This window comes from Arthrobacter terricola, assembly GCF_004354015.1.
Classification (GTDB): Bacteria; Actinomycetota; Actinomycetes; order Actinomycetales; family Micrococcaceae; genus Arthrobacter; species Arthrobacter terricola.
Genome location: NZ_SMRU01000007.1, coordinates 55,901 through 111,703, shown reverse-complemented (window position 1 = coordinate 111,703; position 55,803 = coordinate 55,901). Strand labels below are relative to the sequence as shown.

General features: G+C 63.7%; 58 protein-coding genes (1 of these 58 running past the window's edge). 35 read left to right on the top strand and 23 right to left on the bottom strand.

Features of this window, described 5'->3' with window-relative positions; translation table 11 throughout:
- The 7 genes in view from E1809_RS07635 to E1809_RS07605 are tightly spaced (at most 12 nt apart) and all read left to right on the top strand, a layout consistent with a single transcriptional unit that may run on beyond the window.
- Window positions 1-323: the 3' portion of a GntR family transcriptional regulator gene (locus tag E1809_RS07635; RefSeq protein ID WP_235835499.1), read on the top strand. The gene continues 355 nt to the left of window position 1, outside the view; only the last 323 of its 678 coding nucleotides appear in the window; the start codon falls outside the window, past its left edge; the stop codon is at window positions 321-323.
- Complete coding sequence (locus E1809_RS07630) at window positions 320-928, top strand: amino acid synthesis family protein (protein WP_133203627.1); 609 nt, start codon at window positions 320-322, stop codon at window positions 926-928. The genes E1809_RS07635 and E1809_RS07630 overlap by 4 nt, the downstream gene beginning before the upstream one ends.
- On the top strand, window positions 925-1,479 hold the full coding sequence (locus E1809_RS07625) for an amino acid synthesis family protein (protein WP_133203626.1): 555 nt from the start codon (window positions 925-927) through the stop codon (window positions 1,477-1,479). The genes E1809_RS07630 and E1809_RS07625 overlap by 4 nt, the downstream gene beginning before the upstream one ends.
- Before the next feature lie 12 nt (window positions 1,480-1,491).
- Entirely contained in the window at window positions 1,492-2,229 is a 738-nt protein-coding gene (locus E1809_RS07620; RefSeq protein ID WP_133203625.1) for an alpha/beta fold hydrolase, read from the top strand.
- Window positions 2,219-3,706, top strand: coding sequence for an aldehyde dehydrogenase (locus E1809_RS07615; protein ID WP_133203624.1), 1,488 nt, complete (start codon window positions 2,219-2,221; stop codon window positions 3,704-3,706). Before E1809_RS07620 ends, E1809_RS07615 begins: the two co-directional genes overlap by 11 nt.
- A 4-nt stretch (window positions 3,707-3,710) precedes the next feature.
- Window positions 3,711-3,926: a tautomerase family protein gene (locus E1809_RS07610; RefSeq protein ID WP_133203623.1), complete on the top strand. Its 216-nt coding sequence runs from the start codon at window positions 3,711-3,713 to the stop codon at window positions 3,924-3,926.
- Window positions 3,926-4,993: an LLM class flavin-dependent oxidoreductase gene (locus tag E1809_RS07605; RefSeq protein ID WP_133203622.1), complete on the top strand. Its 1,068-nt coding sequence runs from the start codon at window positions 3,926-3,928 to the stop codon at window positions 4,991-4,993. The genes E1809_RS07610 and E1809_RS07605 overlap by 1 nt, the downstream gene beginning before the upstream one ends.
- A 69-nt stretch (window positions 4,994-5,062) precedes the next feature.
- Here E1809_RS07605 and E1809_RS07600 read toward each other — a convergent pair whose 3' ends face one another.
- From E1809_RS07600 to glnT, 5 genes are all read right to left on the bottom strand, one after another.
- Window positions 5,063-5,632, bottom strand: coding sequence for a helix-turn-helix domain-containing protein (locus E1809_RS07600; RefSeq protein WP_235835498.1), 570 nt, complete (start codon window positions 5,630-5,632; stop codon window positions 5,063-5,065).
- Between the two features lie 83 nt (window positions 5,633-5,715).
- Window positions 5,716-7,035 carry an FMN-binding glutamate synthase family protein gene (locus E1809_RS07595; RefSeq protein WP_133203621.1) on the bottom strand — a complete coding sequence of 440 codons (1,320 nt, stop codon included), beginning with the start codon at window positions 7,033-7,035 and terminating at the stop codon, window positions 5,716-5,718.
- A gap of 10 nt (window positions 7,036-7,045) precedes the next feature.
- Window positions 7,046-7,744, bottom strand: a complete 699-nt coding sequence (locus tag E1809_RS07590; protein ID WP_133203620.1) for a GltB/FmdC/FwdC-like GXGXG domain-containing protein — start codon at window positions 7,742-7,744, stop codon at window positions 7,046-7,048.
- Entirely contained in the window at window positions 7,732-8,640 is a 909-nt protein-coding gene (locus E1809_RS07585) for a class II glutamine amidotransferase domain-containing protein (RefSeq protein WP_133203619.1), read from the bottom strand. The genes E1809_RS07590 and E1809_RS07585 overlap by 13 nt, the downstream gene beginning before the upstream one ends.
- A gap of 38 nt (window positions 8,641-8,678) precedes the next feature.
- A complete protein-coding gene (gene glnT / locus E1809_RS07580; protein WP_133203618.1) occupies window positions 8,679-10,052 on the bottom strand; it encodes a type III glutamate--ammonia ligase in 1,374 nt (457 codons plus the stop codon).
- Window positions 10,053-10,338: 286 nt separating this feature from the next.
- Here glnT and E1809_RS07575 point away from each other — a divergent pair, with 286 nt between their 5' ends.
- The 4 genes from E1809_RS07575 to mctP all read left to right on the top strand — a co-directional run bounded on the left by E1809_RS07575 (window position 10,339) and on the right by mctP (window position 14,063).
- Window positions 10,339-11,628 carry an ammonium transporter gene (locus tag E1809_RS07575; RefSeq protein ID WP_133203617.1) on the top strand — a complete coding sequence of 430 codons (1,290 nt, stop codon included), beginning with the start codon at window positions 10,339-10,341 and terminating at the stop codon, window positions 11,626-11,628.
- A 44-nt stretch (window positions 11,629-11,672) separates the two neighbouring features.
- The gene (locus E1809_RS07570) at window positions 11,673-11,900 is read left to right on the top strand and encodes a hypothetical protein (protein ID WP_133203616.1); all 228 of its coding nucleotides are present in this window, start codon (window positions 11,673-11,675) and stop codon (window positions 11,898-11,900) included.
- A 187-nt stretch (window positions 11,901-12,087) separates the two neighbouring features.
- Window positions 12,088-12,369, top strand: a complete 282-nt coding sequence (locus E1809_RS07565) for a DUF3311 domain-containing protein (RefSeq protein ID WP_133203615.1) — start codon at window positions 12,088-12,090, stop codon at window positions 12,367-12,369.
- Complete coding sequence (mctP, locus tag E1809_RS07560; protein ID WP_165962247.1) at window positions 12,366-14,063, top strand: monocarboxylate uptake permease MctP; 1,698 nt, start codon at window positions 12,366-12,368, stop codon at window positions 14,061-14,063. The genes E1809_RS07565 and mctP overlap by 4 nt, the downstream gene beginning before the upstream one ends.
- Window positions 14,064-14,117: 54 nt before the next feature.
- On the opposite strand, the gene E1809_RS07555 is transcribed toward mctP, so the two are convergent.
- Together E1809_RS07555 and E1809_RS07550 are read right to left on the bottom strand one after the other, a co-directional pair.
- Window positions 14,118-14,666, bottom strand: coding sequence for a PRC-barrel domain-containing protein (locus tag E1809_RS07555; RefSeq protein ID WP_133203614.1), 549 nt, complete (start codon window positions 14,664-14,666; stop codon window positions 14,118-14,120).
- 25 nt (window positions 14,667-14,691) lie between these two features.
- Window positions 14,692-15,891: an SLC13 family permease gene (locus E1809_RS07550; RefSeq protein WP_133203613.1), complete on the bottom strand. Its 1,200-nt coding sequence runs from the start codon at window positions 15,889-15,891 to the stop codon at window positions 14,692-14,694.
- A 72-nt stretch (window positions 15,892-15,963) separates the two neighbouring features.
- On the opposite strand from E1809_RS07550, the gene E1809_RS07545 reads away from it, so the two are divergent.
- From E1809_RS07545 to E1809_RS07530, 4 genes are all read left to right on the top strand, one after another.
- The gene (locus E1809_RS07545) at window positions 15,964-16,860 is read left to right on the top strand and encodes a LysR family transcriptional regulator (protein ID WP_133203612.1); all 897 of its coding nucleotides are present in this window, start codon (window positions 15,964-15,966) and stop codon (window positions 16,858-16,860) included.
- Between the two features lie 117 nt (window positions 16,861-16,977).
- Window positions 16,978-18,075 carry a tartrate dehydrogenase gene (locus E1809_RS07540; protein WP_133203611.1) on the top strand — a complete coding sequence of 366 codons (1,098 nt, stop codon included), beginning with the start codon at window positions 16,978-16,980 and terminating at the stop codon, window positions 18,073-18,075.
- Between the two features lie 86 nt (window positions 18,076-18,161).
- Complete coding sequence (gene dctA, locus E1809_RS07535; RefSeq protein ID WP_133203610.1) at window positions 18,162-19,592, top strand: C4-dicarboxylate transporter DctA; 1,431 nt, start codon at window positions 18,162-18,164, stop codon at window positions 19,590-19,592.
- Window position 19,593: 1 nt separating this feature from the next.
- Entirely contained in the window at window positions 19,594-20,751 is a 1,158-nt protein-coding gene (locus E1809_RS07530) for a glycerate kinase (protein WP_133203609.1), read from the top strand.
- Window positions 20,752-20,766: 15 nt separating this feature from the next.
- Here the strand turns inward: E1809_RS07530 and E1809_RS07525 are convergent, their stop codons facing one another.
- Window positions 20,767-21,030, bottom strand: coding sequence for a type II toxin-antitoxin system RelE family toxin (locus E1809_RS07525; RefSeq protein ID WP_133203608.1), 264 nt, complete (start codon window positions 21,028-21,030; stop codon window positions 20,767-20,769).
- Window positions 21,027-21,290, bottom strand: a complete 264-nt coding sequence (locus E1809_RS07520) for a type II toxin-antitoxin system Phd/YefM family antitoxin (RefSeq protein WP_133203607.1) — start codon at window positions 21,288-21,290, stop codon at window positions 21,027-21,029. The genes E1809_RS07525 and E1809_RS07520 overlap by 4 nt, the downstream gene beginning before the upstream one ends.
- Window positions 21,291-21,478: 188 nt before the next feature.
- Between E1809_RS07520 and E1809_RS07515 the strand changes: the two genes are divergently transcribed.
- From E1809_RS07515 to E1809_RS07490, 6 genes are all read left to right on the top strand, one after another.
- Window positions 21,479-22,417, top strand: coding sequence for an ABC transporter ATP-binding protein (locus tag E1809_RS07515; RefSeq protein WP_133203606.1), 939 nt, complete (start codon window positions 21,479-21,481; stop codon window positions 22,415-22,417).
- Window positions 22,414-23,523: an ABC transporter permease gene (locus E1809_RS07510; RefSeq protein WP_133203605.1), complete on the top strand. Its 1,110-nt coding sequence runs from the start codon at window positions 22,414-22,416 to the stop codon at window positions 23,521-23,523. The genes E1809_RS07515 and E1809_RS07510 overlap by 4 nt, the downstream gene beginning before the upstream one ends.
- A 13-nt stretch (window positions 23,524-23,536) precedes the next feature.
- On the top strand, window positions 23,537-24,637 hold the full coding sequence (locus E1809_RS07505; RefSeq protein ID WP_133203604.1) for an ABC transporter permease: 1,101 nt from the start codon (window positions 23,537-23,539) through the stop codon (window positions 24,635-24,637).
- Window positions 24,638-24,657: 20 nt separating this feature from the next.
- Window positions 24,658-25,266: a VOC family protein gene (locus tag E1809_RS07500; RefSeq protein WP_133203603.1), complete on the top strand. Its 609-nt coding sequence runs from the start codon at window positions 24,658-24,660 to the stop codon at window positions 25,264-25,266.
- Window positions 25,267-25,364: 98 nt separating this feature from the next.
- Entirely contained in the window at window positions 25,365-26,168 is an 804-nt protein-coding gene (locus tag E1809_RS07495) for a COG4705 family protein (protein WP_133203602.1), read from the top strand.
- 66 nt (window positions 26,169-26,234) lie between these two features.
- A complete protein-coding gene (locus E1809_RS07490) occupies window positions 26,235-27,131 on the top strand; it encodes an SDR family oxidoreductase (RefSeq protein WP_133203601.1) in 897 nt (298 codons plus the stop codon).
- On the opposite strand, the gene E1809_RS07485 is transcribed toward E1809_RS07490, so the two are convergent.
- On the bottom strand, window positions 27,132-27,350 hold the full coding sequence (locus E1809_RS07485) for a hypothetical protein (protein ID WP_133203600.1): 219 nt from the start codon (window positions 27,348-27,350) through the stop codon (window positions 27,132-27,134). It abuts the gene before it with no gap.
- Window positions 27,351-27,477: 127 nt separating this feature from the next.
- Between E1809_RS07485 and E1809_RS07480 the strand changes: the two genes are divergently transcribed.
- Entirely contained in the window at window positions 27,478-28,173 is a 696-nt protein-coding gene (locus E1809_RS07480) for a maleylpyruvate isomerase family mycothiol-dependent enzyme (protein WP_133203599.1), read from the top strand.
- 69 nt (window positions 28,174-28,242) lie between these two features.
- On the opposite strand, the gene E1809_RS07475 is transcribed toward E1809_RS07480, so the two are convergent.
- The 3 genes from E1809_RS07475 to E1809_RS07465 all read right to left on the bottom strand — a co-directional run bounded on the left by E1809_RS07475 (window position 28,243) and on the right by E1809_RS07465 (window position 30,030).
- Complete coding sequence (locus tag E1809_RS07475; RefSeq protein WP_205754126.1) at window positions 28,243-28,875, bottom strand: hypothetical protein; 633 nt, start codon at window positions 28,873-28,875, stop codon at window positions 28,243-28,245.
- A gap of 13 nt (window positions 28,876-28,888) precedes the next feature.
- Window positions 28,889-29,332: a hypothetical protein gene (locus E1809_RS07470; RefSeq protein WP_133203597.1), complete on the bottom strand. Its 444-nt coding sequence runs from the start codon at window positions 29,330-29,332 to the stop codon at window positions 28,889-28,891.
- Window positions 29,333-29,499: 167 nt separating this feature from the next.
- Window positions 29,500-30,030 (bottom strand): hypothetical protein, encoded by a 531-nt coding sequence (locus tag E1809_RS07465; RefSeq protein ID WP_133203596.1) that lies wholly within the window; start codon window positions 30,028-30,030, stop codon window positions 29,500-29,502.
- A 724-nt stretch (window positions 30,031-30,754) separates the two neighbouring features.
- On the opposite strand from E1809_RS07465, the gene E1809_RS07460 reads away from it, so the two are divergent.
- The 7 genes from E1809_RS07460 to bcp all read left to right on the top strand — a co-directional run bounded on the left by E1809_RS07460 (window position 30,755) and on the right by bcp (window position 38,203).
- Complete coding sequence (locus tag E1809_RS07460; protein WP_133203595.1) at window positions 30,755-31,555, top strand: hydroxypyruvate isomerase family protein; 801 nt, start codon at window positions 30,755-30,757, stop codon at window positions 31,553-31,555.
- Window positions 31,440-32,480 carry a 2-hydroxy-3-oxopropionate reductase gene (locus E1809_RS07455; protein ID WP_268908667.1) on the top strand — a complete coding sequence of 347 codons (1,041 nt, stop codon included), beginning with the start codon at window positions 31,440-31,442 and terminating at the stop codon, window positions 32,478-32,480. Before E1809_RS07460 ends, E1809_RS07455 begins: the two co-directional genes overlap by 116 nt.
- 153 nt (window positions 32,481-32,633) lie before the next feature.
- Entirely contained in the window at window positions 32,634-34,412 is a 1,779-nt protein-coding gene (gcl, locus tag E1809_RS07450; protein ID WP_133203594.1) for a glyoxylate carboligase, read from the top strand.
- Between the two features lie 26 nt (window positions 34,413-34,438).
- On the top strand, window positions 34,439-35,662 hold the full coding sequence (locus tag E1809_RS07445; RefSeq protein ID WP_133203593.1) for a glycerate kinase: 1,224 nt from the start codon (window positions 34,439-34,441) through the stop codon (window positions 35,660-35,662).
- Window positions 35,655-37,016: an allantoinase AllB gene (gene allB, locus E1809_RS07440; protein ID WP_133203592.1), complete on the top strand. Its 1,362-nt coding sequence runs from the start codon at window positions 35,655-35,657 to the stop codon at window positions 37,014-37,016. The genes E1809_RS07445 and allB overlap by 8 nt, the downstream gene beginning before the upstream one ends.
- A 7-nt stretch (window positions 37,017-37,023) precedes the next feature.
- Window positions 37,024-37,668 (top strand): winged helix-turn-helix domain-containing protein, encoded by a 645-nt coding sequence (locus E1809_RS07435; protein WP_133203591.1) that lies wholly within the window; start codon window positions 37,024-37,026, stop codon window positions 37,666-37,668.
- A 67-nt stretch (window positions 37,669-37,735) separates the two neighbouring features.
- A complete protein-coding gene (gene bcp, locus E1809_RS07430; protein WP_133203590.1) occupies window positions 37,736-38,203 on the top strand; it encodes a thioredoxin-dependent thiol peroxidase in 468 nt (155 codons plus the stop codon).
- A 651-nt stretch (window positions 38,204-38,854) separates the two neighbouring features.
- On the opposite strand, the gene E1809_RS07425 is transcribed toward bcp, so the two are convergent.
- Window positions 38,855-39,949 (bottom strand): pyridoxal-phosphate-dependent aminotransferase family protein, encoded by a 1,095-nt coding sequence (locus E1809_RS07425; protein WP_133203589.1) that lies wholly within the window; start codon window positions 39,947-39,949, stop codon window positions 38,855-38,857.
- 242 nt (window positions 39,950-40,191) lie between these two features.
- Between E1809_RS07425 and uraD the strand changes: the two genes are divergently transcribed.
- The 5 genes from uraD (at window position 40,192) to purM (ending at window position 44,328) form a co-directional block, all read left to right on the top strand.
- Entirely contained in the window at window positions 40,192-40,716 is a 525-nt protein-coding gene (gene uraD / locus E1809_RS07420) for a 2-oxo-4-hydroxy-4-carboxy-5-ureidoimidazoline decarboxylase (protein WP_133203588.1), read from the top strand.
- Complete coding sequence (gene uraH / locus E1809_RS07415) at window positions 40,713-41,054, top strand: hydroxyisourate hydrolase (protein ID WP_133203587.1); 342 nt, start codon at window positions 40,713-40,715, stop codon at window positions 41,052-41,054. Before uraD ends, uraH begins: the two co-directional genes overlap by 4 nt.
- 105 nt (window positions 41,055-41,159) lie before the next feature.
- Window positions 41,160-41,498: a hypothetical protein gene (locus E1809_RS07410; protein ID WP_133203586.1), complete on the top strand. Its 339-nt coding sequence runs from the start codon at window positions 41,160-41,162 to the stop codon at window positions 41,496-41,498.
- A 62-nt stretch (window positions 41,499-41,560) separates the two neighbouring features.
- Window positions 41,561-43,180, top strand: a complete 1,620-nt coding sequence (gene purF / locus E1809_RS07405) for an amidophosphoribosyltransferase (protein WP_133203585.1) — start codon at window positions 41,561-41,563, stop codon at window positions 43,178-43,180.
- Window positions 43,177-44,328 carry a phosphoribosylformylglycinamidine cyclo-ligase gene (gene purM, locus E1809_RS07400; RefSeq protein WP_133203584.1) on the top strand — a complete coding sequence of 384 codons (1,152 nt, stop codon included), beginning with the start codon at window positions 43,177-43,179 and terminating at the stop codon, window positions 44,326-44,328. The genes purF and purM overlap by 4 nt, the downstream gene beginning before the upstream one ends.
- 75 nt (window positions 44,329-44,403) lie before the next feature.
- On the opposite strand, the gene E1809_RS07395 is transcribed toward purM, so the two are convergent.
- The 8 genes from E1809_RS07395 to E1809_RS07360 form a co-directional block, all read right to left on the bottom strand.
- Entirely contained in the window at window positions 44,404-48,300 is a 3,897-nt protein-coding gene (locus E1809_RS07395; protein WP_133203583.1) for a beta-propeller fold lactonase family protein, read from the bottom strand.
- A 321-nt stretch (window positions 48,301-48,621) separates the two neighbouring features.
- A complete protein-coding gene (locus E1809_RS07390) occupies window positions 48,622-49,407 on the bottom strand; it encodes a VOC family protein (RefSeq protein ID WP_205754125.1) in 786 nt (261 codons plus the stop codon).
- Between the two features lie 59 nt (window positions 49,408-49,466).
- Complete coding sequence (locus E1809_RS07385; RefSeq protein ID WP_133203582.1) at window positions 49,467-50,447, bottom strand: TIGR03086 family metal-binding protein; 981 nt, start codon at window positions 50,445-50,447, stop codon at window positions 49,467-49,469.
- Window positions 50,444-50,773: an ArsR/SmtB family transcription factor gene (locus E1809_RS07380; RefSeq protein ID WP_133203581.1), complete on the bottom strand. Its 330-nt coding sequence runs from the start codon at window positions 50,771-50,773 to the stop codon at window positions 50,444-50,446. The genes E1809_RS07385 and E1809_RS07380 overlap by 4 nt, the downstream gene beginning before the upstream one ends.
- A 63-nt stretch (window positions 50,774-50,836) precedes the next feature.
- Window positions 50,837-51,640, bottom strand: coding sequence for an amino acid ABC transporter ATP-binding protein (locus tag E1809_RS07375; protein ID WP_285895661.1), 804 nt, complete (start codon window positions 51,638-51,640; stop codon window positions 50,837-50,839).
- Between the two features lie 2 nt (window positions 51,641-51,642).
- Complete coding sequence (locus E1809_RS07370) at window positions 51,643-52,566, bottom strand: amino acid ABC transporter permease (RefSeq protein ID WP_235835496.1); 924 nt, start codon at window positions 52,564-52,566, stop codon at window positions 51,643-51,645.
- 8 nt (window positions 52,567-52,574) lie between these two features.
- A complete protein-coding gene (locus tag E1809_RS07365) occupies window positions 52,575-53,519 on the bottom strand; it encodes an ABC transporter substrate-binding protein (protein ID WP_165962243.1) in 945 nt (314 codons plus the stop codon).
- On the bottom strand, window positions 53,506-54,567 hold the full coding sequence (locus E1809_RS07360; protein ID WP_133203578.1) for a succinylglutamate desuccinylase/aspartoacylase family protein: 1,062 nt from the start codon (window positions 54,565-54,567) through the stop codon (window positions 53,506-53,508). Before E1809_RS07360 ends, E1809_RS07365 begins: the two co-directional genes overlap by 14 nt.
- A gap of 114 nt (window positions 54,568-54,681) precedes the next feature.
- Here E1809_RS07360 and E1809_RS07355 point away from each other — a divergent pair, with 114 nt between their 5' ends.
- Window positions 54,682-55,308 (top strand): GntR family transcriptional regulator, encoded by a 627-nt coding sequence (locus E1809_RS07355; protein ID WP_165962242.1) that lies wholly within the window; start codon window positions 54,682-54,684, stop codon window positions 55,306-55,308.
- Window positions 55,309-55,471: 163 nt separating this feature from the next.
- Here the strand turns inward: E1809_RS07355 and E1809_RS07350 are convergent, their stop codons facing one another.
- Entirely contained in the window at window positions 55,472-55,705 is a 234-nt protein-coding gene (locus E1809_RS07350) for a DUF3073 domain-containing protein (protein WP_133203576.1), read from the bottom strand.
- Window positions 55,706-55,803 lie beyond the last annotated feature (98 nt).

Here is a 55,803-nt window from a genome sequence, read left to right as displayed (position 1 = left end):
ACTCCGACGAGGCAGTGCTTGCAGGAGACACCGAGGCTTACGCGCGGCTGGTGCACGAGTTCCACTGGACGATCGTCCGCGGATCAGACAACTACAAGCTCTTCGAACACTACGAGCGGCTCATGAACCAGCTGGCCTACCAGCGGCTGGTCTTGCGCACCGTTGAGCACCCGGGACGAATTGCCGCTTCCACCGGGGAGCACCACGCAGTCCTGGAAATGATCGAACACAAAGACCCGTTCGGTGCGGAGTCCGCCATGAGGAACCACGTTTACGCGTCCTCCCGCGAGGCCCTGGTCACCGAGCCCGAAAGGAAGCCATGAGCCCTGACAACTTGGGGATCCGCAAAATCGTTTTCTACAGCGAGGAAATCCTGAGCGAAAACGGCCAGGCACCGGCGGTGACGGCCGTACGCGCCACCGCTGCCGCCGTCGTCGCCAATCCTTGGCTGGGAGGAAAACCGAGCGACGACCTCTCCCCGGAAGTCATGAAACTCGCCCCCGTCCTCGCCCGCAAACTGACCAACGTCCTTGCCGCCGAGCTTGGCGGCGTCGACGCGATCGAAGCCTTCGGCAAGGCCGCGATCGTAGGAACCGCAGGGGAAATCGAGCACGGAGCAGCCCTCATCCACACCCCGTTCTTCGGGAACCTCGTCCGCGAATTCTTCGAAGGCGAATCGATCATCTGCTTCGCTGACGATCGGGGCGACGCCGGCAGCAACCTCGTGGTTCCGCTCTGGCACAAGAACGCCGCCGCAACCCGGACCCACTACCAAACCATTTCCACGCGGGTCGGTGACGCTCCCCTGCCGGGCGAGATCGTCGTCGTCCTCGGTGCATCCACCGGACCCCGCCCGCATTCACGTATCGGCGACCGCCTCACGGACCCCGCCGTCAAAGCAGACACCATAGGAGAACTGATTTCATGAGCATCCGCAAGATCGTCACCTTCACCGAAGACGTCCTCATCGAAGGAGGCCGGGAAGTCAGCCCGGCCGCGAGGGTCGCCGTCGTCGCCGCGATCGTCAAGAACCCGTGGGCCGGCCAAGGCTTCGTGGAAGACCTCACGGAGGGCATCGACGCCAACGCATCGGACCTCGGCGCACTGCTGGCGCCGCGCGTGCTGAAGGCTCTCGGTTCGCCTGCGGAAGCCTACGGCAAGGCGGCCATCGTGGGCTTGAACGGAGAAATCGAGCACGGCTCAGGGCTCATCCACACGCTCGCGTTCGGCAACCACTTCCGCGACGCGGCCAACGCGACCACCCTGCTGCCCGCCGTCGAAAAGCGCGGTCCGGCCGGTGTTGTGTTCGACATTCCGCTCAAGCACATCACCGACGCGACCATCCGCTCGCACCACCAGAGCATCGAGGTCCGGATCAACGACGCACCCCACCCGGATGAAATCGTGATCGCCCTCGCCGCGGCGGCCCAGGGACGCCCGCAGCAGCGGCTCGCCGATTTCTCCACCGAGTCCAAGTAGGCGGGTGTACCGGTGAGCCGTGTCCGCATCGCCCTGATTCACGGCGTCGGCCTCGACGGGTCGATGTGGGGTCCCTTGCGTGAATTGCTCGAGCCGGAGTTCGAGGTCCAGGTCCTCGAACTCCTGGGGCACGGGAACCGGCCGCCCGCCCCGGACGGAGTGACGCTGGCGGACCTCGCCGAGGACGTTGCGGACCGGCTCCAGCCGGGAACACACCTTGTGGGATTCTCGCTCGGCGCCCTCGTCTCGCAGCACCTGGCGCGGTTCCGGCCCGAGCTGGTGGAAACGCTCGTCTCTGTCGGCTCGGTCTGCGCGCGGACCCCGGACGAGCAAGCGTCGGTCCTGGCCCGGCTCGCTTCCGCCGAAGCGGACTTCGGCCAGACCGTGGAAGCCTCCATCCGCCGCTGGTACCCGGAAGGTTCCGCCGTTCCGGCCGAACTCGTCGAGCAGACCCGCGAAGTCCTGGAACGCAACGATCCCCGGTCCTTCCTGGCGTGTTACCGGGTGTTCGCCACTGCCGACGCGGAAATCGCCCCCGAACTGGGCAAGATCGGCGTCCCCTCGCTCGCCGTCACCGGCGAATTCGATCCGGGTTCGACGCCGGAAATGAGCGCCCGCCTGGCCGCCGCCATTCCGGACTGCGGATATTCCGTCGTCGCCGGCGCGCGGCACATGATGCCCGTGGAACGCCCGCACGAACTCGCCACCCTCCTCACCGCTTTCATCAAGGAGCACTCGAATGTCGACTAACCGCCGTTACGAACACTTCATCAACGGAGAGTTCGTTCCGCCATCCAGCGGAGAATATTTCGAAAGCACCAACCCGGCGACGCTCGACGTCCTGTACCAGGCCGCGCGCGGTAACGACGCCGACGTCGACCGGGCCGTTTCCGCCGCCGCCGCGGCTTTCGAGAATCCGGCTTGGCGGAACCTGAGCCAAACCAAGCGCGGGCACCTGCTCCGCCGCCTGGGCGACCTCATCGGCGAGCACGCGGAAGAGCTCGCCCGAATGGAAACCGAGGACAACGGCAAGCTCCTGCGGGAAATGCGCGGCCAGTTGGCCACGATGCCGGAGTACTACTATTACTACGCCGGCCTCGCGGACAAGATCCAAGGCGACACCATCCCGGCGTCGAACCCCGCGATCCTCAACTACACCCTCCGGGAACCCCTCGGAGTGGTAGGTGCCATCACGCCGTGGAACTCGCCCCTGACCCTGACCACCAGCAAGCTGGCACCGGCCCTCGCTACGGGCAACACCATCGTCATCAAACCATCGGAATACACCTCCGCCACGGTGCTTCGCCTGGCCGCCTTGGCGGACGAGGCAGGCTTCCCGGCCGGCGTCATCAACGTCGTTACCGGCTTTGGGGCTGAAGCCGGCGCCGCTTTGGTGGCCGACACCCGTTTGGCAAAGGTCTCCTTCACGGGAAGCACGGCCACCGGTGCGCGGATTGCTTCCTCTACGGCTTCGCGCTTCATCGGATCCACGTTGGAGCTTGGCGGCAAGTCGCCGAACATCGTTTTCGAGGACGCCAATGTCGCCAATGCCTCCATGGGCGTCGTGGCCGGCATCTTCGCTGCGGCCGGGCAGACGTGCATCGCCGGCAGCCGGGTGTTCGCGCACAAGTCGGTCTACGACGAACTGCTCGAACGCGTGGCGAACCGGGCCCGGAGCATCGTCATCGGCGACCCGCTGCTCAACGAGACCGAGCTTGGTCCGTTGGCCTTCCAGGACCAGCGCGACAAGGTGGCCAGCTACGTGGACCTCGGCGTCTCGGAAGGTGCCACGGTCCTCACCGGAGGCGGCCGGCCCAACATCCCGCTCGGCGGCTACTTCTTCGAACCCACCGTGCTGACCGACGTCGACAACTCCATGCGCGTTGTGCGCGAGGAAATCTTCGGTCCGGTCGCGGCGATCATGCCATTCGAAACGGAAGAAGAGGTCCTCCGACTGGCCAACGACACCACGTATGGCCTGGCCGCCGGCATCTGGACCAACAACCTCTCCCGGGCCCACCGCATGGCCTCGCGGCTGGAAGCCGGCACCGTTTGGGTAAACACCTACCGGGCGATGTCGCCGTCGTCCCCGCGCGAAGGTTTCAAGACAAGCGGCGTGGGCGTGGAGCACGGAATCGAAAGCATCCGCGAGTACACCCGCCTCAAGAGCGTCTGGATCAACACTGACGAATCCCCGCTCGCCGATCCCTTTGTCATGAGGAGCTGACACCATGCCACTGATCGAAGTCTCCATCGCCCGGGGCCGGAGTCCCGAGCAACTCCGCTCGCTCATCTCCGCCCTTCACCGCGCAGCCGAAGAAACCGTCGGCGCGGTACCGGAAAACACCACCGTCATCATCCGCGAAATCGAACACGAACACTGGTCCCGCGGCGACCAGACCATTGCCGAACGCAACGCGGCCGCCGCAGAACGAAGGAGTCAGTAATGCGCTTTTCCCTCTTCGTCCACATGGAGCGCTGGGACGAGTCCGTCTCGCACCGCGAATGCTTCGAGAACCTCACGGAACTTGCCCTCATCGCGGAGGCCGGAGGCTTCAGCACCGTGTGGATCGGTGAACACCACTCGATGGAATACACCATCTCCCCCAGCCCCATGCCCCAGCTCGCCTACTTGGCGGCACGTACTTCCCGCATCCGCCTGGGCGCCGGAACCATCATCGCGCCCTTCTGGAACCCGCTTCGAGTCGCCGGCGAAACCGCCCTTTTGGACGTCATCAGCAACGGCCGGATGGAGGTCGGGCTGGCCCGCGGTGCCTACCAGTTCGAATTCGACCGCCTCATGGGCGGTATGTCAGCCGTCGACGGCGGCAAGCACCTTCGCGAAATGGTGCCCGCCGTGCGTGCGCTGTGGGAAGGCGATTACGCGCACGACGGAGAAGTGTGGCAGTTCCCGACTTCCACGAGCGTCCCCAAGCCCATCCAGAAGCCGACGCCGCCCATGTGGATTGCCGCCCGCGATATCTCGTCCCACGAGTTCGCGGTAGCCAACGGCTGCAACGTGATGGTCACGCCGCTCATGAAGGGCGACGAGGAAGTAGAAGACCTCGCCCGCAAGTTCGATACCGCCGTGGAGAACAACCCGTCCGTCCCCCGCCCGGACCTTATGGTGCTCCGCCACACCCATGTGCACTCCGCCGACGATCCTGAGGGATGGCGCCGTCCCGCCGAGGGCATCCAGAAGTTCTACCGGACGTTCGATGCTTGGTTCGGCAACAAGACCACCCCCAAGAACGGCTTCCTCGAGCCCAGCCCGGCCGAGAAGTTCGCGGAGCGTCCGGAGTTCACCCCCGAGTCCCTCCACCAGACCGCGATGATCGGAACGCCCGAGGAAGTCATCGAACGCCTGCGCCACTACGAGGCACTCGGCGTCACCGAGTTCAGCCTGTGGTCCGACAACAGCCTCACCCATGAGGAAAAGAAGCGTTCGCTCGAGCTCTTCATCGAGCACGTCGTCCCGGCTTTCCAACAACAGCCCGCTAACGCCGCGCACTGAACCCGGCCCACTAAACCCGGCGCGCACCGCCGTCGGGCGCCTTGACCACGGACCCCCGGTCCGCTCGAGCTACTTCGCCGAGACCGCCAGGAAGCGGATCGGCAATTGGAGGAGTTCCAGCGGACCGTGGGGTCCTTCGCCGTCGAGGAGGAGCGAGTCGCCGGCCTCCATGGTGTATTCGTACGCGCCGTGGCCGTAGACCATCTTTCCCGAGAGCATGTAGATGAACTCCGTTCCCGGGTGCTGGAACAAAGGGAAGACGTCGGAAGCGTCGGTCAGCGTGACCAGCGTCGGTTCGATCGCGTCAGGGCGTCCCTTGAGGGTCCCGAGGACGCGGTATTCGTGGCCGTGCTGGGTTCCGCTCCGGACGGTCATGCTGCCTTCGCCGCTTTTGGTGAACGTCGCGTCGCGGTCGGTATCCGCGCCGCGGAACAGGGCCGTCACGGGGACTTTCAAGCCGTCGGCCAGCCGCTGGAGGCTCGTCAATGAACAGGACGTGCTGGCAGTCTCAATCTTCGAGATCATCGCTTTGGACATGCCCGTCAATGCCGCGAGTTCCGCCGACGACAAACTGTTCGCCGTCCGGTAATGCCGTACCTGGGCGGCTATGATCTGTTCCAGCTTCCCGGGGTTGGTCATGGATCCCATCTTATGGGTGCCGGAAGGGTCGCCGGGTGCCGGAAGGGCCGCCGGCCACGCCGGCGGCCCTTCCTGTTCGAATGTCACATCGCCCCGGGAATCCAGCTGGTCCCGGCAAGCGGCACCCTGGCCATGGCGGCGGATTCAATTGTCAGTGCCACAAGGTCCTCGGGCTCGAGGTTGTGCAGGTGCGATTTTCCGCATGCCCGGGCGATGGTCTGGGCTTCCATTGTCAAGACCCGCAGGTAGTTCGCCAGGCGCCGGCCACCTTCAACCGGGTCCAGCCTTGCGGCAAGTTCCGGGTCCTGGGTGGTGATTCCGGCGGGGTCCCGCCCGTCCTGGAAGTCGTCGTAGAAGCCTGCGGCCGAGCCGAGCGCGGCATATTCGGCGGAGTACCGCGGATCGTTGTCGCCCAGGGCGATCAGCGCGGCTGTTCCGATGGCGACGGCGTCCGCACCCAGCGCCATGGCCTTGGCCACGTCGGCGCCCGTGCGGATGCCGCCGGACACGATGAGTTGCACCTTTCGGTGCATGCCGAGTTCCTGGAGGGCCTGCACGGCTTGCGGAATGGCGGCCAACGTGGGGATGCCGACGTTCTCGATGAACACCTGCTGCGTCGCCGCGGTTCCGCCCTGCATGCCGTCCAACACCACGACGTCGGCCCCGGACTTCACGGCGAGCGCCGTGTCGTAGTACGGCCGAGATGCCCCGACTTTGACGTAGATGGGTTTCTTCCAGTCGGTGAGTTCCCGCAGTTCGCCGATCTTGATTTCCAGGTCGTCCGGTCCGGTCCAGTCCGGGTGGCGGCTCGCGGAGCGCTGGTCGATGCCCACGGGGAGGGTCCGCATTCCGGCGACGCGTTCGGTGATCTTCTGGCCGAGCAGCATTCCGCCTCCTCCCGGTTTGGCGCCTTGCCCGAGGACGATTTCGATCGCGTCGGCTTGGCGGAGGTCGTCCGGGTTCATGCCGTAGCGCGAAGGCAGGTATTGGTACACGAGGTGCTTGGACTGGCCGCGCTCCTCGGGCGTCATGCCGCCGTCGCCCGTTGTGGTGGAGGTGCCCACTTCGCTGGCGCCACGGCCCAGCGCTTCTTTCGCGTTGGCGGACAACGCGCCGAAGCTCATTCCGGCGATGGTCACCGGAATCCGGAGGTGCAGCGGTTCTGCCGCGTAACGGTCGCCGAGGACGACGTCGGTATCGCACTTTTCGCGGTAGCCCTCCAAGGGGTAGCGGGACATCGAGGCCCCGAGGAAGAGGAGGTCGTCGAAGTGCGGGACGTGGCGTTTGGCTCCCCAGCCGCGGATGTCGTAGACGCCGGTTGCGGCGGCGCGCTGGATATCGGCGATGGTGGCGCGGTCGAACGTGGCCGATTCGCGCAGGCCAAGCTCAGGGATGGTGGTCATGGTTCGTCCTTTAGTACGACGCCGAGTTGCCGACGTGGAAGTGGTAGAGATTCCGGGCCGAGCCGTAGCGGGTGAAGTCGGCGGGGTTGTCGTCGCGTCCGGCGGCGGCGAGCAGCCCGGCGAGTTCGTCGAGGTGTTCGGGTTTCATCGGCTTCTCGATGCAGTCGGCCCCCAGCGAAGCCACGGTCCCTTTGACGTAGATCCGTGCTTCGTAGATGGAGTCGCCGAGTGCTTCGCCCGCGTCTCCGCAAACGACCAGCCGGCCGGCTTGGGCCATGAAAGCGGACATGTGCCCGATGTTGCCGCCAACCACGATGTCTACGCCTTTCATGGAGATCCCGCAGCGCGCGCCCGCGTTGCCGTCGATCACCACGAGTCCGCCGTGGCCGGTGGCCGCCGCGGATTGTGAGGCGTCGCCTTTCACGTGCACTCTTCCGGACATGATGTTCTCGGCGAGCCCGACGCCGGCATTGCCGTTGATGGTGACGTCGCCTTTTTGGTGCATCCCGGCCGCGTAGTAGCCGGCGTGGCCGTTCAGCGTCACGGTGATGTCGGCGTCGATTCCGACCGCGAGGCTGTGCTTGCCGCCGGGGTTTTCAATGGTCCAGCTTTGCCCGTCCGCCGCGGAATGGAGGGACTGGTTGAGTTCACGCACCGTGCTGGTGGACAAATCGGTGACGGTGGACGTGTCGGCTGTCAGAGTGACCATGTGTAGACCTTCCCAGGTTCGGGTTCAAAGATGCGGGCTGTTTCAATGCCCGGCAGGGAGGCCAAGGCACGGTATTCGGAGGCCATGGCCACATAGTCGTCGGACTCGGCGATGATGGCGGGCTTGCAGGCGATCGGGTCGCGCACCACGGCCAGGCTGTCCGCCGTCGTGACCACAAGCGTGTAGAAGCCGTCGAAGACCTTGCCCAGGTTGGTGAGCGCGGTTTCGAGGTCGTCGCCTTGCTGCAGGCGGGAGGCGACGTAGCGGGCGCCCACCTCGGTGTCGTTGTCCGAGTCGAACACCACGCCTTGGCGCTTGAGTTCGCGCCGGATGGTGGCGTGGTTGGAGAACGATCCGTTATGGACCAGGCACAGATCGTCCGCGACGGAGAAGGGGTGCGAGCCACCTGCCGTGACCGCCGACTCGGTGGCCATGCGGGTATGGGACAAGCCCTGGGTTCCGGCCATCGATTCAAGCCCGTGGTCGGCGGCGATCTGCATCGGATGGCCGACGCCCTTCATGACGGCGACGTGCTCGCCACGGCCGATGATCGTGGCCGTGGGCAGCGTTTCGGTAATGGCTTTGGCCAGGAGGCCGGTCCCGACGGCGGCAGTCACCAAGGTGGTGTCGCCCAGGGCCCTGACCAAGGCATTCGCCGTCGAAGGGAGCAGTTCACCAAGCGACGCCTCGATGGCTTCCGGGACCATGCCTTGGTCCTTGCCGAGGAGACTGAACGTGGACGTGCCTGCCGAGACGAGGCCCGGGGTGTTGTAGACGGCCAAGCCGGCGGAATCGGGTCCGCGGTCCACGATCTGGCACATCATCGAGGACAGTAGCCTGCCCATCTCGGGATGCAGCGAAGGGTTGCGCAGCTGCAGCGCGGCAATTCCGCACATTGTTTTTCCTTATTGTTGGTGGGTTGGCGGGGTGTTTGTCAGATTGATGTGAGGTAATTGCGGATTTCCCAGTCGCTCACTTGGTTATGCCAGGTGAGGAACTCTTCTTCCTTTGCGGCTGCGTAGTAGCGGCCTATTTCTTCGTCGCAGCTGAGGCTCGCGAGGACCACGGGATCTTCGCGCAGTGCCTCCACCGCATGCAGCAACGTGGCGGGGAGTTGATGGGCGTCGGCGCGGGACTCCCCCGGCCCGGAAGGCAGCCCAGGGTCGATGTTCGTTCCCACGCCGTCCATCCCTGCCTCGATAGCGGTCGCGATTGCGAGGTAGGGGTTGGCCGATCCGTCGCCCGAGCGGAGCTCGATGCGCTTGTTGTCCGGCACCCGGATCATGTGGGTGCGATCGTTCCCGCCGAAGGATGCCTTCCGTGGTGACCAGGTTGCCCCGGACGAGCTCGTGGTTGCTCCGGTCCGCTTATAAGAGTTGACGGTCGGTGCGAGGAAGGCCTGGAGCGCGGGCGCGTGCTGAAGGACTCCTCCGATGAAGGAGTAGGCGAGTTCAGACAGTCCGAGTCCTTTGGGGTCGTTTTCGCCTGGAAACAACGGATCGGCGCCGGACCAGAGTGAAAGGTGCAGGTGAAGGCCGGTACCGGTCCTGTCCATGAACGGTTTTGGCATGAAGGTCACGGTCATGCCGCGTTGTTCCGCCAGGATGTTCAGGATGTAGCGGAGGGTGACCACACGATCCGCCGTAGTGAGGGCGTCGGCGTAATTGAAGTTTTGCTCGAATTGCCCGGCGGCGTCCTCGTGGTCGTTGGCGTAGTTGCCCCAACCCAGGCTGTTCATCGCCTCGGAAATGGAGGTCAGATGCTCATACATGCGGGTGACGCCGCGCGCGTCGTAGCAGGGGCGGGGTGAATCGTCGCTTGCATCGGCGGTGCTCAGTGTGCCGTCCGGGTTCTTGGTAACCAGGAAGTACTCCACCTCGGCGCCGATCTTTGCTTGGATTCCTTTGTCCGCGAGCCTGGCGAGGGTGTTCTTCAGGATGACCCGGGGAGCATACGGCCATGGCTTTCCGTCAACATGCGGGTCGCAATGGATGATGGCCAGGCCCTCGCGGATGAAGGGGACCGGGGTGAACGAGGCGAGATCGGGCATGGCAACAAGGTCCGAGTCCTGGGGCTTTTGGCCAATGAGGCCCGCTGCGTAGCCGGCGAATCCCATCGATCCGTTTTCGAGCTCTTCGGCGGCTTCAACAGGCACCAGTTTCGCGCAGGGTTTGCCGGTCATGTCCACGAACGTGGCAAGCAGGAACCGAACATCGTGGGCCTTGGCGATGTCAGCCAGGGAAATACCGTCGGCCTCGGTCGGGGCGGCGGCAGCGTTTGTAACTTCCGGGGTTGCGACAGTTGTCATCGGAACAGTCCTGTTCGATCAGAGTTAGCTGTTAGGAAACGTTGTTGAACCACAGTAACCAAGGCGATATTACAGCCGCTTACCCGCCTCGTTAAATCGGCGTTACGCGATCGCCAAGTGGACACTTCAGAGCGCAACCCGGAATTTACGTTCCCGAAACCACGAATCGTCCACTGCAAGGAATCCTGATTTCATCGCAGTGGCCACCCTGCTTCTGCGAACCCAAACTTTTTCCCTACGGGCAGGCTTCATGCCGTACACCCGTCCGAATCGAACGGATAGATCGATGAACTCTGGAGATGTTGCCTGGATCCTCGCGGCCAGCGCTTTGCTGTGCATCATGATTCCCGGACTCGCACTGTTTTACGGCGGGATGGTGGGTTCCCGCCGCATCCTGAACATGATGATGATGTGTTTCGGCGGCATGAGTATCGTCGCCGTCCTGTGGGCAGTATTCGGCTATTCGCTGGTCTTTGGAAACTCCGTGGCGGGCGCAGGCATTATCGGCGACGTCACTGAGTACCTGGGCCTGGACAAGCTGCTCGCGGCAGATCCCGCCGCGGCCCTTCCCGGAGCGCTGTTCGCCGCCTTCCAGCTCTTCTTCGCAGGAATTACGACGGCGATCATCGCCGGCGCGGCAGCGGGCAGGATGAAATTCGGGGCATGGATGGCCTTTTCCGCTCTGTGGGCGACCCTCGTGTATTTCCCGGTTGCCCACTGGGTCTTCGCCTTCAGCTCACCGGATGGCTCCGTAGTGGGCGGATGGATCGTCAACAACCTCAAGGCCATCGACTTCGCCGGCGGCACCGCAGTCCACATGAACGCCGGTATTGCGTCCCTCGCCCTTGCCATCGTCCTGGGTCGCAGCGCCGGGTGGCCCAAGAGCGAACACACCAAGCCGCACAGCCGGCCGCTGGTCCTGGTCGGCGCCGGACTTCTCTGGGCCGGCTGGTTCGGCTTCAACGCGGGATCTGCACTCACCGCGGGACAGTCCGCCTCCGTGGTTTTCCTCAACACCGCGGTCGCAGGCGCCGCGGGATTGCTCGCCTGGGCCGCCGTCGAACGCTTGAGGCTCGGTAGCGCAAGCAGCATGGGCGCCGCATCGGGCCTCATCGCAGCCCTTGTTGCCATCACTCCCGCGTGCGGGGCGGTCAGCCCGCTCGGCGCCCTCGCCATCGGCGCGATCGCAGGCGCGGTCTGCTCCTTGGCGATCGAATTGAAGTTCCGCCTCGGCTTCGACGATTCCCTCGACGTCGTGGGCGTCCACTTGGTGGGCGGCATCATCGGGACGCTCCTCATCGGGTTCTTCGCCACCGCCGCCGCACCCAACAAGGTCAACGGCTTGTTCTACGGCGGAGGCTTCGGCCTCCTCGGGGTCCAGTCAGTGGCTACCCTTGCCGTCCTTGGATATTCCTTCGTGGTGACATGGATCATCGCGAAAGTCCTGAACATCACCATGGGCCTGCGCATCCATGAGGCCGACGAGCTCCGCGGAATTGACATGGCCGCGCATGCCGAGGAAGCCTATCTCTCAGACGAAGAACCAGTGGAACTGGGTTCGCCGCACCGCGCCTAGCCGCGACTCTCGACACCTCTGGTCGGCCGGTCTACGTTGGGAAAATGAGCGAAGATTCAGCCCCGGACCACACCGTCAAGATAGTCCACGACGGAGTGCAGAACGAGCACCATCCGATTCCCCGGGACGCGGAACGCAGTGAGTTTCCGGAGGAGCGAGCCTCCGCAGCACAGGTTGCGGAGGCTCCGGCTCCTCCGGGACCGGCGGAAAAGACGGACGATGCCATCCCGGATGACCGGGGACTCACCACGGAACCGGCCGCTAGCGACTAGGGCGACTAACCGGCGGCAGGCACCTCGTCTAGTACTTCCGGGGACAAAAGTCGTGGCTGCTTCCTCTGTCCGAGACGAAACCAAGAATCTATTCTGATCATGGACCGGTACATAAACCGTCCACAGGTCGCCGGCACGTCCCGGGAACCCTTCCCGCTCCGGGGACCGTCTCGTTGAGGAGGCGTCTATGTCAACTCCCGATCTGCCCACCCGGGGACCAGCAAGGCCCGGACCATACATCATTTCCGGAATCCTGCTCGCCATCGCCATTGTGGTCCCGTTGTTCGTTCCGGCCTACTCGATCGACAAGCCACGGCTTGCGGGAATGCCGTTCTTCTACTGGTACCAAATGCTGTGGGTCCCCGTCACTGCGGTCATGATCGGCATCGCCTACCGGCTGGTCTCAAAGGAAGATCGACGACGCCGTGACGAAGTGAAGGGCGCACGCACCCCGGAGGAGGAATCATGAGCGCGCTCACGGTTCCGCTGGCGACCATCCCGGAACGGCCGGTGAACGGAGTCGCCCTCACTGTTGTCATCGTCCTCTTCGTCCTGGTGGCCGTCCTCGGATTCTTCGCCGCTCGGTGGCGCGCGGGCAAGGAAACAGGGCTGCACAGCCTGGATGAATGGGGCTTGGGAGGCCGTGGTTTCGGTACGTGGGTGACGTGGTTCCTGCTGGGTGGAGACCTCTACACCGCTTACACCTTCGTGGCTGTTCCGGCGGCCATGTGGGCAACAGGAGCCGTCAGCGGGTTCTTCGCCGTGCCCTACACAATCGTGCTGTATCCGATCGTGTTCCTCCTGATGAGCCGCTTGTGGTCGGTCTCCCACCGGCATGGTTTCGTCACGCCGGCCGATTTCGTGGGAGGCCGGTACGGCAGCAGGCCACTGACAATTGCAGTCGCGGTCACCGGCATCGTCGCCACGATGCCTTATATCGCCCTGCAGTTGGTGGGAATCAAGGCCGTACTCACCGTGCTGGGCCTCGGCAGCGCCCAAAACGCGCTGCTGACGGACCTTCCGCTGATCATCGCGTTCGTCGTCCTCGCCGCCTACACCTACACCTCGGGCTTGCGCGCCCCCGCCCTGATCGCCGTCGTGAAGGACCTCCTGATCTATCTGGCAGTGATCGTCGCGATCATCTACCTGCCCATCAAGTTCGGAGGTTGGGACAACATCTTCGGTGCCGCGCAAACGAAGCTGGATGCGGTCAACCCGGCAACGGGAAAGGCCGCCGGAGTCTTCATCCCGGGTGCCGCCAGCTACTCCGCCTATTGGACACTCGCCATCGGCTCAGCCTTGGCCCTGTTCATGTACCCGCACTCGGTCACGGGCGTCCTCGCAACGAAGAGCCGGAATACCATCCGCAAGAACGCGGCGGTCCTTCCGCTGTACTCGTTGATGCTCGGGTTCCTTGCCCTCCTCGGCTACGCGGCGATCTATGCAGGTACCAAGCCCATCGACCTTAACGGCGCCGTCAACCCTCAGCTCGTGGTTCCGCAATTGTTCCTCGACCACTTCCCGGCCTGGTTCGCGGGCATCGCGCTTGCAGCCATCGCGATAGGGGCGCTTGTCCCCGCGGCCATCATGTCCATCGCGGCGGCCAACCTGTTCACGCGGAACATCTACCGCGACTTGATCCGGCCCGACGCAGACCCCAAGCAGGAAGCAAAGGTTTCCAAGATCGCCTCCCTCGTGGTGAAGTTCGGCGCCTTGATCTTCGTCATCGCGATGGACCAGTCGGCGGCCATCAACATGCAGCTCCTCGGTGGTATTTGGATCCTGCAGACCTTCCCGTCCATCGTCGCGGGCCTTTACACGCGGTGGTTCCACCGTTGGGCCCTTTTCGTCGGGTGGGCCGTCGGAATCATCTACGGGACCGTTGCGGCGTACAACGTGGTGAATCCGGTAACGAAGGCCAACTTCGGCGGCTCCATTGCGGCTATTCCCGGTACCAATGTGCAGGTCTACATCGCAGTGGCGGCGTTCGCGCTGAATCTGATAGTCGCCGTCGTCCTGAGCCTGGTATTCCGCGCGATGAAACTCCCGGACGGGAAGGACATCACACGGGAATCCGACTACGGAGCCGATGAGAACGACCCCAAGGTAGCCGAGCTCGAGCGGGAATATCCGTTCACTGGAACCGGAGGGGCCAACCTTTGACCGGTATCGACTCCCAGGCGGTTCGGGACTGAACGGTTCGACGACGACGGCGAGCTACCGCCGTCGTCGTTCCGTCTCCGGTGGTGGTTCTGGCGGCCGGCGGCCTGGTGGTGGTTCTGGCGGCCGGTGCCCCGGGGCGGGCGGCGGAGGGCCGTGCCCCGGCGGGGGCGGTCCGGGAATATGCCGCAGGAGGTGCGGAGGCGGTGGTGGCGGCGGGCCTGTAGGCGGTTCCGCGCCAGCCGAACCTCCCTTGGCGTAGCTGTCAGCTTGAGTCGAGTCGTCGGCCGCGATGCCGAAATACCTGTAAAGCTCCTGCTCTTGGTCGGAGGTGATCACGCCGCGGTCGCTGTCGATCCGAGGACCGTTTTTCACTGTTTCCTTGCCGAACGCCACCCTGATGGTTGATTCGTCGAGGACGGCGTCGGCGAGCGGGACGAACGACTCGGACATGCCGAAAAATCCTGTCCGCACGGTGACGAACACGGGATCTCCGGAGTCGCCGCTGGTGAAGATTTGTTCAACGGACCCGATCTTCTCGCCATTGGCATCAACCACGATGCCACCGTTGAGGACAATGCCGTCAATGTCCTGCAGGCTCAGCATGCCAATACCCTCCTCCAGCCAGGATTCACCATCCGGTTGCCGCCAGCGCCAAAGCGGCGAGCAGTACCGTCAACGGCGCCACGATCAGCCCGAAGACCGCGTAGCCCTTCCATGTAATCATGACGTTCATCCGGGCGAGCCGGTCATGCCAAAGCAAGGTAGCCAGGGATGCCCACGGGGTAATCAACGGCCCCGCATTGACGCCGATCAACAGCGCCGCGAGCCGCTCCGGGGTTCCGGCGACAGGTTCGGCCAGCAAATATGCGGGCAGGTTGTTCAGCACGTTCGACGTCAAACCGCCCGATGCCGCCAACCGGACCAGGTCCCCCGTGCCGTCGCCCTCCCCTGCCAGCGCGGCAAACAGCAGCGGAGCGCCCAAGTGGCGCGCCGTTTCCATCACCACGAACAGCCCGGCGGCAAACAGCAGCAAGGACCAGGGAACAAGCGAGACTTTGAGTACCCGCGGTCGCCTGACGGCGAATGCCGCAAGGAGAACAACGGCGGCCCCCGCAGCGGGGATCCACACCACCACCCCGGAAACCAGCGCCGGCAGCAGGAGGGCCAACACGGCCGCGGCAATCACGAGCAGCATCCGGTCACCCAAACCACGGCTCCGCTCCCCCACGGCGTGCCGATCGGACCTGATCCGGTTCACAGGGATCCGTGGATACCGCTTGCGGAGATCACGGCGGAAGACGATGCAGATGAAAACCAGCGGCACGAGGGCTGCCGCTAAAGACGGGGCCCACATGAGGGCGGCGAAACCGGCCGGGCTAACGCTACCAAGGCTGTGCTGGGCCAAGAGGTTGCTCAGGTTGGAAATGGGCAGCAGCAGGCTTGCCGTGTTGGCCAGCCACACGGTGGTCAAAGCGAAGGGCAACACCGGCAGCCCTGCTTGGCGGGTCACGCTGACCACCACGGGCGTCAGCAGCACCGCCGTCGTATCCAAGGACAGGAAGATGGTGCAGAGAGCCGCGGACACGGCCACGAGCAACCACAAAACGAGGCTGTATCCGCGGCCCCAATGCCGGAGCCGCCGCGCGATCCACAGAAAGACCCCGGCCTCGCTGGCGAGTTCCGTCACCACTGTCATCGCGACGACGAAGGCCAGGATCGGAGCCGTCCGGTCAATGAGCGCCACCAAATCCCCGACGGGCAAGGCCCCCACGGCAACCGCTGCGATTCCGGCCACCAGCAAGACGGCCCCGACGATCGCCAGACGCATGATCGGATTGTATCCCGGGCAGAGTGAACTCCGGACAAACACACGCCTTGCGATCGGCATAGGCTATCGACCGTGGACACGCGCAAATTGAAGTACTTCCTGGCCGTCGTCGACCACGACGGATTCAACCGCGCCGCGGAACACCTGCTCATCGCCCAGCCATCGCTGTCGCAAACGATCGCCAGCCTGGAGAAGGAACTCGGGGTTCCGCTTTTCCACCGGATCGGACGAAAGGCGGTTCTCAGCGAGGCCGGCAAGGAGCTGGTAGGTCCGGCGAGGCTCGTGATGCGCGACCTCGACGCCGCGCAGTCGGCGGTTCAATCCCTTCGTGGTGTCCGCAGCGGCCGGCTCGACATCATCACGATGCCTTCGCCTGGCATCGAGCCCCTCACGTCCATGATCGCGGCGTTCACCACGCTCCACCCTTCAGTAAGGCTCAACGTCAGCGCCGCCTTCACACCGGAGGAAGTCATCGAGTCCGTCCGAAGCGGCAGCACCGAAATCGGACTGGCAGGCTCGCCCACTCCCATCCGGGTCCCCGGAGTCCAAGTCCTCGAATTAGAGCAACAACCGCTCATCCTCATCGTCAATCCCCGCACAGACACCTTCGACCCCGGGAAAAGCGCCATCCACAGGGAAGACCTGGGCGGCCATCGAATCATCGCGAGCCAGCGCGGTTCCCTCATGCGATGGCTCGTCGACGACGCGTTGGCGCGCGGCATCAAGGTGGAGATCGTGGTCGAAGTCGCCCACCGGACCTCCATCCTGCCCCTGGTCCTGGCGGGCGTCGGGCACGCGGTGATGCCGTCGTCGTGGGCTCCTACGGCGCACAAAGCCGGACTCCGCACGGTACTGATCGAACCGGTGAGCCACCTGGACGTCGCGGTTCTGAGCCGCAAGGATAACCTCACCCCGGCGGCCCGCGCCTTCCTCGAAGTCGCCGGAGAGCACCGGCAAACAACAGATTGATAGGCCACACCTATCAGGCGTATCGAAACTAAGTCTTAGACGCCGCCTAGCGGCTGCCCGTCTACTTGAAGAGGAAGGCAGTGTGACTCTGCTAACAAACTCAACGAGGAGGTAGGCATGAGCGCCACCCAAAAATTCAGCATCGCATCCATTCCCGCAGATGGAGTAGGCAAGGAAGTCGTCGCCGCCGGTCGCCGTGTCCTGGACGCCCTCGCGGAAAACTCCAACGGCAAGTTCGCTTTCGATTGGACCGAGTTCCCCTGGGGTTCGGAGTACTACGCCAAGACCGGCCTCATGATGGATCCAAACGGCCTCGAAGCCCTCAAGGACTTCGACGCGATCTACTTCGGGGCCGTCGGATGGGAAAACGTCCCCGACCACATCAGCCTGTGGGGGCTGCGCCTCAACATCACCCAGAATTTCGACCAATGGGCCAATATCCGCCCGGTCAAGTTCCTCCCCGGCGTCGAGTCGCCGTTGCGCAAGGCGGACAACACGGAACTCGACTGGATCGTGGTCCGCGAAAACAGCGAAGGCGAATACGCGGGCCTCGGCGGCCGCAACCTGAGCGGCCGCGGCCCGGGCAACGAGGTCGCCCTGCAGACCGCGCTTTTCACCGAGAAGGGCTGCGAGCGCATCATGCGTTTCGCATTCGACCTTGCCCGGACCCGCACAGTCAAGAAGGTTTCCTCCGTCACCAAGTCGAACGCGCAGCAGTACGGCATGGTCCTCTGGGACGAAACCTTCAAGCGCGTCGCCCTCGACTACCCGGATGTACAGACCGAGAGCGTCTTGGTGGATGCCATGAGCGCCAAGTTCATCCTCAAGCCCGAGGACCTGTCCGTCGTGGTGGCCTCGAACCTGAACGCAGACATCCTCTCCGACCTCGGTTCTGCCCTTGCCGGCAGCCTCGGCCTCGCGGCGAGCGCGAACCTGAACCCGGAGCGCCGCTTCCCCAGCATGTTCGAGCCCGTCCACGGCTCCGCTCCGGACATCGCAGGGAAGGGCGTCAGCAACCCGATCGGCGCCATCGCGAGCGCCGCCCTCATGCTCGACCACTTCGGCCTCCACGAGGAAGCCCGCTTGGTCGAAGCCGCCATCGAGCAGGCCACAGGTTCCGGCCACCTGACGCGCGACGTCGGCGGCGAAGCCACCACGAACGACGTCACCGAAGCGATCGTCACGGCACTCACCCGCAACCTGGCCGCCGTCTGACCGCGGAAGATTACGACGGCGGCCAGCCGGCCGCGGTCGTAATCCCCAACACATCTCCAGAGACATTCCACAATGAGGTAGGAATCATGGGACACACACCACTTGCCGGTCACGCGACGCCGGCCCCCAAGAAGCGCTGGTACCGGCAACTGTATTTTTGGGTACTGACAGCCATTCTGATCGGCGTCCTCGTGGGCTGGCTCGCCCCAGGCGCCGGGGTCGCGATGGAGCCGATCGGAACCACCTTCGTCAACGCGATGAAGATGCTCATCGGTCCGATCGTCTTCCTCACGATCGTCGGAGGCATCGCCAGCGTGGCGGACTTGAAGAGGGTGGGCATGACGGGCCTCAAGGCCCTGACCTACTTCCAGGTCGGGACCATATGCGCCCTGGTTTTCGGCTTGGTTGCGATCAATATCTTCCGTCTGGGCGAGGGCGTCAACGCCAACGCCAGCACCATCAAGACGACGGACGCAGCCGCCAAGCTCATCGCCTCCGGAACGCACGAGCAATGGTGGCAGTTCCTCACGGACATCATTCCGACCAGCGTCATCCAGCCCTTCGTCGAGGGCGACATCCTGCAGATTATCTTCATCGCCGTCGTTTTCGGCATCGCGTTGAACGCCCTGGGCACAGTGGGCGCGCCTGTCCTGGACGGGGTGCAGCGGCTCACCGGGGTGATGTTCAAGATCCTCGGCTTCATCATGAAAGCGGCCCCGCTGGGCGCCTTCGGGGCAATGGCCTTCGCCGTGGGCAAATACGGCGTTTCCTCGCTCACCAGCATGGGCGGCTTGATTGCGCTGTTCTACGCGACGTCCATCCTGTTCGTGGTGGTGGTCCTTGGGTCCGTCATGGCCTTCCTGAAGCTGAATATCTTCACGATGATCCGGCACCTCAAAGAGGAGTACATGGTCATCCTCGGGACATCGACCGCCGAACCCGCGTTGCCGGGCCTGATGCGCAAGCTTGAGCACGCCGGGGTCAAGAAGGAAACTGTGGGCCTCGTGGTGCCGACCGGCTACAGCTTCAACCTCGACGGTGCGGCGATCTATTTGTCCCTTGCCGCCTTGTACATCGCGCAGGCCACCAACACGCACCTGACCATCGGCCAGCAGCTGGGACTGCTTGCTGTCATGCTTCTGACGTCGAAGGGCGCGGCGGGCGTCGCGGGCGGCGGTTTCATCGCACTCACGGCCACCCTCACCACCCTCGGAACCGTTCCCGCTGCGGGGATCATGCTCATCTTCGGGATCGACAAGTTCATGTCCGAGTGCCGCGCGCTGGTGAACTTCACCGGTAACGCTGTGGCCACGCTGTTCATCGCGCGGTGGGACCGGACCCTCGACGTCGACCGCGTCCGCCGGGTCTTCGCCGGGGAGATCGTGGATACCCTGCCGGGCGAGGAGGCGGCGGACACCCGCCCAGACACCCCGGAGGACAACGCTCCCGGGCGACCCGCCGACGTCGAACCCGCCTTGACCGCGAGCCGCCGCCCCGCCTATTCGGAACCCGTCTGACATGACCAACGCAACGGCCCCGAAGACGGTCCTCATCGCACCCGACAAGTTCAAGGGGAGCCTGACCGCCGCGGAGGTTGCGGATGCGCTGGCCGCAGGGCTTCGCTCCGCCGCCGGGACGTCCGGCAACGCGGAGGATACGGTCCGGTGCGAGATCCTTCCACTCGCGGACGGAGGCGACGGCAGTGTGGATGCCGCCGTCGCCTCCGGCTTCACCCGCTACCAGTGCAACGTCGCAGGTCCCACGGGGTTGCCGGTCCGGGCGGGCATAGCGTTCGACGGCGTCACGGCAGTCGTGGAGGTCGCGAACACTTGCGGACTCGCACTGCTGCCTTCCGGTCGTTTGGAGGCGTTTGGCGCCTCCAGCCGTGGTTTTGGCGAAGCCATCCTGTTCACGTTGTTGCTGAAACCCTTGCGGATTGTGCTGGCGCTTGGCGGCAGCTCGAGCACCGACGGCGGCATGGGCATGCTCAGCGCGCTCGGCTTCCGTTTCCTAGACGCTTCCGGGCGGGAACTGGCGGGCGACGGCCGGAACCTGGGCTTGGTCCACTCGGTGTCAGGCCGGGCGGTTCCCGGGCTCGCCGACGTCGAACTCGTCCTGGCGAGCGACGTCCACAACCCGCTCCACGGTCTGCAGGGAGCCGCCGCGGTATTCGGTCCGCAAAAGGGGGCTTCTCCCGAGGACGTGAAAGTGCTCGACGCCGGGCTGCGGCATTTCGTTTCTGCGCTGGCTTCCGCGGGGTTTAGTGACGCGACGGCCCTGGCCCAGCATTCCGGCGCCGGAAGCGCTGGCGGGATCGGCTTTTCCTGCATGCTGTTGGGCGCCATGCAGGTATCGGGAGCGGACTATTTCCTGGATTTGCTGGACTTCGATTCCCGCCAGGAAGGCTGTTGCCTTGTTGTCACCGGCGAGGGAAGCCTTGACGAGCAGACCCTCGACGGAAAGCTGCCGGCCGCCGTCGCCCGCCGTTCCGGCGCCCGCCCGGTGGTCGCCGTCGCGGGCCGCTCGCTGCTCCCCCGCGAGCGCTGGTCCGAAATGTCGCTCTCGCGGGTTTACGCGCTGTCCGAATACACGGACCGCGACTCCTCGAAGGACCCGGCGCTGTCCGCGGAATTGTTGCGGCGGATCGGGAGGCAGATCGGGGAAGGGTTGGGGTAAGAGCAACTGACCGTGTCAGCGGTTCTTGTAGATGTCCCTGCGGTTTCCGACGGCGACGACGAGGACGGTGAGAACGTTGCCGCGGATTTCGTAGATGATCCGGTAATCACCGGTCCGCACACGCCATTCCCCATCGCCCCCGACAAGCTTTTTCGCTCCAGGGGGCCGTGGATTGTCGGACAGCAGTTCAATGGCTGCGGCGACACGTTGGCGGGCCTGCGGATCGAGCTTGCGCAGCTGCCGCAGGGCCGCCTGGTCAACCCGGACGGTGTAAGTCACAGCAGGCCCAGATCGGCCTTGACCTCATCCCACGGTACTGTCTCAGCTCCAGCAGCGCGTTCCTCGCGTGCGGCCTGGGCTGCACGGAGGTCTTCCAGATCTTCGGCCGCCTCCAGCAGGCGGTCCAGGTCTTCGGCATCGATCACGGCCGCCAAGCGCTTCCCATGCTTGGTCAGCCACACAGGTTCGTGTTGCATCCTCGCAGCATCGACAGCCTCGGCCAGGTGCGTGCGCGCGGCAGTCAGGGTCATTTCACTCATGGATCGATTTTATGCAGCAGCGCATAAAATGTATAGATTGTACATTTTGTGCAAATTAGCGCCCGATTAGTCCCTCCCCTCCTTGTGCATTAGCCGCCGCAGTCGCATCATGGAGCCGTGACCCGCCAGTACGCGGGGAAACACCGCGGGCCTACAGTTTCCCCGCACGGACAAGCCAGGGGTGCGGCATGACGGAACCGGCCATCGAACTTACCGGCCTGACCAAACGGTTCGGCTCCTTCACCGCTGTCGATGGCCTCAGCCTCAGCGTGGAACGTGGGGAGATCTTCGGTTTGCTCGGCCCAAACGGTTCCGGCAAGACCACCACCATCGACATGATCAGCGGACTGAGCCGACCCACCTCGGGTTCCATCACGGTCCTCGGCACGGACGTGCTCACGGACCCCCGCAAGATCCGGCGCTCGCTCGGAACCGTGCCCCAGGAAAACGCGCTCTACGAGGAACTCACTGCCGAGGCCAACTTGAAGTTCCACGCCGATCTCTTCGAAGTGCCCAGGAAAGGCCTGGACCAGAAAATCACTGCCCTGCTTGAGCTCGCCCAGTTGCAGGAGCGCCGGAAGAGTCGCGTATCAACCTTCTCCGGCGGCATGAAGCGACGGCTGGCCCTCGTCCGGGCGATGCTTCATGAACCCGAACTGCTGTACTTCGACGAGCCAACGCTCGGCGTCGACGTTCAGAGCAGGCACGATCTGTGGGACCGGATCCTTGAACTCAAGGCCCGCGGCACCACGGTCCTGATCACCAGCAACTACCTCGAGGAAGCGAATGCCCTCTGCGACCGCCTGGCCATTATCGACCGTGGCCGGCTCGTGGCACTCGATTCACCGTCCAGGCTCCGCCACAGTTTTGGCGACACGGTGCTTGAAATGCGCACGCACCCTACGCCCGGTGAAGACATCGTCCGGAGAGTCACAGCGCTCCCCGGGGTCGTCTCCGCGATCGCCTCCGACGGTTCCTTGAAGGTCACAGTGGAAGGCGGTGCGGATGTCACAGGCAAGGTGGTGACCGAGGTGGTCGGCTGGACGAGCCTCCAGGAGATCCAGAGCCGTGAGCCGAGCCTGGACGAAGTCTTCCTCAGCCTGACCGGCAAGGAGCTCAGGGAATGAGCGTCCGCCATAACCTGCGCGTCGTTCGCGCCGTGGCCGCCGCGGACATCCGCCTTACCCTCCGCGAACCGCTCTTCGCAATCATCGGGATCCTCATCCCGATCAACTTCCTGCTGCTGTTCCTTCTCTTCGCGATCAGCGGCGGCCAGGCGCCGATCGCCGTGGTGCTGAATGACCGCGGGCCCCTCGCGGAACAGTTCGTCCAAGCGATGGGCAACTCGTCGTCGTTCATCATCCATCCGGCGTCTGCGGATGACGCCGAACGCGAGATCCGCGCCGGCAGTATTGTCGCCGTCGTGACCGTGCCGCAAGGGTTCGACGCTGCCCTGGCCGCCAAAGCACCGATCGACATTCCCGTGGAAGTCAACAACCTGAACGTCGACTTCACCAACGACATCCGGCGGGCCATCCCGCTCTCGATCACGTCCTTTTACGCGAACGCTTTTCCCCAACAGGTGGTGGTGACCGCGCGCGAATCCGATGTTCAGCCGCAGGACACGGGCTACATTCCCTATCTCGCCGTGAGCATCATGGTGGCCGGCCTCATGCTCGCGTCCCTCCTCCAGGGCAGCGTGAACACGGCGCGGGACTACGAACTCGGGACGGCCAAGGAACTTGCCCTGGCCCCGGTGAGCCGGCTGACCATCGGGGTCGGCAAGGTGCTGGGTGCCGCCGCCCTCGCCACAGCGTCCGCGCTGCTGCTTCTCGTCGTCGTGGTCCTCTTCATCGGAGTGCGTCCGCTCCATCCGCTCGAGGTCCTGGGCTTCGGGCTCTTGATTCTCGCGGCCTTCCTCGCCATCGGCGTCCTGGTCGGGACGCTCGTCCGACGGCGGCAGCAAGCCATTCCCCTGTCCATCGCCGCAGTGCTCCCGCTGTTTTTCCTGAGCGGTCCGTTCGGTCCGGCGAATTGGTTGGGCACAGTCCCCGGCGCCATCGCGGCGGCGTCACCCCTCACCTACGCGATCGCCGCTTTCCAGCATGCGTTCCACGGCTACCAGACCTCGCCCCAAGGCTTGACCGCGGACGCGATCGTGCTCGCCGCCTTCTCGGTGGTGGCGGTAGCGCTTGCCGCTTTCGCCTTCGGTCGGCGGGGAGCGCGGCAATGACGGGGGCGAACTGATGGCCGTGCGACGCGCGGTGGCCGCCATCGCCGCGAAAGATATCCTGACGTGGTTCCGGACGCCGTCGGCGATTGTCGCCAGCCTGCTGCCGCCTGTGGCATTCCTCCTGATCATCTTCGTCGTGGCGGGCGCGGTGGGCCGCAACCCGGTGGCCCTCGTGGTCGAGGACAACGGGCCGCAGGCACAGCGCCTCGTCTCGGTGCTTGAGGGTTCGGACGCGTTCCGTGTCCGGAGGACAACGCCCGACGACGCCACGCACCTGCTGGACACGCTGCAGGTTGCGGGGGTGATCACCGTTCCCGCCTCGTTCGACGACGACTTCCGCGCACACCGGCCCGACCCCGTCAGCGTCCGCATCAACAACCTGAACCTGGACTTCACCAACGACCTGCGCCGATCCGTTCCCGCGGCCATCACCGAGTTCTACGCAGGGCAAGCGGAGACTCCCATCACCGTCGGCGTCGCCGAATCGGACCTGCGGCCACACGACGTCAACCTCGTCCAGTTCGAACTCGTCCCCATCCTCGTGCTCCTGCTCACCATCATGGGCGTCGTCAACGGCGGTTTGGCCGCCGCACGGGAGTTCGAAGAACTGACCATCAAGGCGCTCTTGCTCTCGCCCATCAGCCGCGGAACGCTGATCGCCGGGAAAATCCTCGCATGCTGGGTGACCACCATGATGGTGGCGGCGCTGGTGCTGATCCTGTCGTACGCGTTCGGCGTCCTTCAACCAGTCGGATGGTATTGGTTACCGGCAATCGCGGCGATCGGATTGATCGCCCTGGCCGGCGCAGGCCTTGGAACAGCCCTCGGAGGGGCACTTCGCCGTTTTTCGGCCGTCGCCGGAGCCGGGATCAACCTTTCGATCTACCTCTTCTTCCTCAGCGGCGGGATCGGCGTCGCTGCGTTCCTGCCCGAGTGGATCCAGGCCGTCGCCCACTTCACGCCAACGTTCTACGGCGTCGACGCACTGGAAGCCGCCATCTTCTACCAATCGACGGACAACCTCGGACGGGACCTCACGGTCCTTTTGGCGACTGCCGCCGTCGGACTCGGTTTGGGAATCATCAGCCTCCGACGGCGGCTGGTCGCCTCCTAGCGCCAGCTAGCATGGCTGCCATGGGAACCATCGAACTAGTCACCATCGAAGTCGCTGATACGACGGCGGCCGAAGCCTTCTACTCCGCTGCCTTCGGACCCGACAGCAAGGTTCGCGTGCGGGAATCGCAAGAGCCGAGCACGGGCTTCCGCGGATTCACCATGTCACTTGTGGTGCCCCAGCCCGCCACCGTCAACAGCCTCATCGACAATGCACTCGCTGCTGGCGCCACGGTCATCAAACCAGCCGCGAAGTCGTTGTGGGGATACGGCGGCGGGTTCCAGGCGCCGGACGGCACGATCTGGACCGTCGCGTCCTCTTCGAAGAAGGACACCGCTCCGGACACCGGGCAGATCGATGCGATCGTGCTCCAGCTCGGCGTCGCGGACGCTGCAGCGAGCAAGAAGTTCTACCTGGACCATGGCCTCGCCGTTTCCAAGGGTTTCGGCAGCCGATACGTCGAGTTCGACACCGGTCCCGTTAGGCTGTCCCTCATCAAACGTGACGCGCTCGCCAAGACCGCCGGTGTCTCGTCGGACGGAACCGGTTCCCACCGGCTCCGGATCGGCGGCGATGCGGGCGCGTTCACCGATCCGGATGGCTTCGTTTGGGAGGCGCTCGACGGGTGAGGTGGGGGCCGCCGTCGGGGCGAGGGCCGCCGTCGGCCGCCCTCGCCTGTACAGCGCGCACGCGGGTAACGTTCAGGTTTCTCTGGGATGATCCCGCCATGACTGAACCGGTTCGCGAACAGACTCAGCCCAGCCTCTCCCTTCCTTCCCGCGCGTCATTTGTGGCGAGCAAAGTTCCCGAGGTAACCGCATACTTCTGGATCACGAAAATCCTCACCACGGGGATGGGCGAAACGACCTCCGACTTCCTCGTGACATCGATGGACCCTGCTATCGCCGTCGCGCTTGGGTTTGTTGGATTGGTTCTCGCACTTGTGCTGCAATTCGCCGTCCGCCGATACGTCCCGTGGATCTATTGGTCCGCCGTCGTGATGGTCAGCGTGTTCGGCACCATGGCGGCCGACGTCCTGCATGTTGGGCTTGGAGTGCCATACGCGATTTCGACGGCGTTCTTCACCGTGGCGCTCGGCGTCGTGTTCTTGCTGTGGCACCGCGTCGAACGGACGTTGTCCATCCACAGCATCCACACCCGCCGTCGAGAGCTCTTCTATTGGGCCACCGTCCTCACCACCTTCGCCCTCGGCACGGCCGCGGGCGACTGGACGGCGATGACTTTGAAACTTGGCTACTTCCCTTCAGCCCTGTTGTTCGCAGTGATCATCGCCATCCCGGCATTTGCATACAAGCGCCTCGGACTCAATGCGGTGGCTAGCTTCTGGTTCGCCTACATCGCCACCCGGCCGCTTGGCGCGTCGATCGCCGACTGGATGGCAGTGAGCCCCGCGCGCGGAGGCCTGGGATGGGGTTCCGGGCCGGTCAGCCTGGCGTGGAGTGCGCTGATCTTGGGGTTTGTCGTCTACCTTGCGGTGACGGGGAAGGATGTTGAAAAGGAGGGACGGTGACCGTGTTCGGCTCTCGCCGGGCAACCCGCTGAGCGATATATTCGGAGGGTCTCGAAGGAGCGTCCCATGACTGATACCCAACCTGTCCTCGTTGTCGGCGGCACTGGCCACGTCGGTGCCAAGGTGGTCGACGAACTTCTCGCACGCGGCAAGGCCGTTCGTGCCCTGGTGAGGCCCGGTTCCGACGCCGGCAAGCTTGAAGCCAAAGGCGTTGAGATTGCGCGCGGTGACATGCTTGACCTAGGTTCGCTCATTGCGGCAATGACGGGGGCTGACGCCGTCATCACTTCAGCGGCCGGCTACACTCGGCGGGACAAACGGGCTTTGGAGATCGATACCGTCGGCAACACCAACCTCGCCATAGCCGCCAGCAATGCCGGGATCCGACGGTTCGTCCTGGTCAGCATCCTCACCTCGGACCAGACCCCGGACGTCCCCCACTTCTGGCACAAGAAGCTGACGGAGGACAAGCTGCAGGCGTTGCGCGTCCCGTTCGTAGCGCTTCGCCCGGGCGCATTCCTTGATCAGGTGACCCAGATGAGCGGCGACCCCTTCGAGAAGAAGCGTCTCACCTGGTTCGGCACCAAGACAGTTCCACTTACCTTCGTCCTCACCTCCGACCTTGCCGCCTATCTCGCGGCCGCTGTCGATGCCGACGTCGCCGACGGCGAACGGATCGATATCGGCTGGGATCGCCCGGTCAGCATGCAAGATGTCGCAGACATCGCCTCGACAATTGCGGGCGAAAAAATCAGCGTCCGTTCCGTCCCCGCCGGTTTTGTCAGCACCCTTGGCACCGTTGTTGGGCCGTTCGTCCCGATGGTCAAAGACATGAGTTCCATGCTCGCCTGGTTCGAGACCGGCAAATACGTCGCAGACACCACGCGCCAAGCCCAGGTTTTCGGACCGGTCCCGACGGCGGAAGACGCCGTCGCACGATTCGCCCGGGAGCTGGGGCACTAGTTAGCGCCTGTGCCGGGAGCGAAGCCAACGCCGGGTGAGGTCAAAAATGCTCACGACGACCAATGAGATGGCGAACGCCAGTGCGACGGCGAGCGTTTCCCGCACTACGTTCCGACCAGTCCACCAGCCGTAATTGGCGATCATCACTATGAGCGTCAAGAGTGCCGCCCGGCCGACGCGCGATGGCCACGCCGGCTTGCCGGGACCTTGCTTACTCATGCTTTCGACACCCCTAAGCTCTCCCTGTTTGGCGACTCACACCGATGTCCTTTTGAAAGCGCCGACCCAGAGAGCTCAGGGGCAACGACAAAGGCTCGCATGCTGGGTGACCCGTTATGCTCAACTCATGTTGCCCGAACGCCATCTTGCCGAGCTGTCCGGCAGCCTCGATACCCTCAGAACGCTTGCCCGTCAGCCTGCGGAGACTCTCGCCAGGCCGGTTCCGGCTTGTCCGGGTTGGAGTCTCGCCGATCTTTTCGGTCACATCGGGGTGATCGAGCGGTGGGCAGCCGAAATAGTCCGCGGCGGCAAGTTTGTCAAAGAGGGAAAAGCACCAGAGGAGCACGCCGAAGCATGGTTCCTCAACGGTGCAGGTGCTTTCCTCGAAACGATGGCAGCGCTTGATCCCGAGGCACAGTGCTGGACTTTCGGCCCCGCGCCGCACACGGCCGCATTTTGGCTTCGGCGCCAGGCGCACGAACATGCCATCCATCTCGTGGACGCTTGCCAAGCTTCCGGACTGGATATTCCGGCGTTCGCCGAGGACTTCCTGCTTGACGGCATCGACGAGGCATTGGCAATGTTCGCCCCGCGCCAAATCCGGTTGGAGCGAATGGCACCGCTAGGCCAGGCGGTGACTTTCATCGTGCCCGACGCCACCAGCTGGACCCTCGGTGAAGGGACGGCCGCTGCGACAATTTCCGCTCCGCTGCGCGAAATGTATCCCGCGCTCTGGGGACGCTCAAACCTTGCAGACACTGCGCTTATCGAAGGCGACGCCGAACTTGCGCATCGGGCGATCCAAGGTCCGCTGACCCCCTGAATAAGTTCCGAAAACGTCAAGGTTCGTTCAAACGGTCTGGTTCCGCATTCCCCTAGACCAAGAGGACTTTCAGTCTTCCGGAACCATGAGGGAACCCGGTCGAACCTGGTACGTTTCAAGTGCGGGTTCCGTCAAAACGGCACCGACGGCAGCAGCTGTTCCCGCCACGAACACTGACCTCGCGTAGATTTCATTGCCAACGAACCAAGCCCCATCATTTGGAAGCCAGTTCATGGCGAGCCTATTTGGCGGAGAATCGATGGGTTCAAGTGCACTCTCCGGACCTCCGCGTCGAACGTGCATGACCCTCTGCTGGCCGATGACGATGGTCGGTGTCGCTAGAACTTCATCCAGCAGCGAACTGTAGCCTTCCCAGACAAAGAACATGAAGTCACGCGACTTTGTGTGCTCTAAAAGGATGGTGGACAACCTTAGAGCTACTTCTCGATCAAGGGTTCCGGACTCGGGTTCGTAATATCGGTTTGGGTCAGGATGAACGGCCGAGACTATGTCGCTCCATTGGGTCGCACTGTCCAAGGTCATACTGCGTCCAACCAGATCCGACCAACGCAATCGACGGCCCTCGGGAGTTCTAACGGGGTTCAGAACTCGGGCAAATGCGGCATAGCTTGGTGGTACCAGCGCCGAAAGTGCTCCGGGAGTGTGGCCTGCGATCTCCCCCACGTACCACTCGAGTGTCATTTCCTGATTCAGATCAATCACACTCCTTCATTTGAGCCTCCTGAGTGATATCGAGAGCAAGAACCCAGCTCACTGTGTTCACAAATCTTTCAGCATGCAGTTCTGGTTCCGCTAGGTACTCGGCACTGACCGATAAGACCACGTTTCCACTGCCGGGCAACGCATCGCTCGGCAATCTGACCATCACGGTGTTGTTCTCAGCACTTGTTGTGCAAACACTGTGATCCGTCGGAGTGCAAATAAAGGTTCGATCAGGTGCAGAAAGCGGATCAATCCCAGCCAATGGCCCGTCAAAAATGGATATTTGCAGATATTCAGGGGCTAGGGAATCGCTCAGAGTGATCTGACTAGGGGCACGTCCACTCACCCCAAACGGAGAGGGAAAGTTTCCCGACTGATCCAGGCGTTCTGTATGAACTCCGTACTTCCAATCCACCGTGTAGGGGCGGATCTGCATAGCACCGTAAGTGAGGCTTGGCGGGCGAGGACGAGCCCCCTTGTACTCTCTCATGGGTATCCGCTGGGCCTTCGTCGTCTCAGGCCCCATTGGCGCTGTTGAGTCGGCTGCACACGAGCCTGCGGTGACGGACAGGAAGAGCCCACCCGCCACCGAGGCCAGCATATTTAGGAGTCGCATCCGAATCGCGTCTCGACGTCGCTTGAAGTTCTCGCGACGTAATTCGTGCCACCGATCGTCACGCGATGATATCCATTGCCGCGATAGGTCTGCAGACTGGTATTCCCGCAGACGGCCTTGGCATTGACGTCGAGGCGAGCCAAGCGATTGGTTGCGGACGCACTGTTGAATGCCGAACGATGCCACACTCCGAACCATCCCGCTTTCATTATCTCGGCGCCTGCTACTTGGTAAGACGGCGCGCTTCTGCAATCTCGTATCCCGGCGTGCACTGACGACATTCCACCGCTTAAGTGCACCCTCTCTGTGTATCCAGCACAGCCATAAGGGTTGCCATTGATTAGCGCCCTGACGCCCATTGAACCGGGGTTCTGTTCAGCTCTCATCTGCGAATAGGAGGAGTCGCTAAAGACTTCTTCAGCGGTACCCGACGTATCCGAGGCGGAGGCTGTCGGGGCTGACACCGCAATGAAAGTTGCGGCAACGATCGCGGCCAGGCCGAACTTGCGAATACTCATGGTTTTGATCTCCTAGACATTGCTCCGAAGACCTTCCGCAACGTTGGCTAAACCACTTGGAGCCCGTGCAGGCTCAGGATCCGCAAATATTGGCGGGAACCAGACAACGATGCGTTTGGCCTTATCCTGTTTTGTGAATTTGGATCGTTCAGGATCGGCGCCGGTCCTAGGCAGAGCCTAAGCGCTTACCCCGCCATTAGGTGGAGAAACAACCCAAACTGAGTGGTCAAGTCGGTGCAATTGAGTGCCGAAATAGCCGGCTCTGTGAAATCTCACTGAGAATCCACTCAATTTCGGGCCCATCCGAGGTCGCGTGATAGAGAACGCCGCGATTGCCGTCAAATGCAGCCGCCGCGAGTCTCGCCATGTCCGATTTGGTCGCCAAACACGACGTACGCCGCCACGATTCTCCTAGTCGCGGGAGTGCCGCAGCATCCGTCACGCAGACCCACAAAGCCCATGCGATGCGAGCGGCAGCGAACGCCCGCAACGCAACATGACCCTCGCGGCGCAACAAACCGAGACCCCACTCCCACCATCTGGTATCCCAAACCCCCGCCCCACTGCCAGCCCCTTGACTCACACCCCCGCCTTCCCTAAACTTTTCATAAAGCAGAATCTAAATTCCACAAAGCGGAAACTTACGAAACGCTCCACCGGAGCGAATCAACGAGCCGAAGCCCAACGGAAGATAGATCAAAGCCCCTCCTCGGAAGGACCTACGATGACGTACACAGTGAACTGCTCCATCCTCCTGACGGAGCTGCCCTTGCTCGAGCGCCCCGCAGCCGCGAAGGCAGCCGGTTTTGACGCCGTCGAGTTCTGGTGGCCCTTCGAAACCTCCGTCCCCAGCGACGCCCAGGTCACCGGGTTCGAAAACGCCATCAAGGATGCTGGCGTGCAGCTCACGGGCTTGAACTTCAATGCCGGCAACATGCCTGGCGGGGATCGTGGCCTGGTTTCCTGGCCCGCACGCTCGGCTGAGTTCCAGGACAACATCGATGTTGTCGCGGGCATCGGTGAGCGGCTGGGCTGCAAGGCCTTCAACGCCCTCTACGGCAACCGGGTGGACGGCGAATCCGCCGAGAAGCAGGACGCCATCGGCGCCGAAAACCTCGCGACGGCGGCAGCCGGCGTCGCGCGCATCGGCGGCACCGTCCTGCTCGAACCGGTCAGCGGCGCCCCCAAGTACCCGCTCCTCACCGCTGAAGACGCGCTCAAGGTCATCGCCCGCGTCAAGGCGGAGTCCGGCGTCGGGAACGTCAAGCTCCTCGCGGACTTCTACCACCTGGCGGTCAACGGCGACGACGTCGAATCGGTCATCGAAAACCACGCCAAGGACTTCGGCCACATCCAGATCGCGGACAACCCGGGCCGCGGCGCCCCCGGAACCGGCACCCTTCCCCTCGGTGAATGGATCGCCCGCAGCCGCGAACTCGGCTACACCGGCCACATCGGGCTCGAATACAAGGAACCGCAGGAAACCGCCTTCAGCTGGGCGATCCGCGAACGCGCCGCCCGCTAAAAAGCACACCCGAGCTAAAACACAGACTTTCAGAAAGAGAACCATTATGAGCAACGTCGCAGTCATCGGACTCGGAATCATGGGCCTGCCCATGGCCATCAACCTCGTCAAGGCCGGACACAACGTCACCGGTTTCAACCGCAGCCAGGACAAGATCGACAAGCTCGTCTCCGAAGGCGGCAAGGGCGCGGCGAGCATCGCGGACGCCGTCAAGGACGCCGACGTCGTCATCACCATGGTCCCGGACTCCCCCGACGTCGAAGGCGTCGTCAGCGGCGGCGAAGGCGTCTTCGCGAACGCCAAGAAGGGCGCGCTCTGGATCGACGCGAGCAGCATCCGCCCGGACGTCGCGGTCCGCCTCTCGGCAGACGCCAAGGCAGCCGGTATCCGTCCGCTGGACGCCCCGGTTTCCGGCGGTGAACAGGGCGCCATCGACGCCGTCCTGTCCATCATGGTTGGCGGCGACGCCGCAGACTTCCAAGCAGCACAGGACGTACTTAACGCCGTCGGCAAGACCATCGTGCACGTCGGCCCCTCCGGCTCCGGGCAGACCGTCAAGGCAGCCAACCAGCTGATCGTCGCGGTCAACATCGAAGTCCTCGGCGAAGCCATCGCCTTCCTCGAAGCGTACGGCGTTGACACCGACGCAGCCCTCAAGGTCCTCGGCGGCGGCCTGGCCGGCTCCAAGGTCCTGGACCAGAAAGGCCAGAAGATGCTCGAGCGCAACTTCGACCCCGGCTTCCGCCTGGCCCTGCACCACAAGGACCTCGGCATCGTCACCTCCGCAGCCCGCGAAGCCAACGTCGCCGTCCCCCTCGGCGCCGTCGTCGCACAGCTCGTCGCCGCAACCGTCAACCAGGGCGACGGCGGTCTGGACCACTCGGGACTCTTCAAGCAGGTCCTCCAGCTCTCCGGCCGGAAGTAACCCCGGGCCGGAAAACCCCGGCCCGCACCCCTCAAACCTAAGAGTTTGTGGACAGATAACACCCGGAACCACCCCTCTTGAGGGTCTTATCTGTCCACAAACTCGCTTCAGCACACCCAAAAACAGACTTCACAGCCCATTTAGGAGCACACCATGACGAAGATGCGCACTGTTGACGCAGCCGTCGCCATCCTGGCAAAGGAAGGCGCCACCGAGGCGTTCGGCCTGCCAGGGGCGGCAATCAACCCCTTCTACTCCGCGATGCGGGCCCACGGCGGCATCCGCCACACCCTGGCCCGCCACGTTGAAGGCGCCAGCCACATGGCTGACGGCTACTCCCGCGCAGCGGACGGCAACATCGGTATCTGCATCGGCACCTCCGGCCCGGCCGGCACCGACATGATCACCGGCCTGTACGCAGCCTGGGCAGACTCCATCCCCATGCTCTGCATCACCGGCCAGGCCCCCGTCGCCAAGCTGCACAAGGAAGACTTCCAGGCCGTGGACATCGAGTCCATCGCCGCCCCGGTCACCAAGATGGCCATGACCATCCTGGAACCGGGCCAGGTTCCCGGCGCCTTCCAGAAGGCCTTCCAGCTCATGCGCTCCGGCCGTCCGGGCCCGGTCCTGCTGGACCTCCCCTTCGACGTGCAGATGGCCGAGATCGAATTCGACATCGACGCCTACGAGCCCATCACCGTCGAGAAGCCCAAGGCCAGCCGCAAGCAGCTGGAAAAGGCACTGGACATGCTCACCGCCGCACAGCGCCCGCTGATCGTCGCCGGCGGCGGCATCATCAACGCCGGCGCATCCGCGCAGCTGGTTGAACTGGCCGAGATCCTCAACGTTCCCGTCATCCCCACCCTGATGGGCTGGGGCACCATCCCGGACGACCACCAGCTCATGGCCGGCATGGTCGGCCTCCAAACGAGCCACCGCTACGGCAACGAGACCATGCTGCAGAGCGATTTCGTGATCGGCATCGGCAACCGCTGGGCCAACCGCCACACCGGCGGCCTGGACACCTACACCGCCGGCCGCAAGTTCGTGCACATCGACATCGAACCCACCCAGATCGGCCGCGTGTTCTCCCCGGACCTGGGCATCACCTCCGACGCCGGTGCAGCGCTGGACGGGCTGATCGAGATCGCCCGCGAACGCCAGGGCGCCAAGTCCCTGCCGGACTACACCGCATGGGTTGCCGACTGCATCGCCCGCAAGGGATCCCTGCAGCGCAAGACCCACTTCGAGAACGTGCCGATCAAGCCGCAGCGCGTGTACGAAGAGATGAACAAGGCCTTCGGCAAGGACACCACCTACGTGTCCACCATCGGCTTGTCGCAGATCGCCGGCGCGCAGTTGCTGCACGTTTTCGGCCCGCGCAAGTGGATCAACGCCGGCCAGGCAGGTCCCTTGGGCTGGACCGCTCCGGCCGCCCTCGGCGTCGTGCGCGGCAAGCCGGACGAGACTGTGGTTGCCCTCTCCGGTGACTACGACTTCCAGTTCATGATCGAGGAACTCGCCGTCGGCGCGCAGTTCAACCTGCCGTACATCCACGTTGTGGTGAACAACTCGTACCTGGGCCTGATCCGCCAATCCCAGCGCGGCTTCAACATGGAACAAAACGTGTCCCTGGCATTCGAGAACATCAACAGCCCCGAAACAAACGGCTACGGCGTGGACCACGTCAAGGTCTCCGAGGGCTTGGGCTGCAAGGCAATCCGCGTGGAGAACCCCTCAGACCTGCCCGCCGCCTTCGACAAAGCCAAGGCACTCATGGACGAGTTCAAGGTTCCGGTGGTGGTCGAAGTGATCCTGGAGAAGATCACCAACATCTCCATGGGCGTTGAAATCAACGGCGTGAACGAGTTCGAGGAACTGGCAGAGCGCGGCGCGGACGCCCCGACGTCGATCATCTCGATGCTGGACTAGCCTGCTGGATTAGGAAGAGGTACGGAATGCGTGTGGTCATTGCCCCGGACAAGTTCAAGGGCTCGCTCTCGGCGCCCGAGGTCGCCAGCCGCTTGGCTTCCGGACTGCGGTCCGGCTTCGCGGCGAAGAACCCGGGCGAGGGTTTTGAGGCCACGCTCATTCCAGTGGCCGACGGCGGCGAGGGGACTCTCGACGCCGCCGTCGGCTCCGGTTTCACCCGCCGGAGCGCCACGGTCACCGGCCCGCTGGGCGAGCCGGTCACGGCCGAGTTCGCGGTCCGCGGCGGGGAAGCGGTCATCGAAATGGCCGCGGCTTCCGGGCTCGCGGTCCTCCCCGGCTTCGGCGATGGCACGGCCCCCAACCCGGCCACCGCCCAAAACGCCACGAGCCAAGGAACAGGCGAACTCATCCGCGCCGCTTTGGACCTTGGTTGCCGGCACATCATCCTCGGCGTTGGCGGCAGCGCCAACACTGACGGCGGCGCCGGAGTCCTGCAGGGGCTCGGTGCCGTCCTCCTCGACGCCGACGGCCAGGAACTCCCCGGCGGCGGCGCGGCACTGGCCCGCCTGGACCGGATCGACTTCTCGAATTTCGACGTCCGCCTCGAGGCCACCGAATTCGTGTTGGCGTCCGACGTCGACAATCCCCTTTTGGGCCGCACCGGCGCCGCCGCGATCTTCGGACCGCAGAAGGGCGCGACGCCGGACGACGTCGCGACGCTCGACGCCGCCCTGGCCCGCTTCGTGGAGGTCCTCGCCGCCGAGATCGGTTCCGAAGCCCAGGACGCCGCGAGCGCTCCGGGCGCGGGTGCGGCAGGCGGCGTCGGCTACATTGCCATCGCGGCGCTGCACGCGGCGCGCAGGCCTGGTATCGACGTCGTGCTCGAATTCACCGAACTTGAAGAGCGCCTGGCTGACGCCGACCTCGTGATCACGGGCGAAGGCAGCCTCGATGAACAGAGCCTGCTCGGCAAGACACCCATGGGCGTGGCCCGCGCGGCAGCCCGTACGGGAACCCCTGTGATTGCGGTCTGTGGCCGCAGTACGCTGAGCCCGGAACAACTTTCGGAGTCCGGTTTCGAGTCGGTCCATGCATTGACCGACGTCGAAGCCAACGTAGCCAAATGCATAGCTGAAGCGGGTCCGCTGCTCGAAGAATTAGGTAGGCACATCGGCGTGCGCCTTACGGAAATTTCGGCATCCACCCAAGACGCAGCACGGATCGACACCAAGGAGCACCTCAATGTCTGAAGAAACCACCCCGGTCCACGGCCTGTTTGACTTGGTCATCCGTGGCCAGCGCATCCTCACCACTGCAGGCATCACTGCCCGCGAAGTTGGCATCCGGAACGGCGTGATCGTCGCGATCGAGCCTCTCGGAAACGGCCTTCAGGGCACCGAAGTGATCGACCTCGCCGACGACGAAACCCTCATCCCCGGCCTCGTGGACACCCACGTCCACGTCAACGAGCCCGGCCGCACCGAGTGGGAAGGCTTCGCCTCCGCTACCCGCGCGGCGGCTGCCGGCGGCGTGACCACCATCATCGACATGCCGCTGAACTCGATCCCGCCCACCACTAACGTGGAAGGCCTCAAGCTCAAGCGCGAAGTGGCCGAGGATCAGGCGTTCGTGGACGTCGGATTCTGGGGCGGTGCCATTCCCGGCAACAAGTCCGACCTCCGTCCGTTGCACGACGAAGGCGTTTTCGGCTTCAAGTGCTTCCTGCTCCACTCCGGCGTGGACGAGTTCCCGCACCTCGAAGCGGACGAGATGGAAGAGGACATGGCCGAGCTCAAGTCCTTCGACTCCCTCATGATCGTGCACGCCGAGGACTCCCACGCGATCGACCACGCACCCCACCCCGGCGGTGCCCACTACTCCACGTTCCTTGCCTCCCGCCCCCGAGGTGCCGAGAACAAGGCGATCGCCGAGGTCATCGAACGGGCCCGCTGGACCGGTGCGCGTGCGCACATCCTGCACCTTTCGTCGTCGGACGCCCTGCCGATGATCGCTTCGGCAAAGCGCGACGGCGTCCGCCTCACCGTTGAGACGTGCCCGCACTACCTCACCCTCATGGCCGAGGAAATTCCCGACGGCGCCACCGCCTACAAGTGCTGCCCGCCCATCCGCGAAGCCTCCAACCGCGAGTTGCTCTGGCAGGGCCTGCAGGACGGCACCATCGACTGCATCGTCTCGGACCACTCCCCTTCGACCCTTGACCTCAAGGACCTCGAAAACGGCGATTTCGCCGTCGCCTGGGGTGGCGTGTCCTCGCTCCAGCTGGGCCTCTCCCTGATCTGGACCGAAGCCCGGCACCGCGGCATCCCGCTTGAACAGGTCGTGTCCTGGATGTCCGAGAAGCCGGCATCGTTGGCCGGGCTGCACAACAAGGGCCAACTGGCTTTGGGCTACGACGCGGACTTCTCGATCTTCGCGCACGACGACGCGTTCGTCGTCGACGTCAAGAAGCTCAAGCACAAGAACCCGATCACGCCGTACGACGGCAAGGCGCTTTCCGGCGTCGTACGCAAGACCTACCTGCGCGGCCACGAGATCGACGGACGCACGCCCAGCGGCAAGCTGATTCGCCGCGGCGGCGTCTAAGGGCGCCATGGCCGTCAACGTCCACGCCCCGTACGGAAAGCTGCCCGATCGGCTGAATCCCTCGCGGCACCAGGCTGCCCCACCGCGGCCGGCCCTGCATCCGCGCGGCCTGGCCCTGTGGGTGCAGCCCGGCGAAGGCCAGGACATCGACCCGGCGGTCTGGGCAAAGGCCGCTGAAGCGGTCCTGGCCCGCGCCCGCAAACTTGCTCCGGGGGCGGAAGTCCTCCTTTGGCCCGCCGCCGGAGCAGCAAAGTCCGGCGATGACGAGTCCGACGCCGGAAATCGCCCCGCTGCTGCCACCAACCCGCCGGTCTCCCTGGCCGTGCGACGCAGCAGCGTGGCAGTGGACCTGGCCGCGGACACCGTGCTCCTGGACGGTGTCCCGGTCAGCTTCACCGCGATGGAACACAGTCTCCTCCGGTACCTCGTGGAGAACTTGTCCCGGGCCATCCCACGTGAAGAATTGCAACGCTTCCTGGAGTCACTTGACTGTCCCGGCGCGGCATTCCGGTCGATCGACGTGTATGTTGGACGCGTCCGGCGCAAGCTGGGCTCCGGCCGCCACGTCATCGCCACCGTGCGTGGAGGCGGCTACCAATTTGTACCCGGACCAGGCAGCACCGTCCGCGGACCCGCGGAATACTGCATCTAGGCAGCCTGTTACACCAATAGATTGATCGCCGGCCACGGCGGTTGCCCGACAAGTCAAGGATCGCAACATGACCCAGAAACTCCTCGCCGGAACCCAGGCCCCCGATTTCGCGCTGCTTAACTCCGAGGGCCAGAAGGTAGCCCTGTCCGATTACCGCGGACGCAACGTCATCGTCTACTTCTACCCCGAAGCCGCGACCCCCGGCTGCACCACCGAGGCTTGCGACTTCCGCGACAGCCTTGCCAGCCTGCAGTCCTCGGGCTACGAAGTGCTCGGCATTTCCCCTGACGCCCCGGAAAAGATCGCCCGCTTCGCCGGCGACTTCTCGCTCACCTTCCCCCTGCTCTCCGACGAAGACCACGCCGTGGCCCTCGCCTACGGTGCCTGGGGCGAAAAGCTGCGCGACGGTGAGATCGTCGAAGGCCTGGTCCGCTCCACCGTCGTGCTCGACCCCGAAGGCAAGGTCAAGCTCACCCAGTACCAGGTCCAGGCACAGGGCCACGTCGCGGCGCTGAAGACCGAACTGGGCCTGTAACGCTAGCTCACGTAAGACCACCAATGAAGTAATCCTCCTGCGGTCATCTGCAGGAGGATTACTTCATTCCCGATCAATCGTGTGCAAGCGGCGTTGTAGATCCGCCCACGTAGTGCCCCGGGCGCAATGCGAATTGCGTGCGGGAACAAAGCGAGAATCGCCGAGTTCCACATACGTTGATCATGCCGAGACGTAAACATTTTCTGCCAAAAGACAAACTTCAGTTCTGCGATGACCGCCGTAAAACCTAGTTAGGGCATCGGAGACAGCGTTCCGAACGGGCACAGACAGAGCGGCGTGAATAGCAGCTTGCGTGGCGGGTTTGGCATAAGGCATGACCTTATCGTAAAGTCATTACCACGAGTCGCGAGTTTCGTGGGCTGAGGCCCCCCTCGCGGACAAAAGATGTAACGAGGAGCCCGCCAATTGGCGGGCTCTTTGCTTTGGGCACTCAATTGAGTGTCGCCGTCGCCGTTTGTGGGTCCAAACGCGGGCGGGGCCGCGTCCACCACTCAATTTCGGCCAAATCACCACCTAATGTGGCCATCCGCGCCACCTAATCGGCGACGGCAAATCCTATGCTCGACTACGCCGGTGTTCGCGCTGCCGTAGTTGGGGGAGGCAGCGCGGACACAGGTGTCGGTTACTGCGTCACGCTTTGGCGATTGCCTCCTGAAGAGCGCCGAGAACCAATTGCACCGAGGCCCTGTTGGCGTTCGGGCCCATCATCCCGATCCGCCACACTGAGCTCGCGAACGCACCCGCCCCGGCACCGATCTCGATACTGAAGTTCTGCAAAAGGTAAGCGCGGACGGCGGCCGAATCGACGCCGTCGGGCACTTTCACAGTGGTGAGGCTAGGCAACCGCGACCCCTCGGCGGCGAACAATTCCAGTCCCATCGCTTCGAGTCCGTCGCGCAACTCCGAGCCGGCCGCCTGATGGCGGGCCTGGACGACGTCGAGCCCTTCGGACAGTATGCGGTCCAACCCGGCCTCAAGCCCGGCGATCATCGCCACAGGCGCGGTGTGGTGATAAGTCCGGCTACCGGTCGCCGCCCCGACATAACCCCCAAGGAGCCCGATATCCAAGTACCAGGACCGTGGATCCTTGATGCGCCGTTCGAAGGCCCGGTCCGACACCGTGAAGGGAGACAAACCCGGCGGGACCCCGAGGCACTTCTGCGTGCAGGCGTAGCCGACGTCGATCCCCCAGTCGTCTGCGAGCAGCTCCAGGCCACCGATGGAGGTCACCGCATCGACGATCAGCAGCGCGTCGCCCTTTCCGGCGCCCAGGGGTTCGACGTCGGACAGGACACCCGTGGAGGTTTCCGCATGGACCGCTGCAATCACCTTGGGATGCGGGTGCGCGGCAAGGACGCGTTCCGCGTCAACGGGCTGGCCCCATTCGTGATCGACGCGAAGTACGGTGGCCCCGCAACGCCGGGCGATCTCGCACATGCGCTCCCCGAAAAGTCCGTTGACGGCAATTACCGCCACATCGCCGTCGGACACTGTGTTGACGAAAGCTGCTTCCATGCCCCCGGAACCGGTGGCGCTCAGTGGCAGCGTGCGGGAATTCCTGGTGCCCCAGACCTCCCGCAGGCCCTCGCAGGTCCGGTCCAGCCGTTCTATGAACAACGGATCCAAATGCCCGATCACCGGGTACGCGAGCGCGGCGGTCACCTCCGGATAGCAATTGCTTGGGCCGGGGCCGAAGAGATAACGGGAAGTCAGGACCTCTGGCATGGCGGAACTCCTTTGGCTCGTTGCTGACATTGTCCACCCGAGAGCATCCACGGGCGAGGGAAGCTGCGGTATTCTCTTGACACTGCGGCGCCGATTGGATTCACTATTACGTATGCTGAAATAACAGTTCCATGATGCGGAAGACTTGTTGTGCGATAACGCAAGTCCATCCGGCACCAATCGCCGGAGTTCCGCATAGCCAACACCATGGATGCCAGCACTCGCACGAGGAATGAACAAGCATGCAGCTTGACGTATTCAACAGCGTGGACCGTGCGGACGCGATTGACGTCCTGCGCCCATGCCTCGACATCCAACGCTGGATAGAGAACATCGCCGACGCGCGCCCGTTCAACAGCGTGGACTCTTTGCTCAGCTTCGCCGGGGAAACGGCCGAGCCATTTACGGCGGACGAAGTCGCCGCCGCCATGGCTCACCACCCCCGGATCGGCGAACGGCCCAAGGCGCAGACCACCGAAGCCGCGATGTCCCGCTCCGAACAGGCCGGCGTCGACCCCGGCGACGACGGCATCGCCGCCGCCTTGGCGGCCGGCAACAAGGAGTACGAGGCCGCGTTCGACCGGGTCTTCCTGATCCGCGCCGCCGGACGGACCGCGCCTGAAATCCTGGCCTCGCTCCAAGAGCGCCTCGGCCATACCCCCGAAGAAGAAGACGTCATTGTCGCGGGCCAGTTGCGCGAAATCGCGTTGCTCCGCCTTGCCGGAGTGATCAGTGCCGACGCCGTCAACGAAGGAGCCAAAGCATGAGCGTTTCCCAAATCACCACCCACATCCTGGACACCGGTTCCGGGCGCCCGGCGGCGGGCGTCGCCGTCGTGCTTTACGTCCGGGACGGCGACAAATGGCTGCAGGTCGCGAGCGGCGCGACCGACGCCGACGGCCGGATCAAGGATCTCGGCCCGGAAAGGCTCGACGGCGGTACGTACCGCCTGAACTTCGAGACGGGTCCGTACTACGCGGCGCAGGGGGTGGACACCTTCTTCCCGGAAGTTGACTTGAGCTTCACGGTGTCCGACGCCGGCGAGCACTACCACGTGCCCCTGCTGCTCAGCCCGTTCGCCTTCTCGACCTACCGAGGCAGCTGACCCTCTCCCGAGTTTGTGTACAGCTCGCACCCCTTAAGCGCGCTCTTAAGCGCGCTCTTAACGGGCATTATCTGTACACAAACTCGGGGCGGTAGTCTGGAAGGCATGGTTTCTGAGCATTCACACATCGTCGGCGCGTCCGAGGGCAGCAACCCGGAGCGTCGGGGGATCACCGTCCGGCGTGCTCCGAAGTTCGTTCCGTTCATGATCCTGGGCGGCGTGCTCGGCATCATCGTCGCCGCTTTCGTGGCCTACGGAATACCCGGGGACACCAGCTTCGATACCGGCGCGGTCTTTGGATTCTTCCTTGTCTCGTTCGCCGCGACAGGCGTCCTGCTCGGTTGCGTGGCCGCTCTGGTCTTCGACAAGATCAGCCTGAAGCGCTCGGAACGTGCCGTCGTCGAGTCCGTCCCGCACGCGCCCGAGGACGACGAAGAAGCATAGGATCCCGGTCACAAAGTCGCGTGAGGGAAAATACCACGCCAACATCATGCGACAATTGACCAGTGGCACGTGGCGACGGAAAACTTTCTCATGATCTTCTCCCCGACGAAAAAGGACCCCAGGACGCTTGTGGCGTCTTCGGCGTCTGGGCTCCGGGCGAAGAGGTAGCAAAACTCACCTATTACGGGCTGTACGCGCTGCAGCACCGCGGACAAGAATCGGCTGGTATCGCTACCAGTGACGGCAAGCGCATCAACGTCTACAAGGACATGGGCCTCGTATCCCAGGTCTTCGACGAAACAACCCTCAACACCCTGACTGGGCACCTCGCCGTCGGCCACTGCCGCTACTCCACCACCGGAGCAAGCCACTGGGCCAACGCGCAGCCCACCCTGGGTGCAACCGCCACCGGAACAGTGGCCCTCGCCCACAACGGCAACCTCACCAACACCGCCGAACTCCGCGAAATGATCCTTGAGCGCAACGGCGGACAACTGACCGGCGAAATGAAGCAGGGCAACACCTCGGACACCGCCCTGGTCACGGCCCTCTTGGAAGGCGAAGAGGGCAAGACCCTCGAGCAGACCGCCATGGAGCTGCTGCCCAAGATCCGCGGCGGCTTCTGCTTCGTCTTCATGGACGAAGGCACCCTCTACGCAGCCCGCGATACCTACGGGATCCGCCCGCTGTGCCTCGGCCGCCTGGACCGCGGCTGGGTTGTCGCGTCCGAACAGGCCGGCCTCGCCACGGTCGGCGCGTCCTTCATCCGCGAGATCGAGCCTGGCGAATTCATCGCCATTGACGAAAACGGCGTCCGCTCCCAGCGTTTCGCGGAGCCGACGCCGGCCGGTTGCGTTTTCGAATACGTCTACCTGGCACGCCCCGACGCAGCAATCGGCGGCCGTTCCGTGTACGAGTCCCGCGTGGAAATGGGCCGCCAGTTGGCCCGCGAAAACACCCACGAGGCAGACATCGTCATCCCCGTCCCGGAGTCCGGTACTCCTGCCGCCGTTGGATACGCCGAAGAATCCGGCATCCCGTTCGCGCACGGCTTCGTCAAGAACGCCTACGTGGGCCGCACCTTCATCCAGCCGTCGCAGACGCTGCGCCAGCTGGGCATCCGCCTCAAGCTCAACGCCCTCGAGTCCGTGATCCGCGGCAAGCGCGTAGTCGTGGTGGACGATTCGATCGTCCGCGGCAACACCCAGCGCGCCATCGTCCGGATGCTTCGTGAAGCCGGGGCAGCGAGCGTCCACGTGAAGATCTCGTCCCCGCCGGTCCAGTGGCCGTGCTTCTACGGCATCGACTTCGCATCCCGCGCCGAGCTCATCGCCAACGGTGCCACCGTGGAGGAAATCTCCCAGGCGATCGGCGCCGATTCGCTGGCCTACATCTCCGAAGACGGCATGATCGGCGCCACCATGCAGCCGCGCGAACGCCTCTGCACCGCGTGCTTTACGGGCAAGTACCCCATCGAGCTTCCCGGCTCGGACAAACTGGGCAAGAACCTCCTGGAACGTACCGACCTCGGCGGGCTGCCGACGTCGGACGCCGCCTCCGAAGCGGAGGACGCGGACACCGAGGATCCCGCAGAGAAGCCGGGCGCCACGGGCTGCGACCCCGGACCCGACGCCGAGTTTGAGAACCTGCTGACCGACGCCGATAAGAAAGAGTCTGTATGACCTCCGCATCCCCCTCCGCCGAGAACTCGACCGGCATCACCTACGCGTCCGCCGGCGTCGACGTCGAAGCGGGAGACCGCGCCGTCGAACTCATGAAGGGCGCCGTCAAGGCGACCCACAACAGCTCGGTGCTCGGCGGCGTCGGCGGATTCGCCGGCCTGTACGACGTCTCCAAGCTGCTCACCTACAAGAAGCCGCTGCTGGCCACCTCCACGGACGGCGTCGGCACCAAGGTGGCCATCGCGCAGGCCATGGACATCCACGACACCATCGGTTTCGACCTCGTCGGCATGGTTGTGGACGACATCGTGGTGGTCGGTGCTGAGCCGCTGTTCATGACGGACTACATCGCGTGCGGCAAGGTCGTCCCCGAGCGCATCGCGGACATTGTCCGTGGCATCGCGGCTGCCTGTTCCGTGGCCGGCACTGCGCTGGTTGGCGGCGAAACTGCTGAGCACCCCGGCTTGCTGGGCGAGCACGAGTACGACGTCGCCGGTGCAGCTACCGGCGTTGTCGAAGCCGACTCCCTGCTTGGTCCGGACCGCGTCCGCGCCGGCGACGTCGTGATCGGCATGGCTTCCTCGGGCCTGCACTCGAACGGTTACTCCCTGGTTCGCCGCGTCATCAACCACGCCGGTTGGGCCCTGGATCGCCAGGTCTCCGAACTCGGCCGCACCCTCGGCGAGGAACTGCTCGAGCCCACGCGCGTCTACGCCGCGGATTGCCTCGACCTCGCACGGGCATTCCCCGTTGGCGCTTCTGGCGGGTCCGTGAATGGCTTCAGCCACGTCACCGGTGGCGGCCTGGCTGCCAACCTGGCCCGCGTCCTGCCGCAGGGCCTCGTGGCCACCGTGGACCGCGCTACGTGGGAACTGCCCGCCATCTTCAAGCTCGTCTCCGAGCTCGGCAACGTGCCGCTGTCTGACCTTGAGCGCACGCTCAACCTGGGCGTCGGAATGGTGGCCGTGGTCTCCCCCGAGATCGCCGATGCCGCCGTGGCCCGCCTCAACGAGCGCGGCCTGCCGTCCTGGATCATGGGTACCGTTGCTGCGGACTCCCCGTCCGTGGACAAGAGCGGCCCGGACTACGTCCAGGGCGCCAAGGGTGTCGACGGCGGCGCCGTGCGCCTCGTGAACGCCTACGCTTAGAGTTTCTGGCACTAGGAAGCCCCGGCCGGCCCAGTTCGATTGGGCCCGCCGGGGCTTTTTGCTACGAAGGATCAGCTAGCCGTCGGTGTCAACGGTTTGCAGCGCGCCGAAGAGGTTGTGCTGCGGTGCGGGCATCTCGCTGTCCTCGCCACGGACGGCCTTCCAGAGTTCCCGGTTCAATGCGTCGGGATCTGCCTGGTCCGGATGGCCCGACATCTCTTCCTCGGTCATGACCAGTGAGCGGTTGACCGCAGGAGTCAACGACGCGCTGCTCATCGTCACCGGAGCCGCCGCTGCGGGCGCTTGGGAACCGGGCGCTTGGGAACCGGGCGCTTGGGAACCGGGCGCCGCCGTCGTACTGGACGCCGCTGCACCAGCCGCACTTCCGACGGGGGCCGCATACGCAACCGAAATCGGGTAGGAGCCCACCTTGATCGGCGTTCCAGCCGCTCCCGTTGCCGTGGTGATGGGGATCAACTGGCCCGTTCCGGCGGATGTCACGTAGATGATGGCATCGTCGGCGCCGAGCGCAACGGCAGTCAGCGCCTGGCCGGCAGCAAACGGAGCCTTGGCTGTTTCTGTCGCCACGTCGATTGGTGTCACAGTGTTCGCACCGGTATCGGCCACGTAGAGCGTCGCGCCATCCCGGGAGAGCAACACATTGAACGGTGTGGTACCTGCCGGGATAGCCTTACGTGCTGAACCACTCGCGAGGTCGATCGGCGTTATGTCGTTCGAACCCATGTTGGAGATGAAGGCAGTCTTGCCATCAGCGGTCACCGCGACTCCGAACGGTTGTTGGCCTGCGGCGATCGGCGCCTTGGCCGTCCGGGCCGCCGTGTCGACCAACGAGACGCTGTTTCCGTTCTTGTTCGCAACTACCAAGGTGGAACCATCAGGGGAAATGCCCAGGTTTTCCGGACCGGCTCCCACCGCGATCTTCGCTCCAGCAGTGCCACTGGCGACGTCGACCGGTTCGACGGCATTGTCGGAATAGTCGGCAACCCACAGCGTCTTGCTGTCGGGACTCACCGCGAGGCCGGCTGGGACCTTGCCCGTGGGGATCGTGGCGATGACGGCGTCCGAGGCCACATCGATCTCGGTGACCGAGTTCGAGTTCTGGTTGGCAACGAATACCTTGGTCTTGTCCGGGCTGGTCACCACTGTGCCGGGTCCTGCACCCACCGGGATCTCGGCGAGCGACTTGCCCGTGCTCAGGTCCACCGCTGAGACTGTGCCGCTGGAGAAATTGGCTACAAAGGCTTGCGGAATGGTGGCCACTCGCGGGTCCGGAATCACGGCTGCGATGGTTGCCTGCTGGGTTCCCGTCATGCGTCCGTCGATCGGGTAGTCCGCCTTCACGCTGAGAAGCTCCTGGCCCGGTGTGGCATTCGCCGGGACGTCGACTTTCCAGGAGACAGTCGCCGACGCTCCGGCCGCGATCGGGTCAAGAGGTGCAGCCGCCGACGGCGTGACGGTCCAGCCCGCGGGCGCGCCCAGCGACGCCTTGGCGTCCTTGAGCGTTGTGGCGCCACCGTTCGTCACTTTGCCCGTGACCGTAACCTGGCTTCCAGGCTTGAGCACCGTGCTGTCCATGCTGGCCGAGACCGACGGCGCCGCAACGGCGTCGTACGCCGCGAAATTGGGCTTGTTGGTGAACGAATAGATCATGGGCAGCGCCGCGGCATCGTACTGGGACATCGGAGATACGCCGAGGAAGAGCTCCATGGTTCGGAGCATCGAGACCTGGCTGTAGAAGTGGGAGTCCACGGACCCGGTCTGCGTGTAAGGGCTGATGACCTCGGCCACGGTCCGGTGCGCGTCCACGTGGTCCGGACCGCCTTGCGCGTCGTCCTCGACAACAAAGATGGCGGTCGACTTCCAGAATTGTGAATGCGAAACCTGGTCAACAATCTTGCCCAGGGCAAGATCGTTGTCAGCCACGAGCTGCTTGGCCGTGCCGCCACCGGCGGTGTGGTCTCGAGGAAGGTCGATGAACTGCATGGACGGAAGGTTGTCGTTGGCCTTGTACTGCTGGAATTCCTGGTTCCAGAGATCGAAGCGGTGTTGGTCGCTCACACCCATGTCGAACCACGGGAAGTTGTGCGCGGTGTTGGCATCCAAGAGCGGGTCATGTGCGCAGAAGGACCCGGCAGTACACTTCACGGCCTCGTTGGAGGCGATGGAACCGGACGGAACCACGAACTGGCCATAGTTGCGGAACGGGATTTTGTTCTGGGCCAGCTTGTCCCAGAGATAGGCGTGCGAGGGGTCCGGTCCGGCAGCTGCCACGTCGGGGTGGTAGCCCTCCGAATCATACTGTGAGCCGTTGCCGGCGTAACCCTGGGCCGTTCCGGTCTCGTTGTAAGGATTGGAGCTGGCCTGTGTGGCCCACTGCCAGCCGTTTTGGCTTACCTCGCCGTTGGCGTAGAAATTGTCCAGGGTGACGAACTGGTCGGCCAGCTTGTGGTGGTTGGGTGTGACATCCTTGCCGAAGATGGCTTGGGACGGATCGCCGTTGCCCTTGCCCATGTCGCCAAACACTTGGTCGTAGGTGCGGTTTTCCTTGACCACGTAGATCACGTGTTTGATCGGTGAATCCTCGCCGGGACGCCGCGGGACAATCGTCTCCGGCGAGCGCTGGCCTTGGTTCCCTTGGCCGCTTTGGCTACCTCGGCCGCCGTCGTCCCCCTTGTCGAAGCCGTTGTTTGAGCGCACCTGTTGGGTGTACTTGTCCAGCTGCTCCGTGTTCGGAGTGTCCACCAAGGACACGTAGCCCTTGAGCTGGCCCTCAATGTAGGGGTGGTTGTTGGGGTTGGAAGGGTCCGTGCCGGTGTTCGGTCCTGTACCGAGGCCTTTGGCGCTGGTCACCAGTAGCTTCTTGCCGTCCGGGCTGGGCTGTACGCCGGTGGGATACCACCCTGTGGGGATCAAGCCTTTGATCTTGCCGAAAGCTCCGGTCGGGGAAAGATCCACTACTGAAACGTCATTGTTTCCGCCGCCAGTGACGTACATCGTGTTTGCATCCGCGGACAACGCAAGGTTGGTGGGTTGGGTACCCGACGGCGCGCCCTTATATGGCGCCAGGGAGATGGTCGCAGAAACCTTGTTCTGGCTCGGATCGATGACTGAGACGGTGTCGCTGTCGCCGTTGGAGGCAAAGAGACGATGACCTACTTTGTCCATCACCAGGGTGTTGGGATGGGTTCCCACGGTGATCTCCGGCTTGGCGGTCAGGTTCAGTCCATCTACGTCAAACACGCTGAGCGTGTTGCCGCCCTGATTGCTTACATAGGCGGTCCGCCCGTTTTCGGCGAGCACCACCCCATAGGGGTAGGACCCGACGGCGGCCTGCTTGGTTTGTCCTGTGGCGACGTCCACTGCGATGAGCTGGCGGGACAACTGGCCAGTGGCATAGACCGTCTTGCCGTCCTGGGAGACCGCAACCGTCTGCGGGTAGCTCCCGGCGGGAAGCTTGAGCGACCGATTGACCGAGAGCTTTTGTGCCGAGGCGTCCCAATCCAACACCAGAATGGAATTCTTGTTGGCCGTGGCAAGGAAGACCTGTTTGCCGTCATGGCTGAAGACGAGACCCGGCGCTACGCCCTGCGGCACGGCGCCGTTGGAATTATCCAACTCGAGTTCCTGAAGGAGGTCGCCGTCCTTGACCTCCATCACCTGGATCGTCTGCTTGTTGTTGGCATTCTTGACGATATTTGGCACGAGCAAGGCTTTACCATCCGGCGAGAGGACCGCGTTCGCCGGGAAATACCCCGCTGCCTTCTGTTCACCGGCCGGGGTTACCTTCCAGCCCGCTGGGGTGACAGCCGTGCCGTCTCCCTGGGGGCCGGCATGCTGGGTGAAGGCGATAGTGGCCACCGCGGCGCCGCCGATCGCCAGGGATGCCGCAGTTGCTGCGGCAATAACGGGCCGTCGCCATACGGAGGCCCTTCGTTCTTTCGGATTGACCATGTTGGGGTCCTGTCTTCTGGATGGGTTGATCCAGCACCGGAGTTTTCCGCCGACGTCGGCCGGTGGCTCCAGTGCGCACGATCCGACTGTGCCCTGCTGGGAACAGTCGAATCAAGGCAGAACCATTGATGTATATACAAGTTCGGAGAATATTTGCTTAGGGTGCCTACAGTTCATCTTAAAGATGCCAAAATTAGGCAATGTGCCTTGAGATGAGGGCCTCAACTTGTATATTCAAGTGACGGAGGTTTGACGCAAAAAAGCGCTCCTCACCGGTACCAACCTCGGGACCGGTGGGGAGCGCTCGTTACGTGCGAGAGGCTACGCGCTTTCGCCGGCCATGACGCTGAAAGCCGCTCCAGCGGGATCGCCGAGGACCGCCATGCGGCCAATACCCGGCACATCGAACGCGGGTGCGAAGACCTGGGCACCGAGCTCCACGGCCTTCGTCACGGACTCGTCCACGCTGGCGACGTTGAAGTACGTCATCCAGAATGGCGGCACGCCTTCCATGGGAAGTTTCATGGCACCGGCCACGGACTTCCCGTCAACCACGAATTGGGTGTACTCCTGCAGATCGCCAGCTGCGGCGGTCTCGCTGGAGCATCCGGTCACTGCCTCGTAGAAGGCGACAGCCGCGGGGACGTCGTTCGTCTGCAGTTCACTCCATACGACTGTTCCGGGTTCGTTGACCAGACCGGCACCGTGATGGCTTCCCGCCTCCCAAAAACCGACCTGGGCACCGGTGGGATCCGCGGCAAAGAACATCCGCCCGCTGCCATTGGGAACGTTGTCCGGCGGGAACAGGATGTTTCCGCCGGCCGCAGCCGCACGCCCCGCCGCATCGTCGACCGAATCGACAGCGAGGTAGTTGGCCCAATAGGACGGCGCACCGGCTGCGGCCATGTCCGGCATCTGCTCCATCATGCCGGCCACGTATCGGTCCTGCAGTTTGGCCATGTAGTAGGTCATGCCATTTCCGGCATCCATCGAGTCCAGTTCCCAACCGAACAGATCACTGTAGAAGGCTTTGGAACCCTCAATGTCCGACGACGACAAGTCCACCCAACACGGAGTTCCCTGCTTGTAGCTATCAACCTGCGGCATTGCTGTCCTTTCGTTGAATTTTCATGAGCCTGAAAACGGAATCTACCCAGGCAGCCGATTTAGGAGAGAACGGCGCGGCCCGTGAAGGCAACCAAGCGCTCCAGGCTGGACGCCGTTTCGGCGACCTCCTGGGCCGGGGCGAAGCTTCCGCCCGCGCGCACCGGTTCGCTGATGGTGTTCTGGGCGAGAACCTCCACATAATCGGTCAGTTCATCGGCCACCGAAAGCTCGAGGCCGAGGGCCTTGGCGAAGTCCCAAGCGTGGACCAGGAACTCCAGGTTGAGGATCGATGCAACGATCGTGGCCGGGAGTTCCGCGAAGCCCATGTCCACCGTACCTTCGAGGCCGCGCCGGTAGAAGGCCTCGAGCGTCGGCTGAGCGAGGTCGGCGATGCGCACTTCGGGGGACTTAGCGGTGTCGTCGGCGACCTCGGCACCAAGGGCCTTTGCGATGCCGGCAACGGAACCAGCGAGGTGGTCAAGCAACTGCGCCACATTGAAGTCGGCGCAAGGGGTCTGCGTCTGGCGGTCGGCTTCGGTGATGTGCGCCAGCACCCGCTGCACGATCACGAGCGTCGCGTCAGCCGCCGTGAGCTCATTCAGCTCGGCAGGGGCCGCGGCCCATTCGTCCGCGCCAGCGTCGCCCACGGAGGCCTGGGCGACCAACCGATCGAGGTAGTGGTTCCACCCTTCGGCATGCGCGGCGACGGCTTCCGGCGTCGGGAGCCCTTCGTGCACCAGCCGCACGGACGTGCCGCCGTCGGCAGGCTCCAAGGTGATGGCCACGGTGGAGACGTTGTCCGCAGGGGCTCCGGGCTGCTCCCAGCCCCACGTGAACACGACACGCTTACCGGGCTCGATCTCGGTGAACGTTCCGGTCGCGTGGTGGCCCGGCGTGACAGTCCAGCGGTATTCGCCACCCACCCGCAGATCCACGCGGGCGGCGACGGTCTGCCAGCGGCGGAGGCGTTCGGGCTGGGTGATGAGTTCGAACGCTTGGTCGACGTTGAGGGGCAGAACAACGGTCTTGTCGTAAATCATGGTGATTCCTCACTTGTGGGAAGGCGGTCGGTGGTGAAGTTGCGGGCGTCATCAAGGAGCATGTCCAGTTCAGCGGTCCAGAACTGCTCAAACAGGATCCGGAGATTCCTCATGCCGAGCGTGTCCAAGCGGTAGAAACGGTTCCGCCCCTCCTTGCGGGCGGTAACAAGCCCTACCTCCTCCAACAGCAGTAAGTGCTGCGAGACGGCGGATCTGCTCACCGTGAATTCGGCAGCCAACTCCGTGACGGTGCGCTCCCCCGCCGCAAGCATGTGCAGCAGGCGCCGTCGATTCGGCTCCGCGGCAACTTCCAGTGGGTCGAGCATGCTTAATACGTTAGCCGTGACTAACGCATTAAGTCAACGCCCGCTTTACACCACCGCTGAGGCCTACAATACAGCCGACAAGAACGCCCTGGTCCGCTCATGCTGCGGATTGCCGATGACTTCCTCAGCCGGACCTTCCTCGATGATTCGTCCGCCGTGCATGAACACCACGCGATCCGCCACGTCCCGGGCGAAGCCCATCTCGTGCGTCACAACGATCATGGTCATTCCCGTCCGGGCAAGATCCTTCATGACCCGGAGGACCTCGCCCACAAGCTCCGGATCAAGCGCCGACGTCGGTTCGTCGAAGAGCATGAGCTTCGGCTGCATGCACAGGGCCCGGGCGATCGCCACGCGTTGCTGCTGCCCGCCAGAGAGATGCCGCGGATAAGCGTCCGCCTTCGCGGACAGGCCCACCTTCTCCAGCAGGTCCAATGCCCGACGGCGGACCTCCGCTTTGCGCTGTTTCAGCACCCTCAGCGGGGCTTCCATGAGGTTCTCCAGCACCGTCATGTGCGGGAAAAGGTTGAAGTGTTGGAAGACCATGCCGATATCGGTGCGGTCGGCACAGATTTCATTGTGGGACTGTTCGTGGAGCTTGTCGCCTTTGATCCGGTAGCCCACCGCCCTCTCCCCCACCCACACCAGGCCGCCGTCGATCTTTTCCAAGTGGTTCACACATCGGAGGAACGTGCTCTTGCCGGAACCGGAAGCCCCGATCAGGCACACCACTTCACCGCTTCTCACCTCCAAGTCGATGCCCTTGAGGACTTCGTTCTCCCCGAAACTTTTCCGGACGCCGTGCGCGCGCACCAGCGGAAGCGGTTCGATCGGCGCTGCCGGGGGCATGGTTGTGTCGATTGTCATGGCTACTTGCCCTTTCCCAGGCCTTGCGCGGAATGAACGGCGAAGAACTTGCGTACACGTTCTGCCAGGGTCGGCGGGGTGGAGCGGGAGGTGCCACGCGCGAAATGGCGTTCCAGGTAACCTTGGCCCACCGTGAACACCGTGGTGACGATGATGTACCAAATGCTTGCAACCAGCAGGAGGGGAATGACCTGCAGATTCTTCGAGTAGATGATTTGGGCCGAATATAGGAGTTCGGGAACCGCGAGCACACTGACCAGCGACGTCATCTTGAGCATGCCGATGAACTCGTTGCCCGTCGGCGGGATGATGACCCGCATGGCCTGCGGGAGGATCACCCGCGTGAGCGTCTGGATCCTGGACATGCCGAGTGCGCCCGCAGCTTCCGCTTGGCCCTGGTCGATCGATTGGATGCCGGCTCGCACGATCTCGGACATGTAAGCGGCCTCATTGAGTCCCAGGCCGAGGATCGCCGCCGCGAGCGGGGTGATGATTTGGTTGGCGTCCAAATTGACCCCTGGAATACCGAACGTGATCTCCGGATACAGAGCCGACAAATTGAACCAAAACAACAATTGGACGAGGACCGGGGTGCCCCGGAAAATCGTCACATAAGCACTCGCCGACGCCTTGACCACGGGATTTGCGGATAGCTGCATGACCGCAAGCACCACTCCCAGCATCACGCCCGCCGCCATGCAAACGACCGTCAGGAACAGGGTGATGCCGATCCCGTCGACGATCGCGACATCACGGAAATACAGGGAAACTTTGTCCCAACCGAACCTGGGGTTGCTCACCGCCGAAATGAGCAGCATGATCACGACGGCGGCTACCGCAATACCAGCCACCCACCGCCACGGGTGCCTGGCCGGCACTACGGTGAACTGTTCGCGGGAAGTTGTTCCAGTCTCGGGGACGCTCACGACGCTGCTCATTTCGCGGCACTCGCATCCACGGCATTGGCATCGATGGTCACTGAATCCGGAATGCCGTACTTGGCGTTGATTGCCTTATAGGTTTCGCCTGCGATCAGCGCCTTGACCGCCGCGACGATCGGCTTGGTGAGCGCCGAGCCCTTTGGCATGGCGACACCCACGGCGGTCGGCTCAAAGTCGTCGTTACTCGCGAGTTCGAACGCTCCGCCTGAGAGCTTGCTGGCGTAGCTCATGGCGACCAAACCTGAGAGGACGCTGTCCACGCGGCCCGAAATGAGTGCCAGGTTGGCCTCGTCCTGGGAGGGAAACAGCTGAATGTCGATCGGCTCTTTGCCGGCGTCAACGCACTGCTTGGAAAACGCCGGAAGGGTCTCGATCCCCTGCGTGGTCCCCTTCTCGCCTCCCACCTTGGTACCGCACAGCTTCAGTGCGTCCAATGCCAGCTTCTTGGGGTTGCCCGCCTTTACCGCGAGGCCCGAGCCGCTGTTTTGGTAAGCGGCGAAGTCCGCGTTCATCTTCCGCTCCGCCGTGACGTTGAAGCCCGAGATACCGACGTCGTACTTGTTCGAGCTCACGCCTGGAAGGATGGTGTCAAAGGTCGCGGGGACCATCTTGACCTGAAGCCCCAAGGTCTCGCCCAAGGCTTTGGCGAAATCCGCGTCCCAGCCGACAACCGTCTTGCTGTCCGCCGCGTAGAACTCATACGGTGCGAAGGTGGGATCCGTTCCCACCACAAGGGTGCCCTTGGACTTGATATTCGAGGGCAACAGGTTCGCGGCTGCCTGATTGAACGCTGCGGCAGGAATCACGGCGTCCTTGCCGGGAGTCGAAGCGGCCGCAGCTTCCTTGCCGGCGTCGAGCGAAGCAGTGGTACAGCCACTGAGCCCGACGGCGGCAACCAGCAGGAGGGCGCCGAAGGTAATGTACTTAGGACGGTTCATGATTGCCTTCCACAGGAGTTGTTCCGTGGTCAACGGCGATGTTGACCATGGTGGTGCCGACATTGACGCGCGTGGGACGCCGAACGATTGCGACCACGCCGTCGATAGGTGCGAAAAAGTCTTTTGAGGGCCTGTCGAGCTCTTCAACCGCGTGAACCCTGGCCACAAGGTCGCCGGCCCTGACATGCTGGCCAAGCTCGACCACGGGTTCAAAGAGGCCGGCCATGGTGGAGTTGACCGGCGATTGCGGGACGAGCTCAATCCACTGGATCGGTTCCGCATCGCCGGGGATGCCGGCGGCATGGGCACCCTGGGCGGCGGCAGCGTCCTTCAGGACTCCCCAGTGGCCAAGCAAGGCACGAAGCCCGCGCCGGGCCCTCTTCAGAATCGGCAGGGAAACCGTTCCTCCGCCGCCAAGTTCGGTGGAAATCATCGGCACGCCCGCGCGGTCTGCTGCGCCGCTGATGGAGCCTGCCTTCAGCATCGGCTTCACCACCACGGAGTATGGGGCATTGAACGCCGCAACAGCCGCCCTTTTCTCGGCCCATAGTTCCGGCGTCGGCCCCTGATAGACGAACGCGGACGGAACATATTCGGACGCAATGCCTCCTGAATGGATGTCCATGACAAAGTCCGCCATGGGTATGAGCTCTTCGGCAACGATGGAGGCAATCTGCTGCGTCGGTCCGCCGTCCGCGCGGCCCGGGAGCGCGCGGTTGAGATTGACCCGGTCCACAGTAGAAACCCGGCTTCCTTCCCGGACGGCGGTGATATTGAGGGCAGGCAGGATGATCAACCTCCCGCTCACCTCGTCCGGATTCAGCGAGCGGATGAGCTCTTGGAGCAGGACCTGGCCTTCATACTCGTCGCCGTGCGTGCCGGCCACGAGGAGCACCGTTGGCCCGTCGCCCCCGCTTATGACCGCGATCGGCGAAGGGATGACGGCGGCGTCATTTTCGTTGTCCGAATGCTCGATCTCCAGGTAGCCCAGCTGTTTGCCATTCGCGGCAAAGTCAATGCCGGGTATGCGTGGAATGTGCAGGCTCATAGCGCAACTTTCGTCGGTGGGGTTGGTAGGATTGGATTCACCGTATACAGTGAATCCTGTGATGTAAAGCACGTAGGATTGAACGAGTTTTGAGACGAAAAGGGGATGAGGCGTATGGCCGCGCAGGCAGCCAAGAAGATGAGGCCGCTGAGCGAGCACGTCTACGACAGAATCAGCGATGAGATAGTCAACGGAGTGGTGGAACCCGGGGCTCCGCTCGTCCAGGAACAGCTAGCGGAGGAGTACGGTGTTTCCCGCACTCCGGTCCGCGATGCCCTGAATAGGTTGGTCCACGAAGGATTAGCCACGTTGGTGCCCGGGGCTGGCTATTTTGCCACAACGTTGACGCGCTCAGCCGTTGAGGAAGTCTACGAGGTACGCAAGGCGCTGGAAGTCATGGCCATCAGGCAATGCGAGGCCAAGTACACGAACCTTCAGCTTGCGCGGCTGGAGCTGCTCATCGCGGAAGGGGCAGCAAGCGCCGACCCGGAGGAGCTCTTCACCGCCACTAGGGCTTTCCATTTGGGACTCGCGGCGCCGGCAACCAACGGATTCCTGCTTAAGACCCTCGAATCAGTGTGGGACAACCCTGTTCAGCGACTAATCAGCCGCTCATATCCGTTGGACGACGCCAAACTTGAGCGCGTGGCGAACGATCATCGGAAGATCCTTGCGGCGGCTCGCACAAGCGACCTCGAAACCCTGATCCCGCTACTGGATTTGTGCCACGAAAAGGACTGACCTTCGAAACAGCAACGAAGACGGCCCGCTGGGCACGCCACATCGCGGCGCGCCCAGCGGGCTTGATCGTTTCGAGGAGGCATGGCAAATTGCCACATGACCTTGTTAATGTACGACGGCGGTACGCAACTTGGTGCCTAGCGACACCTGAGGGTTGCGACGGCTATCCGATACGGCGGGAATCTACCTCGTCGTCATCGTCTTCCAAGTCCTGTGCGTACTTGTCCTCGTATGCCGAGTAGTCCGGCTCCGGCGGATCATCCGCAAATCGGCTCGTCGCACGACTTGATGGGCTCGTCAGCTCACGCTGAAGAGCCGAGTAGTCAGTGTTCGGGGAGTAGTACTTGATGTCCCGAGCCTGCTTGGTAGCTTTTGCCTTTTGACGGCCGCGCCCCATGGCGTGACCCCCTTTTGTACTTGGACCGGAGGTGGTCACCTTGGCGATCGGTGAGGCCCCGGAATGTTTGGTCAATTTGTCGTATGTCTAGATTACAT

Coding starts and splice junctions, on each gene's coding strand:
- E1809_RS07630 (WP_133203627.1), top strand. CDS start 320: ATGAGCCCTGACAACTTGGGGATCCGCAAAATCGTTTTCTACAGCGAG.
- E1809_RS07625 (WP_133203626.1), top strand. CDS start 925: ATGAGCATCCGCAAGATCGTCACCTTCACCGAAGACGTCCTCATCGAA.
- E1809_RS07615 (WP_133203624.1), top strand. CDS start 2,219: ATGTCGACTAACCGCCGTTACGAACACTTCATCAACGGAGAGTTCGTT.
- E1809_RS07610 (WP_133203623.1), top strand. CDS start 3,711: ATGCCACTGATCGAAGTCTCCATCGCCCGGGGCCGGAGTCCCGAGCAA.
- E1809_RS07605 (WP_133203622.1), top strand. CDS start 3,926: ATGCGCTTTTCCCTCTTCGTCCACATGGAGCGCTGGGACGAGTCCGTC.
- E1809_RS07600 (WP_235835498.1), bottom strand. CDS start 5,632: ATGACCAACCCCGGGAAGCTGGAACAGATCATAGCCGCCCAGGTACGG.
- E1809_RS07595 (WP_133203621.1), bottom strand. CDS start 7,035: ATGACCACCATCCCTGAGCTTGGCCTGCGCGAATCGGCCACGTTCGAC.
- E1809_RS07590 (WP_133203620.1), bottom strand. CDS start 7,744: ATGGTCACTCTGACAGCCGACACGTCCACCGTCACCGATTTGTCCACC.
- E1809_RS07585 (WP_133203619.1), bottom strand. CDS start 8,640: ATGTGCGGAATTGCCGCGCTGCAGCTGCGCAACCCTTCGCTGCATCCC.
- glnT (WP_133203618.1), bottom strand. CDS start 10,052: ATGACAACTGTCGCAACCCCGGAAGTTACAAACGCTGCCGCCGCCCCG.
- E1809_RS07575 (WP_133203617.1), top strand. CDS start 10,339: ATGAACTCTGGAGATGTTGCCTGGATCCTCGCGGCCAGCGCTTTGCTG.
- E1809_RS07570 (WP_133203616.1), top strand. CDS start 11,673: ATGAGCGAAGATTCAGCCCCGGACCACACCGTCAAGATAGTCCACGAC.
- E1809_RS07565 (WP_133203615.1), top strand. CDS start 12,088: ATGTCAACTCCCGATCTGCCCACCCGGGGACCAGCAAGGCCCGGACCA.
- mctP (WP_165962247.1), top strand. CDS start 12,366: ATGAGCGCGCTCACGGTTCCGCTGGCGACCATCCCGGAACGGCCGGTG.
- E1809_RS07555 (WP_133203614.1), bottom strand. CDS start 14,666: ATGCTGAGCCTGCAGGACATTGACGGCATTGTCCTCAACGGTGGCATC.
- E1809_RS07550 (WP_133203613.1), bottom strand. CDS start 15,891: ATGCGTCTGGCGATCGTCGGGGCCGTCTTGCTGGTGGCCGGAATCGCA.
- E1809_RS07540 (WP_133203611.1), top strand. CDS start 16,978: ATGAGCGCCACCCAAAAATTCAGCATCGCATCCATTCCCGCAGATGGA.
- dctA (WP_133203610.1), top strand. CDS start 18,162: ATGGGACACACACCACTTGCCGGTCACGCGACGCCGGCCCCCAAGAAG.
- E1809_RS07530 (WP_133203609.1), top strand. CDS start 19,594: ATGACCAACGCAACGGCCCCGAAGACGGTCCTCATCGCACCCGACAAG.
- E1809_RS07520 (WP_133203607.1), bottom strand. CDS start 21,290: ATGAGTGAAATGACCCTGACTGCCGCGCGCACGCACCTGGCCGAGGCT.
- E1809_RS07515 (WP_133203606.1), top strand. CDS start 21,479: ATGACGGAACCGGCCATCGAACTTACCGGCCTGACCAAACGGTTCGGC.
- E1809_RS07510 (WP_133203605.1), top strand. CDS start 22,414: ATGAGCGTCCGCCATAACCTGCGCGTCGTTCGCGCCGTGGCCGCCGCG.
- E1809_RS07505 (WP_133203604.1), top strand. CDS start 23,537: ATGGCCGTGCGACGCGCGGTGGCCGCCATCGCCGCGAAAGATATCCTG.
- E1809_RS07500 (WP_133203603.1), top strand. CDS start 24,658: ATGGGAACCATCGAACTAGTCACCATCGAAGTCGCTGATACGACGGCG.
- E1809_RS07495 (WP_133203602.1), top strand. CDS start 25,365: ATGACTGAACCGGTTCGCGAACAGACTCAGCCCAGCCTCTCCCTTCCT.
- E1809_RS07490 (WP_133203601.1), top strand. CDS start 26,235: ATGACTGATACCCAACCTGTCCTCGTTGTCGGCGGCACTGGCCACGTC.
- E1809_RS07485 (WP_133203600.1), bottom strand. CDS start 27,350: ATGAGTAAGCAAGGTCCCGGCAAGCCGGCGTGGCCATCGCGCGTCGGC.
- E1809_RS07480 (WP_133203599.1), top strand. CDS start 27,478: ATGTTGCCCGAACGCCATCTTGCCGAGCTGTCCGGCAGCCTCGATACC.
- E1809_RS07475 (WP_205754126.1), bottom strand. CDS start 28,875: ATGACACTCGAGTGGTACGTGGGGGAGATCGCAGGCCACACTCCCGGA.
- E1809_RS07470 (WP_133203597.1), bottom strand. CDS start 29,332: ATGCAGATCCGCCCCTACACGGTGGATTGGAAGTACGGAGTTCATACA.
- E1809_RS07465 (WP_133203596.1), bottom strand. CDS start 30,030: ATGAGTATTCGCAAGTTCGGCCTGGCCGCGATCGTTGCCGCAACTTTC.
- E1809_RS07460 (WP_133203595.1), top strand. CDS start 30,755: ATGACGTACACAGTGAACTGCTCCATCCTCCTGACGGAGCTGCCCTTG.
- gcl (WP_133203594.1), top strand. CDS start 32,634: ATGACGAAGATGCGCACTGTTGACGCAGCCGTCGCCATCCTGGCAAAG.
- E1809_RS07445 (WP_133203593.1), top strand. CDS start 34,439: ATGCGTGTGGTCATTGCCCCGGACAAGTTCAAGGGCTCGCTCTCGGCG.
- allB (WP_133203592.1), top strand. CDS start 35,655: ATGTCTGAAGAAACCACCCCGGTCCACGGCCTGTTTGACTTGGTCATC.
- E1809_RS07435 (WP_133203591.1), top strand. CDS start 37,024: ATGGCCGTCAACGTCCACGCCCCGTACGGAAAGCTGCCCGATCGGCTG.
- bcp (WP_133203590.1), top strand. CDS start 37,736: ATGACCCAGAAACTCCTCGCCGGAACCCAGGCCCCCGATTTCGCGCTG.
- E1809_RS07425 (WP_133203589.1), bottom strand. CDS start 39,949: ATGCCAGAGGTCCTGACTTCCCGTTATCTCTTCGGCCCCGGCCCAAGC.
- uraD (WP_133203588.1), top strand. CDS start 40,192: ATGCAGCTTGACGTATTCAACAGCGTGGACCGTGCGGACGCGATTGAC.
- uraH (WP_133203587.1), top strand. CDS start 40,713: ATGAGCGTTTCCCAAATCACCACCCACATCCTGGACACCGGTTCCGGG.
- E1809_RS07410 (WP_133203586.1), top strand. CDS start 41,160: ATGGTTTCTGAGCATTCACACATCGTCGGCGCGTCCGAGGGCAGCAAC.
- purM (WP_133203584.1), top strand. CDS start 43,177: ATGACCTCCGCATCCCCCTCCGCCGAGAACTCGACCGGCATCACCTAC.
- E1809_RS07395 (WP_133203583.1), bottom strand. CDS start 48,300: ATGGTCAATCCGAAAGAACGAAGGGCCTCCGTATGGCGACGGCCCGTT.
- E1809_RS07390 (WP_205754125.1), bottom strand. CDS start 49,407: ATGCCGCAGGTTGATAGCTACAAGCAGGGAACTCCGTGTTGGGTGGAC.
- E1809_RS07385 (WP_133203582.1), bottom strand. CDS start 50,447: ATGATTTACGACAAGACCGTTGTTCTGCCCCTCAACGTCGACCAAGCG.
- E1809_RS07380 (WP_133203581.1), bottom strand. CDS start 50,773: ATGCTCGACCCACTGGAAGTTGCCGCGGAGCCGAATCGACGGCGCCTG.
- E1809_RS07375 (WP_285895661.1), bottom strand. CDS start 51,640: ATGACAATCGACACAACCATGCCCCCGGCAGCGCCGATCGAACCGCTT.
- E1809_RS07365 (WP_165962243.1), bottom strand. CDS start 53,519: ATGAACCGTCCTAAGTACATTACCTTCGGCGCCCTCCTGCTGGTTGCC.
- E1809_RS07360 (WP_133203578.1), bottom strand. CDS start 54,567: ATGAGCCTGCACATTCCACGCATACCCGGCATTGACTTTGCCGCGAAT.
- E1809_RS07355 (WP_165962242.1), top strand. CDS start 54,682: ATGGCCGCGCAGGCAGCCAAGAAGATGAGGCCGCTGAGCGAGCACGTC.
- E1809_RS07350 (WP_133203576.1), bottom strand. CDS start 55,705: ATGGGGCGCGGCCGTCAAAAGGCAAAAGCTACCAAGCAGGCTCGGGAC.